The 49,072-nt window shown below is 69.4% G+C and carries 52 protein-coding genes, 1 rRNA gene and 1 riboswitch; of the genes, 32 read left to right on the top strand and 21 right to left on the bottom strand.

Annotated elements, in window-relative coordinates; all coding sequences use genetic code 11:
* The first annotated feature begins 10 nt into the window (after positions 1–10).
* The 11 genes from rrf to G3I56_RS40035 all read left to right on the top strand — a co-directional run bounded on the left by rrf (position 11) and on the right by G3I56_RS40035 (position 10,524).
* Positions 11–127, top strand: a 5S ribosomal RNA gene (rrf, locus tag G3I56_RS40085).
* A 109-nt stretch (positions 128–236) separates the two neighbouring features.
* Positions 237–845 (top strand): CDP-alcohol phosphatidyltransferase family protein, encoded by a 609-nt coding sequence (locus tag G3I56_RS40080; RefSeq protein WP_164418066.1) that lies wholly within the window; start codon positions 237–239, stop codon positions 843–845.
* Between the two features lie 111 nt (positions 846–956).
* Complete coding sequence (locus G3I56_RS40075) at positions 957–3,452, top strand: mannose-1-phosphate guanyltransferase (RefSeq protein WP_164418064.1); 2,496 nt, start codon at positions 957–959, stop codon at positions 3,450–3,452.
* 108 nt (positions 3,453–3,560) lie between these two features.
* Entirely contained in the window at positions 3,561–4,457 is an 897-nt protein-coding gene (locus G3I56_RS40070; RefSeq protein WP_239135391.1) for a DUF881 domain-containing protein, read from the top strand.
* Positions 4,454–4,786, top strand: coding sequence for a small basic family protein (locus G3I56_RS40065; protein WP_006376801.1), 333 nt, complete (start codon positions 4,454–4,456; stop codon positions 4,784–4,786). The genes G3I56_RS40070 and G3I56_RS40065 overlap by 4 nt, the downstream gene beginning before the upstream one ends.
* A gap of 5 nt (positions 4,787–4,791) precedes the next feature.
* Entirely contained in the window at positions 4,792–5,685 is an 894-nt protein-coding gene (locus G3I56_RS40060) for a DUF881 domain-containing protein (RefSeq protein ID WP_164418062.1), read from the top strand.
* A gap of 487 nt (positions 5,686–6,172) precedes the next feature.
* Positions 6,173–6,712 (top strand): FHA domain-containing protein, encoded by a 540-nt coding sequence (locus G3I56_RS44920; RefSeq protein ID WP_275406961.1) that lies wholly within the window; start codon positions 6,173–6,175, stop codon positions 6,710–6,712.
* Positions 6,713–6,754: 42 nt separating this feature from the next.
* Entirely contained in the window at positions 6,755–7,489 is a 735-nt protein-coding gene (locus G3I56_RS40050) for a MerR family transcriptional regulator (RefSeq protein ID WP_164418058.1), read from the top strand.
* Between the two features lie 85 nt (positions 7,490–7,574).
* On the top strand, positions 7,575–8,048 hold the full coding sequence (locus G3I56_RS40045) for a bifunctional nuclease family protein (protein WP_033327106.1): 474 nt from the start codon (positions 7,575–7,577) through the stop codon (positions 8,046–8,048).
* Between the two features lie 283 nt (positions 8,049–8,331).
* Positions 8,332–9,015: a MerR family transcriptional regulator gene (locus G3I56_RS40040; protein ID WP_164418056.1), complete on the top strand. Its 684-nt coding sequence runs from the start codon at positions 8,332–8,334 to the stop codon at positions 9,013–9,015.
* A gap of 54 nt (positions 9,016–9,069) precedes the next feature.
* Positions 9,070–10,524 (top strand): DNA polymerase IV, encoded by a 1,455-nt coding sequence (locus G3I56_RS40035; protein ID WP_164418054.1) that lies wholly within the window; start codon positions 9,070–9,072, stop codon positions 10,522–10,524.
* Here G3I56_RS40035 and G3I56_RS40030 read toward each other — a convergent pair.
* The gene (locus G3I56_RS40030) at positions 10,446–10,817 is read right to left on the bottom strand and encodes a PRC-barrel domain-containing protein (protein WP_164418052.1); all 372 of its coding nucleotides are present in this window, start codon (positions 10,815–10,817) and stop codon (positions 10,446–10,448) included. The genes G3I56_RS40035 and G3I56_RS40030 overlap by 79 nt on opposite strands.
* A gap of 113 nt (positions 10,818–10,930) precedes the next feature.
* A riboswitch (glycine riboswitch) is annotated at positions 10,931–11,025 on the top strand.
* Positions 11,026–11,205: 180 nt separating this feature from the next.
* Between G3I56_RS40030 and gcvP the strand changes: the two genes are divergently transcribed.
* A complete protein-coding gene (gene gcvP, locus G3I56_RS40025; RefSeq protein ID WP_164418050.1) occupies positions 11,206–14,091 on the top strand; it encodes an aminomethyl-transferring glycine dehydrogenase in 2,886 nt (961 codons plus the stop codon).
* A 142-nt stretch (positions 14,092–14,233) separates the two neighbouring features.
* Here the strand turns inward: gcvP and G3I56_RS40020 are convergent, their stop codons facing one another.
* Positions 14,234–14,428, bottom strand: a complete 195-nt coding sequence (locus G3I56_RS40020) for a DUF5999 family protein (RefSeq protein WP_164418048.1) — start codon at positions 14,426–14,428, stop codon at positions 14,234–14,236.
* Positions 14,429–14,804: 376 nt separating this feature from the next.
* Positions 14,805–15,389: a hypothetical protein gene (locus G3I56_RS40015; protein ID WP_164418046.1), complete on the bottom strand. Its 585-nt coding sequence runs from the start codon at positions 15,387–15,389 to the stop codon at positions 14,805–14,807.
* 572 nt (positions 15,390–15,961) lie between these two features.
* Between G3I56_RS40015 and G3I56_RS40010 the strand changes: the two genes are divergently transcribed.
* Together G3I56_RS40010 and G3I56_RS40005 are read left to right on the top strand one after the other, a co-directional pair.
* A complete protein-coding gene (locus tag G3I56_RS40010) occupies positions 15,962–17,479 on the top strand; it encodes a glutamate--cysteine ligase (protein ID WP_164418044.1) in 1,518 nt (505 codons plus the stop codon).
* Positions 17,480–17,728: 249 nt separating this feature from the next.
* A complete protein-coding gene (locus G3I56_RS40005) occupies positions 17,729–18,529 on the top strand; it encodes a type II CAAX endopeptidase family protein (protein WP_164418042.1) in 801 nt (266 codons plus the stop codon).
* Between the two features lie 69 nt (positions 18,530–18,598).
* Here the strand turns inward: G3I56_RS40005 and G3I56_RS40000 are convergent, their stop codons facing one another.
* Positions 18,599–19,408 carry a PhzF family phenazine biosynthesis protein gene (locus tag G3I56_RS40000; protein WP_164418040.1) on the bottom strand — a complete coding sequence of 270 codons (810 nt, stop codon included), beginning with the start codon at positions 19,406–19,408 and terminating at the stop codon, positions 18,599–18,601.
* A 115-nt stretch (positions 19,409–19,523) separates the two neighbouring features.
* On the bottom strand, positions 19,524–20,222 hold the full coding sequence (locus G3I56_RS39995) for a response regulator transcription factor (protein ID WP_164418038.1): 699 nt from the start codon (positions 20,220–20,222) through the stop codon (positions 19,524–19,526).
* 197 nt (positions 20,223–20,419) lie between these two features.
* Here G3I56_RS39995 and G3I56_RS39990 point away from each other — a divergent pair, with 197 nt between their 5' ends.
* Positions 20,420–21,064 carry a PadR family transcriptional regulator gene (locus G3I56_RS39990; RefSeq protein WP_164418036.1) on the top strand — a complete coding sequence of 215 codons (645 nt, stop codon included), beginning with the start codon at positions 20,420–20,422 and terminating at the stop codon, positions 21,062–21,064.
* Positions 21,065–21,181: 117 nt separating this feature from the next.
* Here the strand turns inward: G3I56_RS39990 and G3I56_RS39985 are convergent, their stop codons facing one another.
* Both G3I56_RS39985 and G3I56_RS39980 read right to left on the bottom strand, forming a co-directional pair.
* Entirely contained in the window at positions 21,182–21,610 is a 429-nt protein-coding gene (locus G3I56_RS39985; RefSeq protein ID WP_164418034.1) for an SRPBCC family protein, read from the bottom strand.
* A gap of 103 nt (positions 21,611–21,713) precedes the next feature.
* Positions 21,714–21,902 (bottom strand): hypothetical protein, encoded by a 189-nt coding sequence (locus G3I56_RS39980; RefSeq protein WP_164417973.1) that lies wholly within the window; start codon positions 21,900–21,902, stop codon positions 21,714–21,716.
* A 207-nt stretch (positions 21,903–22,109) separates the two neighbouring features.
* Between G3I56_RS39980 and G3I56_RS39975 the strand changes: the two genes are divergently transcribed.
* From G3I56_RS39975 to G3I56_RS39965, 3 genes are all read left to right on the top strand, one after another.
* Positions 22,110–22,694 (top strand): Clp protease N-terminal domain-containing protein, encoded by a 585-nt coding sequence (locus tag G3I56_RS39975; RefSeq protein WP_164418032.1) that lies wholly within the window; start codon positions 22,110–22,112, stop codon positions 22,692–22,694.
* Between the two features lie 95 nt (positions 22,695–22,789).
* Positions 22,790–23,791, top strand: coding sequence for an EamA family transporter (locus tag G3I56_RS39970; RefSeq protein WP_164418030.1), 1,002 nt, complete (start codon positions 22,790–22,792; stop codon positions 23,789–23,791).
* Between the two features lie 223 nt (positions 23,792–24,014).
* Positions 24,015–24,983 (top strand): DMT family transporter, encoded by a 969-nt coding sequence (locus G3I56_RS39965; RefSeq protein WP_164418028.1) that lies wholly within the window; start codon positions 24,015–24,017, stop codon positions 24,981–24,983.
* Positions 24,984–24,992: 9 nt separating this feature from the next.
* Here G3I56_RS39965 and G3I56_RS39960 read toward each other — a convergent pair whose 3' ends face one another.
* A complete protein-coding gene (locus G3I56_RS39960; protein WP_164418026.1) occupies positions 24,993–25,895 on the bottom strand; it encodes an oxidoreductase in 903 nt (300 codons plus the stop codon).
* Positions 25,896–26,062: 167 nt separating this feature from the next.
* Here G3I56_RS39960 and G3I56_RS39955 point away from each other — a divergent pair, with 167 nt between their 5' ends.
* A complete protein-coding gene (locus G3I56_RS39955; protein ID WP_164418024.1) occupies positions 26,063–27,010 on the top strand; it encodes a helix-turn-helix transcriptional regulator in 948 nt (315 codons plus the stop codon).
* Positions 27,011–27,021: 11 nt separating this feature from the next.
* Here the strand turns inward: G3I56_RS39955 and G3I56_RS39950 are convergent, their stop codons facing one another.
* A complete protein-coding gene (locus tag G3I56_RS39950; RefSeq protein ID WP_164418022.1) occupies positions 27,022–27,654 on the bottom strand; it encodes an FMN-binding negative transcriptional regulator in 633 nt (210 codons plus the stop codon).
* 5 nt (positions 27,655–27,659) lie between these two features.
* The gene (locus G3I56_RS39945) at positions 27,660–28,424 is read right to left on the bottom strand and encodes a pyridoxamine 5'-phosphate oxidase family protein (protein WP_164418019.1); all 765 of its coding nucleotides are present in this window, start codon (positions 28,422–28,424) and stop codon (positions 27,660–27,662) included.
* 46 nt (positions 28,425–28,470) lie between these two features.
* Here G3I56_RS39945 and G3I56_RS39940 point away from each other — a divergent pair, with 46 nt between their 5' ends.
* Positions 28,471–29,802 carry an aminotransferase class I/II-fold pyridoxal phosphate-dependent enzyme gene (locus tag G3I56_RS39940; RefSeq protein WP_164418017.1) on the top strand — a complete coding sequence of 444 codons (1,332 nt, stop codon included), beginning with the start codon at positions 28,471–28,473 and terminating at the stop codon, positions 29,800–29,802.
* A 137-nt stretch (positions 29,803–29,939) separates the two neighbouring features.
* On the opposite strand, the gene G3I56_RS39935 is transcribed toward G3I56_RS39940, so the two are convergent.
* Entirely contained in the window at positions 29,940–30,992 is a 1,053-nt protein-coding gene (locus G3I56_RS39935) for a DMT family transporter (RefSeq protein WP_164418015.1), read from the bottom strand.
* Positions 30,993–31,030: 38 nt separating this feature from the next.
* Between G3I56_RS39935 and G3I56_RS39930 the strand changes: the two genes are divergently transcribed.
* Positions 31,031–31,933: a LysR family transcriptional regulator gene (locus G3I56_RS39930; RefSeq protein WP_164418013.1), complete on the top strand. Its 903-nt coding sequence runs from the start codon at positions 31,031–31,033 to the stop codon at positions 31,931–31,933.
* A 228-nt stretch (positions 31,934–32,161) separates the two neighbouring features.
* On the opposite strand, the gene G3I56_RS39925 is transcribed toward G3I56_RS39930, so the two are convergent.
* On the bottom strand, positions 32,162–32,629 hold the full coding sequence (locus G3I56_RS39925) for a pyridoxamine 5'-phosphate oxidase family protein (RefSeq protein ID WP_164418011.1): 468 nt from the start codon (positions 32,627–32,629) through the stop codon (positions 32,162–32,164).
* A 115-nt stretch (positions 32,630–32,744) separates the two neighbouring features.
* Here G3I56_RS39925 and G3I56_RS39920 point away from each other — a divergent pair, with 115 nt between their 5' ends.
* Positions 32,745–33,401, top strand: a complete 657-nt coding sequence (locus G3I56_RS39920; protein WP_164418009.1) for a cysteine hydrolase — start codon at positions 32,745–32,747, stop codon at positions 33,399–33,401.
* A gap of 3 nt (positions 33,402–33,404) precedes the next feature.
* Here the strand turns inward: G3I56_RS39920 and G3I56_RS39915 are convergent, their stop codons facing one another.
* The gene (locus tag G3I56_RS39915) at positions 33,405–33,842 is read right to left on the bottom strand and encodes a Rieske (2Fe-2S) protein (protein ID WP_164418007.1); all 438 of its coding nucleotides are present in this window, start codon (positions 33,840–33,842) and stop codon (positions 33,405–33,407) included.
* 114 nt (positions 33,843–33,956) lie between these two features.
* On the opposite strand from G3I56_RS39915, the gene G3I56_RS39910 reads away from it, so the two are divergent.
* From G3I56_RS39910 to G3I56_RS39880, 7 genes are all read left to right on the top strand, one after another.
* The gene (locus tag G3I56_RS39910) at positions 33,957–34,739 is read left to right on the top strand and encodes a HipA family kinase (protein ID WP_164418005.1); all 783 of its coding nucleotides are present in this window, start codon (positions 33,957–33,959) and stop codon (positions 34,737–34,739) included.
* Positions 34,736–35,119, top strand: coding sequence for a DUF3037 domain-containing protein (locus G3I56_RS39905; protein WP_164418003.1), 384 nt, complete (start codon positions 34,736–34,738; stop codon positions 35,117–35,119). Before G3I56_RS39910 ends, G3I56_RS39905 begins: the two co-directional genes overlap by 4 nt.
* A 138-nt stretch (positions 35,120–35,257) precedes the next feature.
* Complete coding sequence (gene fabG / locus G3I56_RS39900; RefSeq protein WP_164418000.1) at positions 35,258–36,019, top strand: 3-oxoacyl-ACP reductase FabG; 762 nt, start codon at positions 35,258–35,260, stop codon at positions 36,017–36,019.
* Positions 36,020–36,036: 17 nt separating this feature from the next.
* Entirely contained in the window at positions 36,037–36,795 is a 759-nt protein-coding gene (locus G3I56_RS39895; protein WP_164417998.1) for an SDR family oxidoreductase, read from the top strand.
* 390 nt (positions 36,796–37,185) lie between these two features.
* Positions 37,186–38,766: an ABC transporter substrate-binding protein gene (locus G3I56_RS39890; protein WP_164417996.1), complete on the top strand. Its 1,581-nt coding sequence runs from the start codon at positions 37,186–37,188 to the stop codon at positions 38,764–38,766.
* A gap of 139 nt (positions 38,767–38,905) precedes the next feature.
* Entirely contained in the window at positions 38,906–39,589 is a 684-nt protein-coding gene (ung, locus tag G3I56_RS39885; protein WP_164417994.1) for a uracil-DNA glycosylase, read from the top strand.
* Positions 39,590–39,772: 183 nt separating this feature from the next.
* Positions 39,773–40,327: a tetratricopeptide repeat protein gene (locus tag G3I56_RS39880; RefSeq protein ID WP_164417992.1), complete on the top strand. Its 555-nt coding sequence runs from the start codon at positions 39,773–39,775 to the stop codon at positions 40,325–40,327.
* Positions 40,328–40,441: 114 nt separating this feature from the next.
* Here the strand turns inward: G3I56_RS39880 and G3I56_RS39875 are convergent, their stop codons facing one another.
* Both G3I56_RS39875 and G3I56_RS39870 read right to left on the bottom strand, forming a co-directional pair.
* The gene (locus G3I56_RS39875; RefSeq protein WP_343240201.1) at positions 40,442–40,942 is read right to left on the bottom strand and encodes a hypothetical protein; all 501 of its coding nucleotides are present in this window, start codon (positions 40,940–40,942) and stop codon (positions 40,442–40,444) included.
* A 151-nt stretch (positions 40,943–41,093) separates the two neighbouring features.
* Positions 41,094–41,612, bottom strand: a complete 519-nt coding sequence (locus tag G3I56_RS39870; RefSeq protein ID WP_164417990.1) for a DinB family protein — start codon at positions 41,610–41,612, stop codon at positions 41,094–41,096.
* 128 nt (positions 41,613–41,740) lie between these two features.
* On the opposite strand from G3I56_RS39870, the gene G3I56_RS39865 reads away from it, so the two are divergent.
* Positions 41,741–42,652: a Gfo/Idh/MocA family oxidoreductase gene (locus G3I56_RS39865; RefSeq protein WP_164417988.1), complete on the top strand. Its 912-nt coding sequence runs from the start codon at positions 41,741–41,743 to the stop codon at positions 42,650–42,652.
* Here the strand turns inward: G3I56_RS39865 and lnt are convergent.
* Together lnt and G3I56_RS39855 are read right to left on the bottom strand one after the other, a co-directional pair.
* A complete protein-coding gene (gene lnt, locus G3I56_RS39860; protein ID WP_164417986.1) occupies positions 42,570–44,144 on the bottom strand; it encodes an apolipoprotein N-acyltransferase in 1,575 nt (524 codons plus the stop codon). The two genes, G3I56_RS39865 and lnt, sit on opposite strands and share 83 nt — an antisense overlap.
* Before the next feature lie 184 nt (positions 44,145–44,328).
* A complete protein-coding gene (locus G3I56_RS39855; RefSeq protein ID WP_164417984.1) occupies positions 44,329–44,832 on the bottom strand; it encodes a nuclear transport factor 2 family protein in 504 nt (167 codons plus the stop codon).
* Positions 44,833–44,922: 90 nt separating this feature from the next.
* Here G3I56_RS39855 and G3I56_RS39850 point away from each other — a divergent pair, with 90 nt between their 5' ends.
* Positions 44,923–45,555: a DUF4291 domain-containing protein gene (locus G3I56_RS39850; RefSeq protein ID WP_343240200.1), complete on the top strand. Its 633-nt coding sequence runs from the start codon at positions 44,923–44,925 to the stop codon at positions 45,553–45,555.
* Between the two features lie 56 nt (positions 45,556–45,611).
* Here G3I56_RS39850 and G3I56_RS39845 read toward each other — a convergent pair whose 3' ends face one another.
* The 3 genes from G3I56_RS39845 to G3I56_RS39835 all read right to left on the bottom strand — a co-directional run bounded on the left by G3I56_RS39845 (position 45,612) and on the right by G3I56_RS39835 (position 47,259).
* Positions 45,612–46,400 carry a DUF6585 family protein gene (locus tag G3I56_RS39845; protein WP_343240199.1) on the bottom strand — a complete coding sequence of 263 codons (789 nt, stop codon included), beginning with the start codon at positions 46,398–46,400 and terminating at the stop codon, positions 45,612–45,614.
* 342 nt (positions 46,401–46,742) lie between these two features.
* Positions 46,743–46,943 (bottom strand): hypothetical protein, encoded by a 201-nt coding sequence (locus G3I56_RS44460; protein WP_239135389.1) that lies wholly within the window; start codon positions 46,941–46,943, stop codon positions 46,743–46,745.
* Between the two features lie 25 nt (positions 46,944–46,968).
* On the bottom strand, positions 46,969–47,259 hold the full coding sequence (locus tag G3I56_RS39835) for a DUF1905 domain-containing protein (RefSeq protein WP_164417979.1): 291 nt from the start codon (positions 47,257–47,259) through the stop codon (positions 46,969–46,971).
* A gap of 247 nt (positions 47,260–47,506) precedes the next feature.
* Here G3I56_RS39835 and G3I56_RS39830 point away from each other — a divergent pair, with 247 nt between their 5' ends.
* Positions 47,507–48,250 carry an SDR family oxidoreductase gene (locus tag G3I56_RS39830; protein ID WP_164417977.1) on the top strand — a complete coding sequence of 248 codons (744 nt, stop codon included), beginning with the start codon at positions 47,507–47,509 and terminating at the stop codon, positions 48,248–48,250.
* Positions 48,251–48,346: 96 nt separating this feature from the next.
* Here the strand turns inward: G3I56_RS39830 and G3I56_RS39825 are convergent, their stop codons facing one another.
* Complete coding sequence (locus tag G3I56_RS39825; protein WP_164417975.1) at positions 48,347–48,526, bottom strand: hypothetical protein; 180 nt, start codon at positions 48,524–48,526, stop codon at positions 48,347–48,349.
* Positions 48,527–49,072 lie beyond the last annotated feature (546 nt).

The following is a 49,072-nucleotide window of genomic DNA, read 5'->3' as shown; positions in this document are numbered from 1 at the left end:
TTCACCGTGTTTCGGTGGTCATAGCGTGAGGGAAACGCCCGGTTACATTCCGAACCCGGAAGCTAAGCCTCACAGCGCCGATGGTACTGCAGGGGGGACCCTGTGGGAGAGTAGGACACCGCCGAACTCCTTTTATAGCTCCGGCTCTCGGGCATACCGCCCGAGAGCCGGAGCTTTTTTGCGTTGAGGTAAGGTCAGGGGGCATCGTTGGCTCGTTTTCTACAGGAGGCCCCCGGGTGGAGGTCCAGGAGACCCGCGTCCAGACAGACCGGGTCCTCACCATCCCGAACATCCTCAGCATGGCGCGCCTCGTCGGCGTACCCGTCTTTCTCTGGCTGATCCTTCGGCCCGAGTTCGGCGGTCCGAAGAGCGACGGCTGGGCACTCCTGGTGCTGATGCTGAGCGGGATCAGTGACTATCTGGACGGCAAGCTCGCGAGGCGCTGGAACCAGATCAGCGGTCTTGGCCGGCTCCTTGATCCTGCAGCCGACCGGCTCTACATTCTCTCGACTTTGGTCGGCCTCACCTGGCGCGAGATTCTGCCAATCTGGTTGACCGCTGCACTGCTGGCGCGAGAGCTGGTTCTGCTGGTGATGGTGGGCATCCTCAGACGTCATGGGTATCCGCCGCCGCAGGTGAACTTCCTGGGGAAGGCCGCTACGTTCAACCTGATGTACGCCTTCCCGCTACTTCTACTCAGTGACGGAAGTGGATGGCTCCCGTCACTCGCTGCTATTTTCGGATGGGCGTTCGCCGGATGGGGTACAACCCTGTACTGGTGGGCAGGAGTCCTGTACGTGGTACAAGTTCGCCGGCTGGTCCGTGCGGACCCCATGGCCGATTGAGCTCGCCGATTGGGCGACTGTAGTGGCTCGATGGCCCGCTTCGAAAATGTGCGGGACAATCTGGACGGGTGAAGTCGGCTAGACCGTTTCTTCAAGGAGGACGCTTCCGACATGAAGGCCGTCGTGATGGCCGGAGGCGAAGGCACGCGCCTTCGCCCAATGACCTCAAGCATGCCCAAGCCGCTCCTGCCAGTGGCCAATCGGCCGATCATGGAGCATGTGCTGCGGCTGCTCAAAAGGCATGGGCTCAACGAGACAGTCGTCACTGTTCAGTTCCTGGCCTCGCTCGTCAAGAACTACTTCGGTGACGGTGAAGAGCTCGGGATGGAGCTCACCTATGCCAATGAGGAGAAGCCACTCGGTACCGCCGGAAGCGTCAAGAACGCCGAGGAGGCGTTGAAGGACGACACCTTCCTCGTCATCTCCGGTGATGCGCTGACTGACTTCGACCTCACCGAGCTCATCAATTTCCACAAGGAAAAGGGTGCGCTCGTCACTGTCTGCTTGACGAGGGTGCCCAATCCACTGGAATTCGGGATCACCATCGTCGACGAGGAGGGCAAGGTCGAGCGCTTCCTCGAGAAGCCGACCTGGGGGCAGGTCTTCTCCGACACCGTGAACACTGGCATCTACGTCATGGAGCCCGAAGTCTTCGACTACGTCGAGGCTGATGTCTCCGTCGACTGGTCCGGTGACGTCTTCCCGCAGCTGATGAAGGAAGGACGGCTGGTCTACGGCTACATCGCCGAGGGGTACTGGGAAGACGTCGGTACGCACGAGAGCTATGTGAAGGCGCAGGCCGACGTCCTTGAGGGCAAGGTGGATGTCGAGCTCGACGGCTTCGAGATCTCGCCCGGTGTGTGGGTCGCGGAGGGCGCCGAGGTGCATCCCGATGCAGTGCTCCGCGGTCCCCTCTACATCGGGGACTACGCCAAGGTCGAGGCCGGCGTGGAAATCCGCGAGCACACCGTTGTCGGCTCGAACGTCGTCGTCAAGAGCGGAGCCTTTCTGCACAGGGCCGTGCTGCACGACAACGTGTACATCGGCCAGCACAGCAATCTGCGTGGCTGCGTGGTCGGGAAGAACACCGACATCATGCGCGCGGCGCGGATCGAGGACGGAGCGGTCATCGGCGACGAGTGCCTCGTCGGTGAAGAATCGATCATTCAGGGGAACGTACGCGTTTACCCGTTCAAGACGATCGAGGCCGGCGCTTTCGTCAACACCTCGGTGATCTGGGAATCGAGAGGGCAGGCGCATCTCTTCGGTGCCCGTGGAGTGTCCGGCATCCTGAACGTCGAGATCACGCCCGAGCTGGTGGTGCGGTTGGCCGGCGCATATGCGACGACCTTGAAGAAGGGGTCCACCGTCACGACCGCCCGCGACCACTCCCGCGGTGCTCGCGCGCTGAAACGTGCGGTCATCTCCGCGTTGCAGACCAGCGCCATCGACGTACGGGACCTGGAGAACGTACCGCTGCCGGTGGCTCGGCAGCAGACCGCTCGGGGGAGTGCCGGGGGGATCATGATCCGGACGACGCCCGGTGTGCCTGATTCCGTCGACATCATGTTCTTCGACGGGCAGGGGGCAGATCTTTCGCAGGCAAGTCAGCGGAAGCTGGACCGGGTGTTCGCGCGGCAGGAGTACCGGCGCGCGTTCCCCGGGGAGATCGGGGATCTGCATTTCCCGGCCAGTGTGTTCGACTCGTACACCGGTTCGTTGCTGCGAAACGTCGATACGACCGGGATCGCGGAGTCCGGGCTCAAGGTTGTCGTGGATGCGTCCAACGGCAGCGCGGGACTTGTGCTGCCCAGTCTGCTCGGGAAACTCGGGGTCGATTCGCTGACCATCAATCCCGGTCTCGACGAGTCCAGGCCGACGGAGTCCGCGGATACCCGGCGGTCCGGGATGGTGCGTCTCGGGGAAATCGTGGCGTCGGCAGGTGCCGCCTTCGGTGTGCGTTTCGACCCGGTGGGTGAGCGGCTTTCACTCGTCGACGAGAAGGGGCGGATCATCGAGGATGACCGGGCGCTGCTCGTCATGCTCGATCTGGTGGCCGCGGAACGCCGGAGTGGGCGAGTGGCGCTGCCGGTGACCACCACCCGAATTGCCGAGCAGGTCGCCGCCTATCACGGCACGCAGGTGGAGTGGACCACTACATCGCCCGACGATCTGACCCGGGTCGGGCGCGATGAGTCGACCATCTTCGGCGGGGACGGGCGCGGTGGTTTCATCGTCCCCGAGTTCAGCAGCGTGTTCGACGGTTCGGCGGCCTTCGTACGGCTAATCGGGCTGGTCGCGCGGACGCAGCTCACGCTCAGCCAGATCGATGCCAGGATTCCGCGGGCTCACGTTCTGAAGCGGGATCTGGCGACTCCCTGGGCCGTCAAGGGGCTTGTCATGCGGCGGGTTGTGGAGGAGGCCGGAGACCGGTTCGTCGACACGACTGACGGGGTGCGCGTGGTCGAGACCGACGGGCGTTGGGTGATGGTTCTGCCCGACCCGGCAGAGGCCGTCACGCATCTGTGGGCCGAGGGACCGGACGACGCTTCCGCTCAGGCACTGCTCGACGAGTGGTCCGCCGTCGTGGATGGCGCCGGTCGCTGAATCGACGTCCACGCGCGCGTGCCGGACGGGAGATCCCCAAGGGAGCCTGTCCGGCACGCCGGTGGGGTCGTTCGGAGGCACTGGTCGCGACGTGGGACGATGTGCGGCATGCCGCAGCAGCCCCCCGTTCGGAGCATTTCCACGAGCCGAACCCGCCCGGACGCGTCCATGTCGCTGCTCACCAACGTCATGGACCACAGCCTCGACGAGGGGTATGCCGAGGCTGCCGCGCGTCGGAAGGCCGCGGGCGACGGCGGGCTGCCGAAGCCGCTGAGAGCGAAGCTGGGCCTTGCCGCCGGTCTGGTTCTCGCCGCTCTCGTGGTGACTGTGGGGGCGGCTCAGGCACGGATAGCGGCCCCTGTGATCGCCAAGGAGCGCGAAGAGCTGATCGACCGCATCGACCGGGAGACCGAGTCGGCCGACAAGCTGGAAACGACGGTCGACCAGCTGCGGGACGATGTGAGCGCGCGGCAGCGTGCGGCGCTGAAGTCGGAGGGCGGCGGTGAACAGGCCGACCTGGTGGGCATCCTGTCAGGGGCGACCGAGGTGCACGGGCCGGGTGTCAAACTCGTCGTGGACGACGCGAAAGAAGCCGACAGCGGTGCCGGCGGGGATGCGCGGGAGACCTCCGGGTTCTCCGACACCGGGCGGGTGCGCGACCGGGACATGCAGCGGGTCGTGAACGGGATGTGGCAGTCGGGTGCCGAGGCCATCGCCATCAACGGGCAGCGGCTGACGGCGCTGTCGGCGATCCGGGCCGCGGGAGACGCGATACTGGTCGACAACAAGCCGCTGGTGCCGCCGTACACGGTGCTCGCGGTGGGGGACGGCAAGCGGCTGAGCAGCAGGTTCCAGGACAGCGCCGACGGACTGTATCTGCACGCGCTGCAGGAGAACTTCGACATCCGGACCAGCATCTCCGTGGAGAGCGACCTCCGGCTGCCCGCCGCACCGAGCGTGATCGTACGTACAGCACAGCCGAGAACAGAGAAGGGCACATCGTGATCGCGGTACTGGGCCTCGTCGTGGGCGTCGTGGCGGGACTGTTGGTCCGGCCCGAGGTGCCGGCGGTCGTCGAGCCTTACCTTCCCATCGCTGTCGTCGCGGCCCTGGACGCCGTGTTCGGCGGTCTGCGGGCGATGCTCGACGGGATCTTCGTCGACAAGGTCTTCGTGGTGTCGTTCCTGTCGAACGTCGTCGTGGCCGCGCTGATCGTCTTCCTGGGCGACAAGCTGGGCGTCGGTGCCCAGTTGTCCACAGGTGTCGTGGTGGTCCTCGGTATCCGTATCTTCTCGAATGCCGCGGCGATCCGCCGGCACGTCTTCCGGGCCTGACGCCGATGAGTGACAACGACAAGAACGACGCGAGCGACAAGCACCCCGAGGCGGGCGAGAAGCGATTGCGCGAGGAACTGCCCGAGGAGGTCCCTGCCACGCCCGCGGAGTCCTCGGACGCGCAGGCCCTGGACGTGGGGGCCGCGGTGGACGGCGAGGAGACCGAGGCGTCCCTGACCGGCCGTCAGCGGCTGGGGAAGGGGCTGTGGCCGCCGCGGGTGACCCGGGCCCAACTCATCGTCGCGCTGCTGCTGTTCGGGCTGGGATTCGGGCTGGCGGTGCAGGTCGCGTCCACCAGTGACAACGACGGTGCGCTGCGCGGTGCACGTCAGGAGGATCTCGTACGCATTCTGGATGAACTGGATGACCGTACGCAGCGTCTTGAGGACGAGAAGCGCGGTCTCGAAGATCAGCGGACCGAGTTGGAGAACAGCTCGGACCAGGCTGAGGAGGCCCGGAAGCAGACGGTCGAGAAGGAGCGGCAACTGGGCATCCTGGCGGGCACGGTGGCCGCTCAGGGGCCCGGGATCACGCTGACCATCGAGGACACGAAGGGAAAGGTCGAAGCCGACATGCTGCTCGACGCGATCCAGGAGTTGCGTGCGGCCGGTGCCGAGGCGATCCAGGTCAACGGTGTGCGGGTTGTCGCGGGGACCTTTCTGGCGGACGAGGACGGTGGGGGAGTGAGCGTCGACGGGAACAAGATCGACGCTCCCTATCGTTTCAAGGTCATCGGTAAGCCGCAGGACCTCGAACCGGCGCTCAACATCCCCGGAGGGGTGGTGCAGACTCTGGAGAAGGAGCAGGCCACCGTTACCGTGGAGCGGGCGGACAAGATCGTCGTGGACGCCTTGCGAGCGGCGAAGCAGCCTGACTACGCTCGGTCGTCCTCCCAGTGAACCGGGGGTGCATGGGCGCTGTCCGGGGAGGGCATGAGGTTGCGGGGGGTCGGCGCACCGAATGGGTGGTGCGTGGTGGAAACTGTCAGGTGGCGGCGGACGTTGTGAAGGTGTCCGGGTCTACCGGTAGGTGCAGTCAGGGTTCGTCCTGCCCCACGGGCGGGTCTGTTTCGGTCAAGGGGAATCGCCCGTGAAGTTGTTTGCGAAGTTGTTCGGCAAGAGCGCACGAGAGGGCAACAGCGACAACGCGACCGCCCGTCATCGCGCACAGCCCGACGCGGACGGCCAGCGTCCGCTGTTCCGGGATCAGGTCGGCGGTCCGGGCGGTGACGTTCCGGGAGGTCAGGGCGCGCCGTCTGTTGACCCTGCCCAGTCCGGGCGCATAGGTTTCGGGGAACCGTCAACCTCAAGTTCGGGTGGAGAGTTTCCCTCCGATCCGTATGCGTCCAATGCCCCGGCGGGGCAGCCGCGGCAGGAGGATCCGTCGATGTCGGCCCTGGTGTGTACGAGGTGCGGTAACCGCAACGCGGAGAACAGCCGCTTCTGCTCCAACTGTGGTGCGCCGCTGCGGCCCGGGGTCACCCCCGAGCGTCCGTCGGAGACGACGTCCACGATCTCCATCTCCGGCATTGAGGCGTACGACGCCGAGGTGACCGGTCAGACGCAGATGCCGATGCTCTCGCCCGAGGCGCAGGCCGCGGTGGACGCGCTGCCGCTCGGGTCGGCGCTTCTGGTGGTGCGCCGTGGCCCGAACTCGGGCAGCCGCTTCCTGCTGGACAGTGAGCTGACCACGGCCGGGCGTCACCCGCAGAGCGACATCTTCCTGGACGACGTGACCGTGTCGCGTCGGCACGTTGAGTTCCGCCGTGCCCAGGACGGCATGTTCACGGTCGCCGACGTGGGCAGCCTCAACGGCACGTACGTGAACCGTGAGCGGATCGACCAGGTTGCTCTGTCGAACGGTGACGAGGTGCAGATCGGCAAGTACCGGCTGGTGTTCTACGCGGCGAGCCAGCGGGGCTACTGACCCTTCTCCGGACTGAGTCCGGGGGAACCCCAGGGAAGGTCCATGCTTCAAACACCGAGCGGCGATGCCGGGCACGGCATCGCCGCCGCGGACAGTGGGCTGATGAGCATCGGCACAGTGCTGAACGCGCTGCGCGACGAGTTCCCCGAAGTCACCATCTCCAAGATCCGTTTCCTGGAGTCGGAGGGGCTCATCGAGCCGCAGCGGACCCCGTCGGGGTACCGCAAGTTCAGCCCGGAGGACGTCGAGCGTCTCGGCCATGTCCTGAGGATGCAGCGGGACCACTATCTGCCGCTCAAGGTGATCAGGGAGTACCTGGACGCCATGGAGCGTGGGGAGGCCGTTCCGCTTCCCACCGTCGGCCGACAGCGGGACGGCGAGCCGGTCCTGGAGCCGGAGGGACCCACCGCCGTCCGGATCGGCCGCGCCGAACTGCTCGCCGCCGCCGAGATCGGTGACGAGGAACTCAAGGAGTGGCAGTCGTACGGGCTGGTCGCGCCGCTGCCCGACGGGTCGTACGACGCGGAGACGGTCACCGTCGCCGCGCTCGTCGCCGAGCTGGGGCGGTTCGGGATCGAGCCTCGGCATCTGCGGGTGATGAAGGCCGCCGCCGACCGTGAGGCCGGCCTGGTCGACCAGGTGGTGGCCCCCCTCAAGCGTCACCGCAATCCGCAGACGAGGGCCCTCGCGGAGGCCCGCAGCAAGGAACTGTCGGGGCTCACGGTGAAGCTGCACGCGGCCCTGGTGCGGATCGCGCTGGGAATGCGGCAGCCCTGAGCGCGGAGGGCAGCTGGAGTGCGGATCGGCCACCCGTTCCGTGCCCGACTACCCAAACGTCCCGGGCACGGCCTAGGGTTGCTGTGTGAACGAGCTCGATGTCGTAGGTGTCCGGGTCGAAATGCCCTCCAACCAACCGATCGTGCTCCTGCGTGAAGTGGGAGGCGACCGCTACCTTCCCATCTGGATCGGACCGGGTGAGGCGACGGCGATCGCCTTCGCCCAGCAGGGCATGGCCCCCGCACGACCGCTGACTCACGACCTGTTCAAGGACGTGCTGGAGGCCGTCGGCCAGGAGCTCACCGAGGTGCGCATCACGGATCTGCGCGACGGTGTCTTCTACGCGGAACTGGTGTTCGCCAGCGGAGTCGAGGTGAGCGCCCGTCCGTCCGACGCCATAGCGCTGGCGCTGCGTACCGGTACGCCGATCTACGGCAGTGACGGAGTGCTCGATGACGCCGGGATCGCGATCCCGGACGAGCAGGAGGACGAGGTGGAGAAGTTCCGCGAGTTCCTCGACCAGATCTCCCCCGAGGACTTCGGGACCAACAGCCAGTGAGCCGCGACAGCGACGGCTGACGAGGCTCGGGCCGCCCCACGCACCCATTGGTCGGTGGGGCGCGTCTTTTGGACCGTGACGTCACGGATGATGGCAATTGCCAGCGGCGTGTGAGAGCGTCCTGCGGCCCACACGGAGCACATTCGGCTAGCCTTTCCCCGCGGTGGGGCACGGGAAACCACTCCTAGGGTGATTATCACTCGGCGTGCCGAGTGTGGCGATCGTTGACGCACCCCTGGTGACTGCCTACCGTCGATAAGGCAGTTCAAGGACGGAGGTCGGCGTGAGAAGCAGCGGCGACGGTACGGCTGGGGGTGCCCCCGGACGCGGTCTGGGGGAGAGCGGCCCGTACCCTCCCCCAGACTCTCGGCTCCGCTCGAGCTGGGGGGACCCCCATCACGGCAGCGCGGCCGATCACGTTCCGCGGCGGCCGACGGCTGTAACAGGCAGCGGAGGGACGACTTCCATGGCGTCCGAGGAGATCGGCTACCGCGGTCCCACGGCGTGCGCGGCGGCCGGCATCACATACCGGCAGTTGGACTACTGGGCACGCACCGGCCTGGTCGAGCCGAGTGTGCGGCCCGCGCACGGATCGGGGACGCAGCGGCTCTACAGCTTCCGGGACGTTGTGGTCCTGAAGATCGTCAAGCGCTTTCTCGACACCGGTGTCTCGTTGCAGAACATCCGTACGGCGGTCCAGCATCTCCGGGCGTGCGAGTTCCGAGATCTGGAGCGCATGACGCTGATGAGCGACGGTGCGACCGTCTACGAGTGCACTTCGCCCGATGAGGTGCACGCGCTGCTCCAGGGCGGGCAGGGCATTTTCGGTATCGCCGTCGGCGTGGTGTGGCGGGATGTAGAAAGCGCTCTCTCGCAGTTGCACGGGGAGCGCGTCGACACCGGCGAGACGCTCGTCGGGCACAACCCCACGGACGAACTGGCGCGGCGGCGCAACCGGGCGGTCTGAGCTGCGCTCTGGTGTTCCGGGGCAATGTCAGTGGCGTAGGGCAGCATCGGTGGTGTGAGAAACGTGCCCACGATCCTGCATCTCGACATGGACGCCTTCTTCGCCTCGGCGGAGCAGGCGTCCAAGCCGAGTCTGCGAGGGAAAGCCGTTGTCGTGGGCGGGCTGGGGCCGCGTGGGGTGGTCGCGACGTGTTCGTACGAGGCTCGGGTGTTCGGGGTCCACTCCGCGATGCCGATGGCCCAGGCGCGGCGACTCGCGCCGAACGCCGCGTATCTCGTGCCGAGGTTCGGGTTCTACCGGTCGATCAGTGACCAGGTCATGGCGCTGCTGCGGGCGCTGTCGCCGCTGGTGGAGCCGCTCAGCCTGGACGAGGCGTTCGTCGACCTGGAGGCCGGGCAGGCGGCCTGGGACGAGGCGTCGGCGCGGTTGGCCGGGAGCAGGCTGCGCGCGGACATACGGGCGGTCACGGGGCTCACGGGATCGGTGGGGCTCGCCGCCTCCAAGATGCTCGCGAAGATCGCCTCGGAGCAGGCCAAGCCGGACGGGCTGGTCGCGATCGAACCGGGGACCGAGCGGGCAATGCTCGGGCCCATGTCGGTGCGGACCCTGCCGGGGGTCGGCCCCGCGACCGGGGACCATCTGCGGCGCATCGGGATCAGTACGGTCGACGAACTGGCCGAGGCGGGCGAGGCCGAGCTTGTACGGCTGCTGGGCAAGGCGCATGGGCACGCGCTGTACGCGATGGCGCTGGCGCACGACGAGCGGCCCGTGGTGGCCGCGCGGGAGACCAAGTCCGTGTCGGTCGAGGACACGTACGACGTGGACATCCACGACCGGGTGCGGGTGGGGACGGAGGTGCAGCGGCTGGCGGACCGGTGTGTGCGTCGGCTGCGCGGTGCCGGGCTGTCCGGGCGGACCATCGTCCTCAAGGTGCGCCGGTACGACTTCTCCACGCTTACCCGGTCCGAGACACTCCGGGGGCCCACGGACGACCCCGGGGTGGTGCGTGAGGCGGCGGCCCGGCTCCTGGAGTCGGTGGACACCACTGGGGGCGTCCGGCTGCTCGGGGTCGGGGTGAGCGGTCTGGCCGACTACACGCAGGAGGATCTGTTCGCCCAGGCCGCCGGGGAGCTGGCGGCACTCGAGCCGGTGGAGGAGGCGGAGCGCGATTCCGTCGAGGAGCAGGAGGCGTCCGCCGAGCGGCGCTGGACCTCGGGGCACGACGTGCGGCATGCCGACTTCGGGCACGGGTGGGTGCAGGGGAGTGGGCTGGGCCGGGTGACCGTCCGGTTCGAGACGCCGGAATCGGAGCAGCCGGGTCGGGTGCGTACGTTCCGGACCGACGATCCCGCACTGGAGCGGGCGGACCCGCTGCCGTTGGTGAACCTTGCGCCGCGAAGACCCGACGGTCCGGATGAGGAGCCGGTGGATCAGACGTCCTCCGTGCCCGCCAGCCTGCCGAAGTCGTGGTCCGGGAACGGGGGAGGGGGAGCCACATCGAGCCCGTAGTGGTGGTAGAGCTGCAGCTCCTGCTCCGGGGAGAGGTGGCGGCCCACGCCGAAGTCAGGAGCGTCCTTGATCAGGGCGCGCTCGAAGGGGATGCGCAGCTTGCCGTCGATCAGTTCGCTGGGCTCCAGAGGCACGAAGGCGTCCCTGCTGAAAAGCCCTGTCCTTATGGCCGCCCACTCCGGCACTCCCGTCGCGTCGTCGAGGTAGACCTCGTCGATCGTGCCGATCTTGGTGCCGTTGCGGTCGAAGGCCTTGCGGCCGATCAGGTTGCGCGGATCGATGTCGGTCTGCACGGGCCCTCCCAAAGGTCGCAACTCATCCGTAAGAACCACAAAAGAGCACTTCGGGTAAGGCGGCCACTCGAAGGTGTGTGCGTGGGCCCGCTGATAGGCTGGCCAACGGCTGCTGACCCTGTGCGGGAGAGTCCTCCGGAACCTCGGAGGGCGCCGAAGGAGCAAATCCTCCCCGGAATCTCTCAGGCCCCTGTACCGCACGGACGAGGTCACTCTGGAAAGAAGAGCGGATGCCGACGGCTTCCGCTCTCACCGACGGTGAAAGCCGGGACGTCAGCGCGTTGGCGGCCCGGTGAAGCTCTCAGGTTGAGATGACAGAGGGGGAGGCCGTTCGGGCACCCGTGCCGTGGTGCCCCTCGAAGGTCGCGACGACCAGGAGGCCTCCGTAATGACCGCCCACCGCACTCCGCTCGCCGTACTCGAACAGGGAACGCCCTTCGAACGGCGTCACATCGGGCCCGACCGCGAGGACCGGGCCAAGATGCTCGCGCAGGTCGGATACGGCTCGCTCGACGAGCTGACGGCCGCCGCGGTCCCGGATGTGATCAGGAACGCCGACGCCCTCGATCTGCCGGGCGCCCGCACCGAGGCCGAGGTGCTGGCCGAGCTGCGGTCGCTGGCCGACCGGAACCAGGTGCTGGGGTCCATGATCGGACTCGGGTACTACGGGACCTTCACCCCGCCGGTCATCCTGCGGAACGTGATGGAGAACCCGGCCTGGTACACCGCGTACACGCCGTACCAGCCGGAGATCTCCCAGGGGCGCCTCGAAGCGCTGCTGAACTTCCAGACCATGGTCGCCGACCTCACCGGACTGCCCACCTCCGGTGCCTCGCTGCTCGACGAGGGCACCGCGGCCGCCGAGGCGATGGCGCTGTCGCGGCGCATGGGCAAGAACAAGAAGGGGCTCTTCCTCGTCGACGCGGACGCCCTGCCGCAGACCATCGCCGTGATCGAGACACGGGCCGAGCCCGTCGGTGTCGAGGTCCTCGTCGCCGACCTGAGCGCGGGCATCCCGGACGACATCGCCGGGCGCGAGATCAACGGTGTGCTCCTTCAGTACCCGGGCGCCTCCGGTGCCGTACGGGATCTGAAGCCCGTCGTCGAGCAGGCGCACGGGCTCGGCGCCGTGGTCACCGTCGCCGCCGACCTGCTCGCCCTGACGCTGCTGACCTCGCCCGGTGAGTTCGGCGCGGACATCGCGGTCGGGACGACCCAGCGGTTCGGCGTGCCGATGGGCTTCGGCGGGCCGCACGCCGGATACATGGCCGTGCGCGAGCAGTTCGCGCGCAGCTTGCCCGGGCGGCTCGTGGGTGTCTCCGTGGACGTGGACGGCCACAAGGCGTACCGGCTCGCCCTGCAGACGCGGGAGCAGCACATCCGCCGCGAGAAGGCGACCAGCAACATCTGCACGGCCCAGGTCCTGCTGGCCGTGATGGCCGGCATGTACGCCGTCCACCACGGGCCCAAGGGACTGCGGACCATCGCCAGGCGCACCCACCGGTACGCCACGATCCTCGCCGCCGGGCTGACGGCGGGCGGCGTCGAGGTCGTCCACGGGGCCTACTTCGACACGCTCACCGCGCGGGTGCCCGGGAAGGCCGCCGAGGTCGCCGCCGCCGCGCGGGAGCACGGGGTCAATGTGCACCTCGTCGACGCCGACCGGCTGTCCGTCTCCTGCGACGAGACCACCACGCGGGCCCAGCTGGGCGCCGTATGGACCGCGTTCGGGGTCGACGGTGACATCGAGGCGCTCGACGTGTCCGCCGTGGACACGCTGCCGGAGGCGCTGCTGCGCACCGACGAGATCCTCACGCACCCCGTGTTCCACGAGTACCACTCCGAGACCGCGATGCTGCGTTACCTGCGTCGGCTCGCCGACCGTGACTACGCGCTCGACCGGGGCATGATCCCGTTGGGCTCCTGCACCATGAAGCTCAACGCGACCACGGAGATGGAGCCGGTCACCTGGCCCGAGTTCGGCCAGTTGCACCCCTTCGCGCCCGCCGAGCAGGCGCAGGGCTATCTGACGCTCATCCGTGAGCTGGAGGAGCAGCTCGCCGAGGTCACGGGGTACGACAAGGTCTCGCTCCAGCCGAACGCCGGGTCGCAGGGTGAGCTGGCCGGACTGCTCGCCGTACGCGGGTACCACCGGGCCAACGGCGACGAGCAGCGGACGGTCTGTCTGATTCCGTCGTCCGCGCACGGGACCAACGCGGCCAGCGCCGTCATGGCCGGTATGAAGGTCGTCGTCGTGAAGACCGCCGGGGACGGTGAGATCGACGTCGAGGATCTGCGGGCCAAGATCGAGCAGTACCGGGACGAGCTGTCGGTGCTGATGATCACGTACCCGTCCACGCACGGGGTGTTCGAGGAGCATGTCGCCGACATCTGCGCCCAGGTGCACGAGGCCGGCGGGCAGGTGTACGTCGACGGGGCCAACCTCAACGCGCTGGTGGGACTGGCCAAGCCGGGGCACTTCGGTGGGGACGTCTCGCACCTGAATCTGCACAAGACGTTCTGCATCCCGCACGGGGGCGGTGGGCCCGGCGTGGGCCCGGTGGGGGTGCGGGAGCACCTCGCGCCCTATCTTCCCAACCACCCCCTGCAGCCCGCAGCCGGGCCCGAGACCGGTGTGGGGCCGATCTCGGCGGCGCCCTGGGGTTCCGCGGGCATCCTGCCGATCTCGTGGGCGTACGTCCGGCTGATGGGCGGCGAGGGGCTGAAGCGGGCCACGCAGGTGGCCGTGCTGAGCGCCAACTACATCGCCAAGCGGCTGGAGCCGCACTACCCGGTGCTCTACACCGGGCCCGGCGGGCTGGTCGCGCACGAGTGCATCATCGATCTGCGGCCGATCAGCAAGGCGACGGGCGTGAGCGTCGACGACATCGCGAAGCGGCTGATCGACTACGGCTTCCACGCGCCGACGATGTCGTTCCCGGTTGCCGGGACGCTGATGATCGAGCCGACCGAGTCCGAGGACCTGGGGGAGCTGGACCGCTTCTGCGCGGCGATGATCGCCATTCGTGGCGAGATCGAGAAGGTCGGCGCAGGCGACTGGCCGGCCGACGACAACCCGCTGCGGAACGCGCCGCACACCGCCGCCGTGCTCGGCGGGGAGTGGACGCACGCCTACACGCGCGAGGAGGCGGTCTTCCCGGCCGGGGTCTCGGCGGCCGACAAGTACTGGCCGCCGGTGCGCCGGATCGACCAGGCCTTCGGTGACCGGAACCTGGTCTGCTCCTGCCCGCCGCTGGACGCCTACGAGGAGTAGTCACCCTCGGAGATGCGTCGGGGCCGGTTCGCAGCAGATGTCTGCGGGCCGGCCCCTCTTCGTCTGTTCGGTTGTTCAGGCAGTCGCTTCGGGGAGTCGCTCCTGACGTCTGGAGGCTGCCCTTCGTCCGTGTGTGCGGCCGTCACGCGGCAGTCATCACCGCCGGGCGGTGCGGGGCGATGATCTGGCCGTCGGGCAGGAGCTCACCGGTGTCCTCGAAGAGGAGGACGCCATTGCACAGCAGGCTCCATCCCTGTTCCGGGTGGTGCGCCATGAGGCGGGCGGACTCCCGGTCGGTGGAGTGAGCTGTCGGACACGGCGGCTGGTGCTGGCACATTGATGGGATCTTTCGCTCTGTCGTGGAGTGTGAGATGGCTGTGGTGTCTGTCTTGCGGCTCGAAGCACTGTTCATGGCCGCCCCCCGTTGTGATAAATCGTTTCGAACCCAGTGTTGCCCCACGGGCGTCAATCCGCAGGTATTTAGCCGCACCACTTCTCACAGGTTTAAGACGCATCACCCGGGCGGACGGTTCAGCCCAACTGGGCTGTCCCTTTGGGTGGTTCCTCATGGCCGGATAGGGCTAGTCCGGACGGGCGGCAAACCTTCAATGGCTCGTACGAGCGTAATGACGCCCGAAAGAGCAACGTACCCCGCCGTCGGAAATTCGACGGCGGGGTACGTGAGAATACGGAGAGTGTCGTGTCGTGTGCGGTCAGGAGGGAGAACTCAGCAGTGGAGCCGGAGTCACCCGATGGGTCAGGACGGGGAGCAGTTCCGCGACCCGGTGCGGACGGTGGGCGGCGATACCCGGCGGGGCCGGCGCCAGCGGGACGAGCAGGTCGGTCGCGGCGAGATGTCCCTCGGCTCCGTCGGCGGTGATGTCGCCGTGCAGCCAGAGCGTGAGCATGTACAGCCCGGGGACGGAGAGCAGGCGAGCCTGGTAGGGCTGTTTCATCGTCTCGGCCTGGCGCAGGGCGCGCTCGGTGGAGGCGATGTAGGGGCCTTCGAAGAAGTGCGAGAAGGCCCAGCCGTCGGGGGTCAGCATGGTCTCGGCCGCGGCCACCGCGCGGTCGCCGGCGCGGATCAGGAAGCGCCAGCCGGTCAGCCGGGTGGCGGACGTGCCCTCGGGAGTGATCCGGTCCAGGACGTGCACGGGCAGAGGGAGTTCGGGGGTGAGGAGCCCCTGGGCGTTGCGGAGGGACGGGGTGCGAGCCTCGCGGACGGCGGTGGGGGAACCGAGTGCCGTGAGGACGGTGCGCAGTGCGGGTGCGGGAGCCGGGGGGACATGCAGGGGCATGGTGGAACGCCTCTCATTCGACAGGCACGGTGGCGCGAGGGCGGGGGCGGACGGCGCTGTCAGCTCTCGAAGTCTCGGGGCCGAAGAGGCGAGGACCGGGTGCACTGACGGGGTGCGGCCTGCCGACGTCACCTGGACGGCAGGACCCAGGACCTGGGCGCCGACTCTCTGCCCCTGTTCGCGGAGTTTATACGACACGTGTTCTGGCTATGTTTCGTCTAACTGTTTTCCGCGTGAAGAGCAAGGGCCTGTTCAGTCGGTGTTGAGCGGTGTTTCCACTGATTCCCGGCCGGTCGTACGGCGATGACCTCGGTAGATGTGCCGGAGGCGGACGGCCAATTGTCGTCGGCGTTTTTCACGAGTTCGCAAGTGGGCGAAACTGTCGGGTCGCACCGGCCGGAACCGCCTGCTGCGCCATGCCGGACGAATGTGCCGCGGGTCACGTGGGCCAGCGTAGTGGGTGACGGGAACGCGTGGGACGTTATCGATCGCGTTTGGTGGGCATTATCCCACGTGACCCGGGACATCAGCGGCCGGATCTTCGGCCCGCCCATTCGAGGAGGGACGCTCCGATGGGGGAGAAGGTCGTGGCGGGGCCGTTCGACCTGTCCGATCGCCAGCGCTACCGCACCAAGCTCCGGCAGTGTCTGACGGGGCTGGAGCGGCTGCTGGCCGAGAAGCGGTTCGACCGCCCCAAGAATCTCCTGGGCCTGGAGATCGAGCTGAATCTCGTCGGGCCCGACGGCATGCCGAAAATGATGAATGGGCAAGTACTCGAAAGGATCGCGAGCCGCGATTTCCAAACAGAACTCGCCATGTTCAATCTGGAAGTCAACATTGCTCCCCATCGTCTCACCGGCCGGGTATTCGACCGGCTCGCCGAAGAGCTCCGCACGTCACTGGCATATGCCCACCGGAAAGCGAACGAGGTGGACGCGGGGATCATGATGATCGGCATTCTGCCGACGCTCGAACGCGACGACCTGGTCTCCTCCAACCTTTCCGACGTCGACCGCTACGTCATGCTCAACGATCAGATCGTGGCAGCCCGCGGCGAGGACTTCACACTCGACATCGAGGGCGTGGAGCGCCTCTCGTGCACGTCGAAGTCCATCGTTCCGGAGGCCGCCTGCACCTCTGTGCAACTGCACCTACAGGTCACTCCGGCGCGGTTCGCCGATGTGTGGAACGCGGCGCAGGCGATCGCCGCCGCGCAGGTCGCGATCGGGGCCAACTCGCCGTTCCTGTTCGGCCGCGAGCTGTGGCGAGAGTCGCGGCCCCCGCTGTTCACCCAGTCCACGGACACGCGTCCGCCGGAACTCCAGGCGCAGGGCGTACGGCCGCGCACCTGGTTCGGGGAGCGGTGGATCTCGTCGGCGTACGACCTCTTCGAGGAGAACCTGCGCTACTACCCGGCGCTGCTGCCGATCTGTGACGACGAGGATCCGCTGAGCGTCCTCGACGCCGGAGGCGTGCCGAAGCTCGGCGAGCTCGTGCTGCACAACGGCACGGTGTACCGCTGGAACCGCCCGGTCTACGGCATCGCGGACGGCGTTCCGCATCTGCGCGTCGAGAACCGGGTGCTGCCCGCCGGGCCCACTGTCACGGACGTCATCGCCAACGCGGCCTTCTACTACGGGGTCGTCCGGGCACTCGCCGAGGAGTCCCGGCCCGTGTGGACCCGGCTGCCCTTCGAGGCAGCCGCGGCCAACTTCGACGCCGCCTGCCGGCACGGCATCGACGCGCGGCTCCGCTGGCCCCGGGGTGGCCGGTTCGGTGGCACGGCGGAGGTCGACGCCGTGCAGCTCGTACGGGACGAACTGCTGCCGCTCGCCGCGGCCGGCCTCGACGCGTGGGGGGTCGAACCCGCCGACCGGGACCTGTACCTCGGGGTGATCGACGAACGGTGCCGCCGACGGGCCAACGGAGCGTCCTGGCAGGTGGCCACCTTCCACCGGGCGCTGGAGAAGGGGCTGTCCCGGGAAGCCGCGCTGGCCGCGACCACCCGTCGCTACAGCGAGCTGATGCACCTCGGGGAGCCGGTGCACACCTGGCCCGTGGGGCTGCCGGAGCCGGTGCCCCTGGGTTGATCGCCCCAGGGGCGACGAGTGCCGTCGCGATGACTCCCGTGCGGCGGCCGGCGCGTGCACGGGGGTCACCCGCGCCCTCCTCAGGCGGATCGGGCAAGCTGTGATGTCCCATGACGGTGGTGTCCCTCCCTGGTCAACAGCACACGTGCCGCGAGACAGCCGTATGAGCTGAATCGGCCGCACGGGCCGTATGGCAGGGAAAAGGGGACGCACGCCGACAGCGGCGGGACTACACAACTGGAGGCAGGAGTGCAGGTGGAGGCGGGTGCGGTGGCCGGTTCTGTTCCTGAGGAGCGGCCGTCGCGACGGACTCTCCGGGACGAGACGCTGTTGGTTCTGGGGCTTTCGCTCGGGGCGAGCGGTGTCTCCGCCCTGATCAGCTTTGTCGGTTCGGTCACGAAGCCGGGCGGCCTCAAGGACCAGGCGGCCACCCTCAACGCCTCGGCGGCGCCGGGTCGGCCATGGCTGGATCTCGCCTGGCAGCTCTTCGGCATCACGACGTCGCTGGTACCGGTCGCCCTGGTCGCGCACTTCCTGCTGCGCGAGGGGAAGGGGCTGCGCACACTGGGCTTCGACCGCACCCGGCCCTGGCCCGACCTCGGTCGCGGGGCCGCCGTCGCGGCGGTGATCGGGAGCAGCGGAATCGCCTTCTACCTGGCGGCCCGTGGCCTCGGCTTCAACCTCACGGTGGTGCCGGAGGCGCTGCCCGAGGTGTGGTGGAAGTTCCCGGTGCTGATCCTCTCGGCGGTGCAGAACGCCGTCCTGGAAGAAGTGATCGTCGTCGCGTATCTGCTGCGTCGGCTGAAGCAGCTGGGGTGGAGCCCGGGGACGGCACTGGTGGCCAGTTCCGTCCTGCGCGGGTCGTACCACCTGTACCAGGGCATCGGCGGGTTCATCGGCAACATGGTGATGGGGGTGGTGTTCGTGTACCTCTACCGGCGGTGGGGGCGGGTGGGTCCGCTGGTCGTGGCGCACTCACTGCTCGACATCGGGGCGTTCGTGGGGTACGCGCTGCTGGCGGGGAAGGTGGGGTGGCTGCCTACGGCTTGAGCTACCGGGGCGGCTGGAGTGGACGGGAGAGGGGCGTACGAGGGTTTCGTACGCCCCTTCCCTGTGCCCTCAGACGAGCAGCTCGCCGTCGATGGTGGTGACCGCTCGGCCGGTCAGCAGGGTGCGGTCGCCCCGGAGTTCCGTGCGGACCAGGCCGGTGCGCGCGGAGGCCTGGAGGCCGGTGAGGTCGGGGCGGCCTAGGCGCTCGGACCAGTAGGGGGCGAGGGCCGTGTGGGCGCTGCCGGTGACCGGGTCCTCGTCGATGCCGATCCGGGGGAAGAAGCAGCGCGAGACGAAGTCGTAGCCCTCGGCGGGGTTGTCCGCGCGGGCGGTGGCGATGACGCCGCGTTCCGAGTGTGCGGTGAGGGCCTTGAGGTCGGGGGTGAGACCCAGGACCGTCTTCTCGTCGGCGACCTCGATCAGCAGGTCGTTGATGCTCGGGCCGGTGTCGAAGGCCGCGAGCGGCTCGGCGCCCAGGGCCTCGGCGACCCCGGCGGGCAGCTCGACTCGGGTGAGCGGGGCGGTCGGGAAGTCGAGGGTGATCGAGCCGTCCTCGTGGGGCGTCGCGCCGAGGACACCGCTGAGGGTGGCGAACCGTACGGGGCCCGAGTGGGAGCCGGTGGTGTGCAGGACGTGGGCCGTGGCGAGCGTGGCGTGGCCGCACATCGCTACCTCGGCGGCTGGGGTGAACCAGCGCAGCGCCCAGTCGGCCTCGCCGCCCTCGGGCAGACGGTGGGCGAACGCCGTCTCGGCGTGGTTGACCTCCAGGGCGATCCGCTGGAGCCGGGTGTCGTCCGGGAAGGCGTCGAGGAGCATGACGCCGGCCGGGTTGCCGGTGAAGGGGCGGTCGGCGAAGGCGTCGACGATTCGGATGCGCATGGGGACGACGCTAGACGGGCGGCGGGGTGGGGGACCAAAGCCAATTCCCGGGTGCTGGACCTGCTTCGGCGGCTGACCGGGTGGGTCAGGTGGGGGCGCTGGGGGCCGTGGGGCGTCAGGCCGCCGGGCGTACCAGGCCGGACTCGTATGCGAAGACCACCGCCTGCACGCGCGCGCGTGCGCCGATCTTGGCGAGGATACGGCTGACGTGGGACTTGACCGTGGTCGGTGAGATGGACAGGCGGGTGGCGATCTCGGAGTTGGACCAGCCGGCGGCGACCGCGGTGAGGACGTCGCGTTCGCGCCTGGTGAGCGCGCCGAGCTCGGTTTCCCGTTCCAGCGAGCCGATGGTGCGTTCGTGCCGGACGGTGTCGATGAGCGCGCGGGTGAGGCTGGGGGTGGTGACGGCGTCTCCGGCGGCCACGATACGGACGGCCGCGGTCAGCTCTTCAGGGGTGGCGTCCTGGGGAAGGAACCCGCCGGCTCCGGCGCGCAGGGCCGCGTAGGCGTGCCGCTCGTGGCCGGTGGGGGTCAGGACCAGCACGCGCGGGCGGTGTCCTGCGGCTCTCGCGGGCGCGGAAACCGGCAGCAGGGTGGGGGGCCGGGTGATGCGCCGGATGATGTCGACACCGTCGGTGTCGACCACCAGGTTGTCCATCAGGACGACGTCGGGTCCGAGCGCCGCGCTCATGCGAACGGCCTCGGCGCCGCTCGTCGCCTCGCCGACGACGGTCAGGTCGGGCTGGACCGCCAGAAGCATGCGAAGGCCGAGACGCTGCAGGGACTGGCGGTGTACGACGAGTACGGAGGCCATGGGGGGCACTCTCCTTGTACGAAACTGTTTCGTTCACCTTGGTTCAGCGTCAGCCTAGCTCTCGGCACTATCGAAACGTCGTCGTTTCTGATGTGGCCTGGGTCACTTCTTCACGGGGGTTGTCGACTGAGCCGGTCCGATATATCGTTGACGCATCGCGACAGATCAGCGACAAGTCAACGAATGGAGTGGTTGCGATGCGTTCCCATGGAGAAGAATTCGGTCCGGGCTTCGGTCCCGGACACGCACACGGTCATGGCGGCCCCCGAGCCTTCGGGCGGGGCGGCTTCGAGGGGCGGCGAGCCGCCTTCGGTCCCTTCGGGCCCGGATTCGGCGGTCCTGGTGGTCCCGGTGGCCCGGGCCCCTGGGGTGGGCGCGGAGGCCGGGGCGGACCGCGGGGCAGGGCGCGGCGCGGTGACGTCCGCGCGTCGATCCTGGCCCTGTTGAAGGACCGGCCCATGCACGGCTACGAGATGATCCAGGAGATCGCCGAGCGCAGTGGAGGGGCGTGGAAGCCCAGTCCCGGCTCGGTCTACCCCACCCTTCAGCTGCTGGAGGACGAGGGCCTGATCGTCAACGAGAGTGAGGGCGGCAAGAAGCTGTTCGCGCTCACCGAGCCCGGTCGCACGGCGGCCGACGAGGGTCCCGACGCGCCCTGGGAAGAAGCCGGGCGCAGTGTCGACTGGGAAGCGCTGAACGACATCCGTCAGGCCGGCTTCGGTCTGATGGAGGCCTTCGGCCAGGTCTGGAAGACGGGCAGTAAGGAGCAGCGCGAGAAGGCGCTCACGGTGATCAACGAAGCGCGCAAGAAGCTGTATCTGATCCTCGCTGACGAGGACTGATGGGCCGTCCTAGGAGACATGTCCGCCCCCGGCGGCGCGTCCCCCAGTGCGCACATGCGCCCCGCGGAAGTGTCCGCGGGGCGCCTGTGTGTTGTCGTACGGTGCTCGCGGCCGGGCTCAGGCGACCAGGCCGGCCAGCTTGCGCAGGGACTCGTTCAGGGCGGCTGTCCCCGAGTCCTTCAGCTTGCCGGCCATCAGGGAGACGGCCGCGCCGGTGAACTCCCCGTCGATACGGACGGTCGTGGCGTCGCCGTCGGGCGTGAGGGTGTACCGCGTGGCGACGATCACCGCCATCGGGCCCTTGCCCCGGATGGCCAGCGTGCGAGCGGCCTCCAGCTCCTCGATGGTCCACTCGACCTCGGCCGGGAAGCCCATCAGCTTCATGTTCTCCTCGAAGGTGCCGCCGACCTCCAGCGCGGAGGGGCCGCCCTTCGGGAAGCTCGTGTGGGTCGCGTTCCACGCTCCGTACGCCGACCAGTCCGTCAGCTGCGCCCAGATCTTCTCCGCCGGTGCCTGGATGTGTGCCTCCGCGCTTATTTCGGCCATGCGACCACCTCTGTGTCTCGGGCTGCGGTGTCGCGGAACGTAGCCGCAAGGGCTGGAACATTCAATACTGACGGGTCATCAGATCTGGTGCGGGGGCGCGGCCTCAGCCGACCCGCTGTATCTCCGCCGCGTCGAACAGGTCCCACGCGCGCGGGAAGGGGCCTTCGTCGTGACAGTGCCACGCCTCCCAGAACAGGTCGGCGAGCAGCGCGTCCTCCGGTGCGTACACCCGGTACACGTACTGTCTGCCGTCCGTGCCCGGCAGCGCCACCAGCCAGCACCTGCTCTCCATGTTGGAGTGGGACGTACGAAGGGGTGCCGTGGTTGCGCCCAGGGCGCGCGGAACGAGGGTGCGCGCCCCTTGCGTCGGTTTCCTGCCGGAGCGGCGTGATGTCCTCCGTAAGGAGGAGATTCCGCGCTCCGTGCCCACCCTCCGTGGGACCCGGAAATGGTGCCTCGCGCGGATGACCGGATCAGCTGGGACTGATGGGGTGGAGGTGTGCAATCCCGTATCCCCCGGCAGTCGACCACTGAGCACGGCGCGAACCGTGCGGACAACGATGCCAGACTCACCGCCGAGCTGGCAGCGGTGGTCGCCGGTGCGCGCAGGCGGGCGCTGCGGGACGGGGACCGGCAGATCGACACGGCCCATCTGCTGCACTCGCTCCTGGAGTCGGATCCCGAGGTGCGCGCGGTGTTCGAGGGCGGAGATCCGCAGGTCGCGCGGCTGCTCGGCTATCTCGTGCAGCGCAGCATCGGCTACGGGCTGCGCTGGCAGGGCTCGGTCGAGGACTCGGGGGCTGTGCCGGTGCTGCCGGGGACGGCGCATACGGCGGGCTGGTCGCCGGTCGCCGCGGGCGCGTTGGAGGAGGCGTGCGAGCGGGCCGGGCGCCGCGGTGACGAACGGCCCCGCGGGATCGATCTGCTCGCGGCGATCGTCGTGGATCCGCAGTCCCGGGCAGTCGAGGTGCTGCGACGGGGTGGAGTCGACGCGAGGGAACTGCCGGCGCGACTGCTGCAGGTCGAACTGATGGCGGCGGCGGGGCGTGAGGAGTACGCCGGGGGCGTTGACGGCGTCGGCTGAGGGGGCGGAGCGCGCACGGCGGTCCCCGGTGGGCCCGTCCAGTCGGTGAGACAGGTGTCATCGGGGGTGACGGTCATGTCGTCGCCTGTCATCATGTGCCGGTGCGTACGTCAGGGAGCGGTGAGGTCGGTCGGGGCAGGGGCGTCGGGCTCGGGCTCGCGCTGGTGTCGGCGGTCGCGTTCGGCGGGTCCGGGGTGGTGGCCAAGCCGTTGATCGAGGCAGGCCTCGATCCGCTGCACGTGGTGTGGCTGCGCGTGACGGGTGCCGCCCTCGTGATGCTGCCCCTGGCGGTGCGGCATCGCGCGCTGGTGCGTCGGCGGCCCGCGTTGCTCGCCGGGTTCGGCCTGCTCGCCGTGGCCGGTGTCCAGGCCTCCTACTTCGCCGCGATCTCCCGCATCCCCGTCGGGGTCGCTCTGCTCGTCGAGTACCTCGCGCCCGCCCTGGTGCTCGGCTGGGTGCGGTTCGTGCAGCGGCGGCCCGTGACCCGTGCCGCCGCGCTCGGTGTCGTCCTCGCGGTCGGCGGGCTCGCCTGTGTCGTCGAGGTGTGGTCCGGGCTCGGCTTCGACGCCGTGGGGCTGCTGCTGGCGCTCGCCGCCGCCTGCTGCCAGGTCGGCTACTTCGTCCTGTCCGACCAGGGCAGCGACGCGGGCGACGAGGCGCCGGACCCGCTCGGTGTCATCGCGTACGGCCTGCTGGTCGGTGCGCTTGTGCTGACCGTCGTCGTGCGTCCGTGGCGCATGGACTGGTCCGTGCTCGCGGGCACCGCGCACATGGACGGCACGCCCGTCGCGGCCGGGCTGTTGCTGGGCTGGCTCGTGCTGGTCGCCACGGTCGTCGCCTACGTCACCGGTGTGCTCGCCGTGCGGCGGCTCTCGCCGCAGGTCGCCGGTGTCGTGGCCTGTCTGGAGGCGGTCATCGCGACCGTGCTGGCCTGGGTGCTGCTGGGCGAGCATCTGTCGGCGCCGCAGATCGTCGGGGGCGCGGTGGTGCTCGTGGGCGCGTTCATCGCGCAGTCGTCGGCGCCCGCCAAGGGGTCGGCGGAGCCGGTCGCCCGGGGACCCGAAAAGGATGTGGCGGACCGCCGTACCGCCGCGTAGGGTCGCGATCATGCACGCGCGCGCGCTCGTCCTGCCGCCTCCGGCCGCCTGAGGCGGGCTCTCCGGGGAACATGTCCGACGTATCGCCGTCGGGCTGAACGGTGCTGCCCGCAGACGACGTCCGAGGACCCCGTGGAGCCCTGAGGGCCCGGGTCCTTTCGTCAACTTCCGTGCGGTGGGCGGCCTTTCGCTTTGCTCCCCGCGCGGCTGCGGAGAGACTCCCGTGTCGAATACCGTTTCCGGCCTGCCCATCGGGCGAGGCCTGCTCTTCCTGACCGTCGCCGGTGCCGCCTGGGGTACCGCGGGCGCTGCCGCCTCCCTCGTCTACCGCGTGAGCGACATGGGCCCCGTCGCCCTCTCCTTCTGGCGCTGCGCCGGCGGTTTCGTACTGCTGCTCCTCGCCCGGTCACTGCGTCGCCGTACGGCCGTCAGGCCCGAACCGAGGCGGCGCAAGGCCCTGCGTGCCGGTGTCACCGGCTGCTCGCTCGCCGTGTTCCAGACCGCGTACTTCGCGTCCGTCCAGGCCACCGGCCTCGCGGTCGCCACCGTTGTCACCCTGGGCGCCGGGCCCGTCCTCATCGCGCTGGGCGCCCGGCTGACCATGGGTGAACGGCTGGGGGCGGGCGGGATCGTCGCCGTCGCCGGGGCGCTCACCGGGCTCACCGTGCTGGTGCTCGGCAGCGCCGGCGCACAGGTGCGGCCGTCGGGTGTCGCATGGGCCACGGTGTCCGCGGCCGGGTACGCCGTGATGGCCCTCCTCACCCGCTGGTGGGGGCGGGACGGCACAACGGACGCGTTCGCTACGTCCGTCAGGGCCTTCGGCGTCACGACCCTCTGCCTGCTGCCCTTCGCACTCGCCGAGGGGCTCTTCCCGCACACCGGCGACGGCCTGCGGTTCGCGGGGCTTCTGGTGTACGTCGCCGCCGTGCCGACCGCCCTGGCGTACGGGTTGTACTTCGCCGGGGCGGCCGTCGTCCGCTCGGCGACCGTTTCCGTGGTCATGCTCCTGGAGCCGGTGAGCGCGGCACTCCTCGCCGTCACTCTGCTCGGTGAGCGGCTGACGGCGGCGACCGTCGCGGGCACCCTGCTGATGCTGGGCGCGGCTGCGGGGCTCGCGGTGGCGGAGACGCGCGGTGCCGCTGCGGACGGGGGTGCGGAGCGGCGGGCGGAGCCCGGAGGGGCGGTCGGCTGACTGTGAGACTCAGACGCCCTGCGAGGTCTCCGCCGCGTCGTCGATCGTGTCGCCGATGGTGTCGAGTTCCGCGATGGCGTCCGCCGGCAGTGTCAGGTCGGCGGCGGCGATGTTCTCGCGCAGGTGGGCGCGTGAGGAGGTGCCGGGGATGAGGACGATGCTCGGCGAGCGCTGGAGAAGCCAGGCCAGCGCGACCTGCTGGGGCGAGGCGTCGAGACGGGCGGCGACATCGGTGAGGGTCCGCGACTGGAGCGGGGTGAAGCCGCCGAGCGGGAAGAAGGGGGCGAAGGCGATGTTCTCCGCCGCGCACCGCTCGACCAGCGCGTCGTCCCCGCGGTTGGCCAGGTTGTAGAGGTTCTGCACGGTGACGACCGGGGCGATGGTCTGTGCCTCGGTCAACTGTTCGTCGGTGACCGCACTGAGCCCGAGGTGCCGGATCAGGCCCTCATTCTGGAGCTCCGCCAGGACTCCGAACTCCTCGCCGAGCGGCGCCGATCCGCTGGTCAGGTCCGCGCCGACGCGCAGGTTCACCACGTCGAGCACGTCCACGCCGAGGTTTCGGAGGTTGTCGTGGACGGCAGACCTGAGGCTTTCGGGGTCCAGCGCGGGCAGCCAGCCGGCGTCGCTGCCGCGGCGGGCGCCCACCTTGGTGACGATGCGGAGATCGGCGGGGTAGGGGGACAGGGCTTTCCTGATGAGTTCGTTGACGACCGCGGGCCCGTAGAAGTCGCTGGTGTCGATGTGCGTGATGCCACGGTCGACGGCCTCGCGCAGCACCGCCACGGCCTCTTCGGGGTCCTTGGGCGGCCCGAACACGTGAGGTCCCGCCAGTTGCATGGCGCCGTACCCCATGCGGGTCAGAGTCAGGCCCTCGGCAGGGGTGAGGGTTCCGCCGGAGACGGTGTCGGCCATGGTGATGCCTTTCGTCGCGTACCGCTGTGTTGTTGTTGCTGTTGTCGTCTGTCGTTCGTCGTCCGGGGCGACTCTGCCGTGATCGGTACGCGGGTGGCAGTACCCCGCTGTTCCTGGGAGCGACAGGGACACCCACATCCCGAGCCGCCCGATCTACGGTGGTGGGCATGGACGCCAACAACGTGCTCGGAGAGTTCCTGCGGGCCCGCCGGGAACAGGTCCGGCCCGAGGACGTCGGGCTGAGCGGCGGCGGTCTGCGGCGGGTGCCGGGGCTGCGCCGCGAGGAGGTCGCGACGCTCGCGGGGATCAGCTCCGACTACTACCTGCGGCTCGAGCAGGGACGGGACCGCAACCCGTCTGCCCAGGTACTCGAAGCGCTCGCCCGGGTACTGCGCCTGGACATCGACGCGACCCGCCACCTGCTCGGCCTGACGGCGACCGGTCGGCGGCCCGTGCGGCGCAAGCGGGCGGCGAAACCCACACCGGTGCCGCTGAGCATCCGGCAGCTCATCGACGGCTGGACCACGAACCCCGCCTACGTGCAGAACCGGTACGCCGACGTACTCGCGGTGAACGCGCTGTACAGCGCACTGGCCCCCCACCACGTCCCCGGCGTGAACCTGCTCCGGGCCGTGTTTCTCGACCCCGGCGAGCGTGAACAGCAGCGGGACTGGGAGGACCTGACCGCAGGGGTGGTCGCGGGCCTGCGCGCGAGAGCCGGTGCCGACGTCGACGATCCGCGTCTGGTCGAACTCGTCGGGGAACTGTCCCTGCGCAGTGAACGCTTCCGGTTGCTCTGGGGTCGCCACGACGTCCTCCCCATGCGCTCACGCGTCAGCAGGAGGACCCACCCCCAGGTGGGCGACCTCGACCTGTACTGCGACAAGCTCGACGTCGGTGGCCTGGACGGACTCACCCTCGTCGTCTTCCACGCCGAGCCCGGCAGCCGGAACGCGGAGCTGCTGGGGTTGTTGGGCAGCCTCAACGCCCCGCTGTCCGCAGGGGACTTGAACGCCGAGGAACAGCGTCGGCACATGGATGCGCCGGGCGTCGACGAGAAGAGCGACAAGGAGAGCGGTGAGAAGAGCGGTGAGAAGAGCATGGACGGACAGTGAGTCCGCTGCGGCTACAGCCCCCGCCTGCACCGCTGAACCGCCAGCGCCCCCGCGTCCCGTGGCCCGCCCCGAGCCGCCAGTCCGGCCGCGATACGGTCCTGGACCTCCGTCGGCTTCTTCTCGGCGTACTTGAACTTCGCTCGTACGTCCGTCACTTCGAGCCTGATGCCACGGATACCGGCGAGCATCCGCCCGAACGGCGCCTCGCCCGCCGCCACTCGGGCGGAGCCGCCTGCCGGCTGGAAGTGGCTCAGCTGGCGGTTGAGCAGGGCGGCCTTCTCCGCGGGATCGTCCACGACGTGGGCGGTGCAGAGGAGTTGGACCGCCGCGTAGAAGCTCGTCGGCGTGCCGTGCTCGGACGGGCCGTCCGGTGCGGCCTGCCACGGTCCTGGGATGAACGTGTAGTCGTCGACCACGCTGAGCAGGACGACGGGGTTCCTCTCCAGCGCGGGCCAGAGCGGGTTGGGGCGGGCCAGATGCGTCACCGCCTCGGCGCGCTCGGCGTCGTACGCGAAGTGCAGCGGCTGGACGTACGGCGCCTCGCCCGGCAGGCCGTTGACGGCGAGCTGGCCGAAGTCGTGGGCGGCCAGCCACTGTTGCCATTCCGCTTCGTCGCGGGGTGCGTCCCAGGGGTGGATCAGCATCAGGATCAGCGGGCCCCGAGGTAGTCGGGGAGCTGGGTGCCGGGTGCCAACTCCGCGTCCGCGACCGGGGTTTCGTAGCCCTTGCGCAGCGGGACCACACCGGCCCAGTGGGGGAGCGCGAGGTCCTCGGGCTCGTCGTTCACTCCGCCCGTGCGCATCTTCGCGGAGACCTCGTCGAGGTCGATGCGGATCACGGCGGTGGCGGCCAGTTCCTTGGCGTTGGCGGGCCGTGAGTCGGCCGAGCGGCCTGCCACGACGTTGTCGACCAGGACGTCCAGGGCCAGGCGCTTCTCGTCCGGGTCCGTCACCTGGTGGGCGATGCCGTGCACCACCACCGAGCGGTAGTTGATCGAGTGGTGGAAGGCGGACCGGGCCAGGATCAGCGCGTCCACGTGGGTGACCGTCAGACAGACCGGCAGGCCGGGATCGGGCCGGCCGGTCATCCGCAGCGGACGCGAGCCCGTCGACCCGTGCACGTAGAGGCGCTCGCCGAGGCGTGCGTACAGCGTCGGCAGCACGACCGGCGCGCCGTCACGGACGAACCCGAGGTGGCACACATACCCCTCGTCGAGGATCGCGTGCACCGACTCCTTGTCGTACGAAGCCCGGTCGGCGGAGCGGGTGGGGACCGTGCGGTCGGTCGGGGCGTAGGTGTCGGCGGTGGGCGGCGGGGGTGACTGGTGATCCCCCTGTGGTGCCGCAGCCGTCGCTTCCTGTACGGCCCCCTGGGTGTCCTGTGCGCCCTGTGCGTCCTGCGTGGTCCCCGGCATCGTGGTCTCCTTGCGATTTCTATTGCACTAGTACATAATCTGTGTTGTGCTAGGAGAATATCCGATCAAAGGCCGGGGTGCAGCAGAGATTTCCGCGAGCGTCGAACGCGCGGTGGGCGCCGGGGAGCTGGAACCCGGGCAACTGCTTCCGCCCATGCGGGAGTTGGCGGGGCAGCTCGGGGTCAACGCCAACACCGTCGCCGCCGCCTATCGCACGCTGCGCGAACGCGGGGTCATCGAGACCCATGGGCGGCGCGGTAGCCGGGTGCGCTCCAAGCCGGCCACCACCGGGCGTGAGTACATCCGGGTGGAGGTGCCGCCCGGTGTGCGGGACGTGGCGCGCGGGAACCCCGATCCGGCGTTGCTGCCGTCACTGGCGGCGGCGTTCGCGGCGGCGGGCGAGCAGGGTGACCGTGCTCCGGTGCTCTACGGAGACGCCACCGTGGAACCGGAGTTGGCCCGGATCGCCCGCGCCGACCTCGACACCGACGGTGTGCCGGACGGGCCCCTCGCCGTCACCTCCAGTGCGCTGGACGGCATCGAGCGCGTCCTCGCCGTACACCTCAAGCCTGGTGACACCGTGGCCGTCGAGGACCCCGGGTGGGGTGGGCTGCTGGACCTCGTGCCGGCGCTCGGGCTGCGGATGGTGCCGGTGGGCGTCGACGACGAGGGGCCGCTCGCCGAGGACGTACGGCAGGCGCTGGCGGCCGGGGCACGGGCGCTGGTCGTCACGGACCGGGCGCAGAACCCGACCGGGGCCGTGGTGAGCGCCACGCGCGCGCGTGCCCTGCGTTCCGTGCTCCGGGAGCACCCGGAGACCCTGCTCATCGAGGACGACCACGGCTACCGGATCGTCGACCAGCCCCTCCATTCGCTGGCCGGGGTCACCCGGCACTGGGCGTTCGTCCGCTCGGTCGCCAAGGCGTACGGCCCTGATCTGCGCCTTGCCGTCCTCACCGGGGACGGTGTCACCGTCGACCGGGTCCTGGGGCGGCAGCGACTCGGGCCGGGCTGGGTCAGCCGACTGCTGCAACGGGCCGTCGTGCGGCTGTGGGCCGATGGCGTGCTGGACGCGCGGGCGGTGGCCTCGGCGTACGGGGAACGCCGGGACGCGCTGATCGACGCGCTCGCGCAGCGCGGGGTCGCTGCCCGTGGGCGCAGCGGACTGAACGTATGGATCCCCGTCCCGGACGAGACCGGCGCGGTCGCCCGGCTGCTGCACGCGGGTTGGGCCGTCGCCCCCGGCGCGCGCTTCCGGATGAACGCCCCGCCCGGTATCCGGGTGACCGTCGCGACGCTGACCCCGGAGGAGACGGGCCCCTTGGCGGACGCGATCGCCTCGGCGGTGGGATCGGCGCCGACGCGGACCCACGTCTGAAAAGGTGTCCTGTGAAGGCGCCCCGATGGATGTGATGTGGGGCTGTGCCGGTCCGTGGCGCCGACGTGAGGACGTGACCAGGAGTGACGGATCCGCAGGTGACGCACCTGAGTTCCCTCGGCGCGCTTGGCCCGGACCTATGCCCGAGGCTCGGCCCGACGTCGGCGAGGGCCGGCCTGGGTCAGTGCCGCCCCGGCCAGTACCACCACCGCGCCCACCGGGGTCGACCAGGTCAGGGTCTCGCCGAGCAGGGTGACGCCCGCGACCGTGGCGATGACCGGGATGAAATACGTGACCATCTGGGCGGTCGTCGGGCCCGTCTCCGCGACCAGGCCGTACTGCAGCAGCATCGCGAAGCCCGTGCCCAGTGCGCCGAGCGCGACGATCGCGAGCAGCGGCCCGACGGGGATGCCGTCGGGTATTCCTGTGAACAGCGGTGTGACCAGGGCCAGTTGGAGAGTGGCCAGCAGCAGTTGGGCGCCGCTGAGCGACAGATGGGAGTGGCCGGAGCCCGCCAGCTTGCGGCGGACGTAGATCCAGCCGATGGGGTAGCTGAGCGAGGCCAGTAGCGCCAGCGCCGTACCCGTCGGGTCCAGGCCGCGGAAGCCCTGCCAGGCACCGAGGACGGTCAGCACGCCTATGAAACCCAGGCCGAGACCGGCCACCCGCACCCGCGTCGGACGGTCCTCCGAGAGCGCGACCAGGGACAGGGCCATGCCCCACAGTGGCGAGGTCGCGTTGCAGATGCCGGCGAGCGTGGACGGGATCGTCAGCTCCGCGTACGCGAACAGCGAGAACGGCAGCGCGTTCAGCAGGAACGCGGCCACCGCCAGATGCCCCCACGTGCGCGCGCCGCGCGGCAGCCGCTCCCGCCTCACCACCAGCGCCGCCGCCAGGACCGCAGTGCCGAAGAGCAGTCGGCCGAAGGTGACCTGGAACGGCGCGAACCCCTGCGTACCGACCTTGATCAGCAGGAAGCTGAAGCCCCAGATCAGGGACAGCACGCCGAAACGGATGCGCCAGTCGAGGGCGGGGCGGCGACTGACCTGGGCGGATGCAGATGCAGATGCAGATGCAGGTGTGGATGCGGGCGTGGAGGTGGCGGTGGGCGGGGGCGTCGCTGTCGTGGGCTTCGGGGTGGTGGGGCGGCTCATGGGTGCCACGATCCCCGAGTCGATCTCGTAGCACAAGCGAGCATGTGTTCGTCTTATCTCGTAGGATCGCTTACATGTTGAACCTGGAGCGCCTGCGCACCCTCGACGCCCTCGCCCGGCACGGCTCGGTCAGCGGGGCGGCCGAGGGGCTGCATGTGACGACGTCGGCCGTCTCGCAGCAGATGTCCAAACTCGAGCGGGAGGTGGGGCAGCAGCTCCTCGCCAAGAACGGGCGGGGCGTGCGGCTCACCGATGCCGGACAGCTGCTCGCGGACCACGCCGCGCGCATCCTGTCCCAGGTCGAGCTCGCCCAGTCCGACCTGGAGGCACAGCGCGGGCAGGTGGTGGGCGAACTGCGGCTCTCGGCGTTCCCGACCGCCGCACGCGGACTGTTCCCGGCCGCGCTCGCGGCCCTGCGCGCGGCGCATCCCGGGTTGCGGCTGCGCTCGTGCGAGCTGGAACCGGAGGCGGGGGTCGCCGGGGTGGTGCGCGGGGACCTGGACCTGGCGGTCGTGCTCGACTGGTACAACAAGCCGATGCCACTGCCCGACGGTCTGGTCAAGGCGGCGATCCTCGACGACCCGGCGGACGTGGCGATGCCGGTCGCTCATCCGCTCGCCGGCCGGAGCGAGGTGGACCTCGGGGAGTTCGCCGAGGACGAGTGGATCACGTGGGCCGAGGGCGAGTTCTGCCACGAGTGGCTGATGTTCACGCTGCGGTCCAAGGGCGTCGAGCCGTGCATCGGTCATCGTGCGGCGGAGACACACACGCAGTTGGCGCTGGTGGCGGCGGGGCTCGGTGTGTGCATCGCGCCGCTGCTGGGCCGTGATCCGGTACCTGCCGGCGTCGTCACCGTTCCGCTGCGGCAGCGTGTGCGGCGGCATGTGTACGTGGTCTGGCGGGCGGATGCCGACCGGCGGCCGTCGATCCGGGCGGCTGTGGAGGCGTTGAGGGTGGTGGGGCGGGGGGTGGGGTGAGATGCGCTCCGCGGGTTCGGCGGGTGTGGGGGCGGCGTGTTGTGGAAGGGAGTTCGCCCCCGCCGCCCCTAACCGTCCCATCCCTCCCCCAGAGGGGGGACCCGAACTGGGGGCTGCGCCCCCAGACCCCCCTACGGCCCTGAAGGGGCCTTGTCCTCAAACGCCGGACGGGCTGGATCGTGCCGGACGGGCTGGATCGTGCCCGTCCGGGCTGGATGGTGCTGCCCGCTACTGGGGTGGCAGTTTGCTGAAGTCCCAGGAGACCGTCTTTTCCGGGGTCAGGCGTATCCAGGCGTGTCTGCCGTCGTGCGGCATCTCGTCCAGGTGGAAGTTCTTGCGGGCGAACAGGGTCTCCGGGACGTCCAGTTCGGCGCGGAGTTCCCCGGTGCGCGGTGACTCGCCGACGAAATCGACGGCGCCGGACAGCTCCACGCCGCGCAGTTCGTCGTACTCCTCGCCCGTGTCGACGACGATCGCCACCCGCGGGTCACGGCGCAGGTCGGTCCAGCGCTTGCTGCGGACCACCGAGTACAGCCACATCGAGGTGCCGTCCCAGGCGAACCACAGCGTGCTCACGTGCGGAGCGCCCCCGGCCGACACCGTGGCTACCCGGCAGGTGCGCTGGGTCGCCAGGAACTCGTCCAGCTCCCCCGGCGTCATCATGATCTTCCGGCCTCGGCGCTGAGTGGCGGTCATGCGATCCCCCTTTTTGCTCTCTTACGTCAGAAAAGAATATGGGCTGCCTTCCGCCCGTACGCGACGGACGTTAGTCTCGCCCGCCCACCCGTAAGGTCCGCGACCAGGGAGCGCCATGCCGTCGTACGAACAGCTCAGCGAACTCCTCGACCCCGCGACTACGGTCCTGCTCACCGTCGAGTGCCAGCAGGGCGTCGTCGGACCGGACAGTGCCCTGCCCGAACTCGCCAGGGAGGCGCGGTCGTCGGGGGCGCTCGCCCAGGTCGCCAGGTTGGTCGCCGCCGCCCACGAGACCGGTGTCCAGGTCGTTCACGCCGTCGCCGAACGCCGTCCCGACGGGCGGGGCGCCAACCGCAACGCCCGGCTGTTCCGGGCCGCCGCACGGCTCCCCGTCCAGCAGTTCTCGGGCACCACCGCAGTGCGCGTCGCACCGCCGATCGAGGTCGCCGACGAGGACTTCGTCGTACGGCGGCTGCACGGCCTCTCGCCGATCCAGGGCACCGACGTCGATGCCCTGCTGCGCAACCTGGGCTGCCGGACGCTGGTCGTGACCGGGGTCTCGGCCAACGTCGCGATTCCCAACGCCGTGTTCGACGCCGTGAACCGTGGATACACCGTCGTCGTGCCCGGGGACGCCATCGCGGGAGTGCCCTCCGACTACACCCCCGCGATGATCCGCAACACCCTCGCGCTGGTCGCCACGGTCGCGACCACCGACGAGGTGCTGGCCTGTCTCAAGCGTCCCCGCCGGGCCGGGCGGGAGCGAGCGTGAGGGTCAGGCGAGCGTGATGGAGTCGCCGGACACGGTGATCGACTCGGCGGCCAGCGCCTTGGTCGCCGGGCCCTTCTTCACGCTGCCGTCCGCGACCGAGAACTCGCTGTTGTGGCACGGACAGGTGATGACGCCGTTGGTGATGCCCGTCACCGCACAGCCCGCGTGCGTGCACTTCGCCGAGAACGCCTTGTAGGTGCCCGCCGTCGGCTGCGTGACCACCACACCCTGGTCCTTGAAGATCTTGCCGCCGCCCTCCGGTATGTCGGAGGTCTTCGCGAGGGCGGTGCCGGCGGCGGCGCCCTGTTCGGTGGCGGTGTCCGACGAGTCGTCCCCCGACCCGCACGCGGTCAGCGTGACGGCGAGCCCCGCCGCGCCGGCCGCCGCCATGACCGTACGACGAGCCGGTCCCGATACGGGCTGAAGCGAGGCGCTGCTCATGCTGGCGTTTCCTTCCGCAGGCGTTTCCTGATCCGTACGAAGATACGAACCCTGCGCGCGCGCCGTTCAGGCGGTACGGGCATCCGGCTCCGAACGCCCCAGTAACCTGGGCCGATGCTCAAGGAAGTCATCGCGACCCGCTACATCACGCCCCTGCGTGAGGGCGGTTCGTTGCCGGGGCTCGTCGAGGCCGACGATCTCGCGGCGTACGTCATGAAGTTCACCGGCGCGGGACAGGGCCGCAAGACGCTCGTCGCCGAGGTCGTCTGCGGTGAGCTGGCCCGGCGGCTGGGGCTGCGGGTGCCGGGGCTGGTGACAGTCGCCCTGGACCCGGTGCTGGGCCTCGGCGAGCCCGACGAGGAGGTGCAGGGGCTGCTCAGGTCGAGCGGTGGCACCAACCTCGGCATGGACTTCCTGTCGGGTGCGATCGGCTTCGACCCCCTCGCCTTCGAGGTGAGCGCCGAGGAGGCCGGGCGGGTGGTGTGGTTCGACGCGCTCGTCAACAACGTCGACCGCTCCTGGCGCAACCCCAACATGCTGATGTGGCACGGCGACCTGTGGCTCATCGACCACGGCGCCACGATGATCTGGCACCACCACTGGCCCGGCGCCCGCACCTCCGCCGCCAAGCCGTACGACGTCTCCGAGCACGCGCTCGCGCCGTTCGGCCCGGACGTCGCCTCGGCCGCCGCCGAACTGGCACCGCTGGTCACCGAGGAACTGCTCGCCGAGGTGACCGCCGAGATCCCCGACGCGTGGCTCGCGGACGAACCCGGCTTCGACTCGCCGGACGCCCTCCGGCGGGCCTACGCGGAGCCGCTCCTCGCGCGCGCCGCCGTCATCCATGAGCGCATCAAGGGCGCTGCGGGCATCCAGGGTGTCGAGGGGGAGAAGTGAGCGAGCGGGATGTCTTCGAGTACGCGCTGCTGCGGGTCGTACCGCGGATCGAGCGCGGCGAGTGCTTCAACGCCGGTGTTCTGGTGTACTGCCGCGCCAAGTCCTTCGTCGCAGCGCGTACGTATCTGGACGAGGGCAAGCTGCGTGCGCTGGACCCCGAGGCCGACGTGGCCGGTGTGCGGGCCGCGCTGCGTGCCGTCGAGGGGGTCTGCGCGGGTGGGAAAGCGGCAGGCCAGGCGGCGCTGGACGATGCCGGGCGGCGCTTTCGCTGGCTGATCGCGCCACGCTCGACCGTGGTTCAGCCGGGGCCTGTGCACACGGGCCTCACGGCCGATCCGGGGGCCGAGGCCGAGCGGCTGCTCACGCTGCTGGTCAGGTAATGGCTCACACCGGCACCGCATGCCGTTGACACCGGGTGCCAGGACTTCTAGCGTCACGGGTACTGAAGGTACTAAGCGGTCGCTCACCTGAGGGCGTACCGTGGGCCGCAGGCTTTTCAAGGGCGAGGAGAACCAGCAATGTCCACCACTGAGCAGCGGGTCGCCGTGGTCACCGGCGGTGCGCGCGGCATCGGCGCCGCGACCGCCGTACGACTGGCGGCGGAGGGCCGCGCCGTCGCGGTGATCGACCTCGACGAGGCCGCCTGCAAGGACACCGTCGAGCAGATCACCGCCGCCGGTGGCAAGGCGCTCGCCGTCGGCTGCGACGTCTCCGACGAGGCCCAGGTCGCGGCCGCGGTCACGCGCATCGCCGAGGAACTGGGCGGACCCACGATCCTCGTCAACAACGCCGGCGTCCTGCGCGACAACCTGCTCTTCAAGATGAGTGTCTCCGACTGGGACACGGTCATGAACGTGCACCTGCGCGGCGCCTTCCTGATGTCGCGGGCCTGTCAGAAGTACATGGTGGACGCCAAGTTCGGCCGGATCGTCAACCTGTCCTCGTCCTCCGCCCAGGGCAACCGCGGCCAGGTCAACTACTCCGCCGCCAAGGCCGGTCTCCAGGGCTTCACCAAGACCCTCGCCCTCGAACTCGGCAAGTTCGGCGTCACCGCGAACGCCGTCGCCCCCGGCTTCATCGCCACCGACATGACCGCCGCCACCGCCGAGCGTGTCGGCATGGGCTTCGAGGACTTCAAGGCCGCCGCCGCTACCCAGATCCCCGTGCAGCGCGTGGGCAATCCGGACGACATCTCCAACGCGATCGCCTTCTTCACGGGCGAGGCCGCCGGATTCGTCTCCGGCCAGGTGCTGTACGTCGCCGGCGGACCGCTCGACTAGGGCTGGGGAACAGGAACATGACGACAGTGGAACTCTCGGGCAAGGTCGCCCTCATCACGGGTGCCAGCCGGGGCATCGGCTACGGCATCGCCGAGGCGCTGATCGCGCGCGGTGACCGGGTGTGCATCACCGGACGCAACGAGGACGCGCTCAAGGAGGCCGTCGAGACACTCGGTGGCGACCGGGTCATCGGCGTGGCCGGCAAAGCCCATGACGAGGCCCACCAGGCCGTCGCCGTGGAGCGCACCCTGGAGGCGTTCGGGCGCGTCGACTTCCTGGTCAACAACGCCGGTACGAACCCGGTGTTCGGTCCGATCGCCGACCTCGACCTCAACGTGGCGCGCAAGGTCTTCGAGACCAACGTCGTCTCGGCGCTCGGCTTCGCCCAGAAGACCTGGCACGCCTGGCAGAAGGAGAACGGCGGCGCGATCGTCAACATCACGTCCGTCGCCGGCCTCTCGGCCTCGCCGTTCATCGGCGCGTACGGCGTCAGCAAGGCCGCGCTGGACAACCTGACACTGCAACTGGCGCACGAGTACGCGCCCGGGGTGCGGGTCAACTCGATCGCGCCGGCCGTCGTGAAGACGAAGTTCGCGCAGGCGCTCTACGAGGGCCGGGAAGAGGAGGCCGCTGCCGCCTACCCGCTCGGCCGGCTCGGCGTACCCTCCGACATCGGCGGCGCCGCCGCGTTCCTGACCTCGGCCCAGGCCGACTGGATCACCGGCCAGACGCTCGTGGTCGACGGCGGCATCTTCCTCAAGGCCGGCAACAGCTGACGTAAGGAACCCCGTGTGTACGAGGCGGGGCGGGCGTTACCCGATGGGGGCGCCCGCCCCGCCTCGCGTCTTTCGCGCACTCTGTCCGGATTGTCCGGAGCATTCGGAGTGTCCGCCGGGAGTCGCCGTATGTCGGCGAATTTGATGTCCACTCCGACATCTGCCGGAAGATGAGCGGCCGAAAGTCTCCATGTCGACCGTCGCAAACCTATGCGGCCCCGGCTGACAGAAAATGCTCCCGTGTCGACGTCCGAGGTCACACCGTCCGATGACGGTGCTGTCCGATACGTGCTGATCAACGGGCCTTCCCGGAAGCTGGACCGCCCGGTGGGGCGCTGCGGTATGGTCTGCCGACCGTTGGCTTGGTATAGCAGATCGAGGAGCGTGCACGTGTTCAACCGGAACCGGGGCCTGCGGCAGCTGGCGACAGCCGCGTCCATATCCATGGTCGCCGGATGCGGAGTCTTCTCCTCCGACTCCTCCAACGACGGGAAACCGATCGTGGTGGGGACGACCAGCGAGCCCAGCACACTGGATCCGGCGGCCTCCTGGGACAACTCGTGGGAGCTCTTCCGCAACGTCCACCAGACCCTGCTCAACTTCGAGACAGGCGGGTCCGAGCCCAAGCCCGACGCCGCCAAGACCTGCGAGTTCACCGACAGTTCGAGCACGGTGTACAGCTGCGAGCTGCGCGAGGGCCTGAAGTTCTCGGACGGACACGAACTGGACGCGCAGGCCGTCAAGTACTCCATCGACCGGATCAAGAAGATCAACGTCAACGGTGGCCCCGCCGGTCTGCTGACCAGCCTCGACCGGATCGAGGTGAAGGGCGACCGCGGGATCGTCTTCCACCTGAACCAGGCCGACGCGACCTTCCCCTTCGTGCTCTCCACGCCCGCCATGTCGATCGTGGACCCCGAGGAGTACCCCGCGAAGTCCCTCCGTGAGGACGGCAAGGTCAGCGGCTCCGGTCCGTACACCCTGGAGTCCTACAAGGAGGGCGACAGGGCCGTACTGGTCAAGAACGGCAACTACAAGGGCATCGCGGACCCCAAGAACGACGCCGTCACCATCCGGTACTTCCGGAGTTCGTCCGCGGTGGCCGACGCCCTCCGGGACAAGGCCATCGACGTCGTCTACCGCGGTCTCAGCGCCGCCGACGTCGTCGACATCGAGGACAACGAGAAGGAGGAGGGCCTCCAGCTCATCGAGAACGCCACCACCGAGATCAGCTACCTGGTGTTCAACCCCAGGGACCCGTGGTCCAACAAGCTCTCGGTCCGTAAGGCGATCGCCCAGGTCGTCGACCGTCCGGCGCTCGCCCACAACATCTACAAGGACACCGTCGAGCCGCTGTACTCCATGATCCCCAAGGGACTGGTCGGCCACACCACGGGCTTCTTCGACGACTTCGGGAATCCCAGTTCCTCCAAGGCCCGGCAGATCCTCCTGGAGGACGGCATCACCGAGCGGGTCCCGCTCACCCTCTGGTACACGAGCGACCGCTACGGCTCCCAGACCAAGCCGGCCTTCGAGGAGCTGAAGCGGCAGCTGGAGTCCTCCGGCCTGTTCACCGTGACGCTCAAGAGTCGCCCCTGGAAGACGTACGTGGACGGCTACCAGAAGGGCGAGTACCCGGTGTTCGGGCGCGGCTGGTTCCCCGACTTCCCCGACGCCGACAACTTCATCGCCCCCTTCGTGGGCGAGCAGAACGCGCTCGGTACGCCGTACACGTCGCCCCAGATCACCGGTCAACTGTTGCCGGAGTCCCGCCGGGAGAGCGACCGCGGGGCCGTCGGCGAGCAGTTCGAGGAGGCCCAGCAGATCCTTCTGGACGACGCCCGGTTGCTGCCACTGTGGCAGGGCAAGCAGCATGTGGCGGCGAACGAGGACATCGGCGGCGCCGAGGTGTCCATCGACCCGGCGACCATGATGGTGATGTGGGAGCTGTACTGGAAGACCAGCTGGTAGCAGCGCCCGTGGACGGCGCGCGTGGACGGCGCGCGGCTTGTGTCCGGAGCCTCGGGAGCCGTTGTCGGTGACCCGTTGTCAGTGGGCGCCGGTAGGTTCTTCGGTGAGTGGAACACACCGCACATCGGAGGAAGTTCACGTGACCGACATCGCCATGCTGCCCGAGTCCTGGCGCGGCGTCCTGGGTGACGAACTGCAGCAGCCCTACTTCAAGGAGCTGACCGAGTTCGTCGAGGAGGAGCGGGCGAAGGGTCCTGTCTATCCTCCGCGCGAAGAGGTGTTCGCCGCGCTCGAGGCGACGCCGTACGACCAGGTGAAGGTCCTGATCCTCGGTCAGGACCCCTACCACGGCGAGGGGCAGGGCCACGGCCTGTGCTTCTCGGTTCGCCCCGGGGTGAAGACCCCGCCCTCGCTCCGCAACATCTACAAGGAGATGAAGGAAGAGCTGGGCACGCCCGTCCCCGACAACGGCTATCTGATGCCGTGGGCCCAGCAGGGCGTGCTGCTGCTCAACGCGGTGCTCACGGTCCGCTCCGGCGAAGCCAACTCGCACAAGGGCAAGGGCTGGGAGAGGTTCACGGACGCGGTGATCCGGTCGGTGGCCGACCGTCCCGACCCGGCGGTGTTCGTCCTGTGGGGCAACTACGCGCAGAAGAAGCTCCCGCTGATCGACGAGGAGCGGCACGTGGTGGTGAAGGGGGCGCACCCGTCGCCGCTGTCGGCGAAGAAGTTCTTCGGCTCGCGCCCGTTCACCCAGATCAACGAGGCGGTGGCCGGCCAGGGGCACGCGCCGGTCGACTGGACGATTCCCGACCTCGGCTGAGCCTCGACCCGAGCTGATTCCAACCTGGGCCGACCCGGGAGCGCCGAGCCGCGTCACCGGGCCGGTCCGCGTCCGTCACGGGGCCGGTCCGGTGCCGTACCGGCTCGCCTGAGCGGGATTGTCAGCGCCTGCGGCTAGCGTCTGGAGGGACAGCGGGCACAGCGGACGAGGGCGGAGGGCGCGGTGACGGAGCGGCAGGAACAGGTGGCACCGGATGCCATGATGACCCGGATCGGACAGGCCGTCATGTTGCATCACGGCGGTGACCGCGAGGAGGCCCGGGGGCGCCTTCTGGGGCTGTGGGCGGAGATCGGCGCGACCGGCGACCCGTTGCACCGCTGCACACTGGCGCACTACATGGCCGACACACAGGACGACCCTTCGGACGAACTGGCTTGGGATCTCCGGGCGTTGTCGGCGGCACAGGAGCTGTCGGACGAGCGGGTCGCGGAGGTCGTCCAGCACGAGGGAGCGCTCGCGGTGCGCGCCCTGTATCCGTCGCTGCACCTGAACCTTGCTGCCGACTACGTCAAACTGGACCGCCCCGACGCCGCCCGCACCCACATCCGTCGCGCCCGCGGCGCGGCCGACGCCCTGGGGGACGACAGCTACGGCGACGGAGTCAGGGCGGCCATCGGGCGACTCGAGCTGCGGCTGGGGGAGGGGGACTCCGCCGGGGAACCGGAAGGGGATTCCTGGGGGCCGGATTCCTGGGGGACGCCGAGACAGCGGCCCTAGGAGGTCCAGGTCCCGGAACGCTCCGGAGGGTTCTGGCGAGCTGAAGCTCTGAAAGCGTGCCCGTCAGCCAGTCCGGTCCGACGCAGACCGCGCTCGAGCCCGACCCCTGCGCGCTCAACGCCCGTACGCCTCCTTGCAGATGACCGTCTGGGGGCTGTCCTTGCCCCAGCCGCCGTACTTCTTGCCGAGGGCGCACACGTCCGTGTTCTCGCGTACCGGGCGGGACACCTCGGGGAGCTCGACGCGGGGCTGGGTGTGACGGCGCTCGGGCTTGGGCGGGCGCTTCTTCGGCTTGGTCCGGCGTGGCGGGGGTGCCGGAGCGGCGGCCGGCGGGGCTACGGGCGCCGCGGCGGCCGGGCGGTGCGGCTCGCCCATGCCCTGCGGTGTCCGTGGGGCATGCGCGGGCCTGCGGTCGGGGCCGATGAGCTCCAGTGCCTCCCGGGCAGGCGCCTGCACGATCTGAGGTTCGGCCCGGCCGTCCGGACGGGGCGCCGACGGCTGGGACGGTGCCGGGAGCGGGCCGGGAGCGGTCGGGTGCTGGATCGTGACGCAGCCGGAGAGGGCCGTGACAGCCACAGTGACCAGAAGCGTTGCGGTGGTCGTCGTTCGATGCACCCGCGCAACTCTGCTGGTTCCGCTCCGTTTCGCGGCCGTGGACAAGGGGAGGATGCCCCACACGAGTGATCTCCGGCCCCTTACGGAGGGCCTGGGAGGGCCCCGGCTGACGGTCTCACCGTCCCGGCGCGCGACCCTCCGCCGGCGCGGCTCAGTCGCCGGTCGTTCCGTCGAGCCGTTCGCGGAGCAGGTCGGCGTGGCCGTTGTGGCGGGCGTACTCCTCGATCATGTGGGTGTAGAGCCAGCGCAGGTTGAACGGCTCGTCGCTGTGTTTGCTTCGGCCCTTCGAGAGGTCGTCGAGACCGAAGCCGGCGGAGTTGCGCCGGGCGATCCCGATCTCGGCCTGCCAGGTGCTGTACGCCTCCTCCCAGGTGTCCGCCTCGGTCAGATGGAACTCGCCGTCCCGGTCCTCATCGGTGTAGTAGATCGGCCCCGCGTCTTCGGCCACCAGCACCTTGCGGAACCAGCCCCGCTCCACTTCCGCCATGTGCCGCACCAGGCCCATCAGGGAGAGTTCGGACGGTTCCACCGAGGCGGTCCTGAGCTGGGCGTCGGTCAGGCCCTCGCACTTCCACGCCAGGGTCTGCCGGTGGTAGTCGAGCCAGCCCTCCAGCATGGTTCGCTCGTCGGCGTTCTGGGCGGGTTCACTGCGTGGCGTCGGTGTCGTCATACAGGCATGGTCGCTCACCGCGACCGCCCCCACCATGTGTTTTCCGGAGGCCCGGCCGGCCGGTGAAGCGTCCGGCGGCCCTATGCTTCCGGCATGACCCCGGCAGGCAACCCGTTGAAGGAGACCCCGTGAAGGTCGGCTGCATCGGACTCGGTGACATCGCGCAGAAGGCGTATCTGCCGGTGCTGGGCGCGCGGCCCGGCGTCGAACTGCATCTGCACACTCGGACGCCCGCGACGCTGGCCCGGGTCGCCGACGGACTGCGCCTGCCGGCCGGGCAGCGCCACACCGACCTCGACGATCTGATCGCCGAGGGCCTCGACGCGGCCTTCGTGCACGCGCCCACCGTCGTGCACCCGGAGATCGTCACCAGGTTGCTGGAGGCGGCCGTACCGACGTATGTCGACAAGCCGCTCGCGTACGAACTCGCCGAGTCGGAGCGGCTGGTGAGGCTGGCGGAGGAACGTGGGGTCTCGCTCGCCGTCGGGTTCAACAGGCGCTTCGCGCCCGGGTACACCCAGTGCGCCGACCACCCGCGCGAGCTGATCCTGATGCAGAAGAACCGCATCGGGCTGCCCGAGGAACCCCGTGCGATGATCCTCGACGACTTCATCCATGTCGTGGACACGCTGCGGTTCCTGGTGCCGGGCCCGGTCGACGACGTGACCGTGCGTGCCCGCACGGAGGACGGACTGCTGCACCATGTGGTGCTCCAGCTCGCCGGGGACGGTTTCACCGCGCTCGGGGTGATGAACCGGCTCAGCGGCTCCGCCGAGGAGATCCTCGAAGTGTCCGGGCAGGACACCAAGCGTCAGGTGGTCAACCTCGCCGAGGTGATCGACCACAAGGGGCAGCCGAGCGTACGGCGGCGCGGCGACTGGGTGCCCGTGGCCCGGCAGCGCGGCATCGAACAGGCGGTCCTCACCTTCCTCGACGCCGTGCGCGCGGGCAAGGTGCTCAGCGCCCGGGACGCACTGGCGACGCATGAACTGTGCGAGCGGGTGGTGCGGGCGGTGGAGGAGCGGACCGGCGCCGCCTGAGCAGGCCCATCCCCTCGACGGCACCCAGGACGACCATGACGAGCACGGCCGCGTGCACCAGCCAGTCGCCGAAGCGGACGTACGCCGTGACACCCCTGGCCAGCGGTACGTCGTACACCGCCGAGGTGCTCGCGTCGGTGCCGAGCCAGGAGCCGACGCGCTCGCCGCTCGGGCCGTAGACGGCGGAGACGCCGGTCAGCGTGGCGTGGACCATCGGCCGGCCGGTCTCGGCGGCGCGCAGGGCCGCGATCGAGGCGTGCTGCTCGGGGGCCCAGCTGTGCTGGAAGGACGAGGTCGAGGACTGGGCGATCAGTACCTGGGCGCCGTCCTGGGCGAGATGGCGGCTCATGTCCGGGAACGCGGACTCGAAGCAGACCATGGGCCCGACGCGCAGGCCGTGCCCGACGTTCATCACCACCTGCTCGGTGCCGCGTTTGCGGTCCTCACCCGCCGCCTTGCCGACGGAGGTGGCCCAGCCCAGCAGCGAACGCGCCGGAATGTACTCGCCGAAGGGCACGAGTCGCATCTTGTCGTACCGGTCACCGGTGGGGCCGTCCGGTCCTACGAGCACCGAACTCTTGTAGATGCCGGGCCGGTCCGATCGTCTGGCGTCCACGTTGACGAGGATGTCGGTCCCAGTCGTGCGCGAGAGTGACGCGAGCCTTTTCGCCAGGTCGGGGCGGTCGGCGAGGTCGTAGCCGACGCTGCTCTCGCCCCAGACGACCAGATCCACGTCCTGGCCGGCCAGCCGACGGGTGAGCGACTCCTCCAGCGCGAAGCGTTTCTCGGGGCTGTCCGCCCCGTCGACGATGCCCGGTTGCACGACGGCGATACGGACCCGGCCGTCCGCCTCCGGGCGCGGTGACCACACCCAGGCCGCGGAGGTCACGGCGGCGGTGGCGACGAGCCCGGCCACGGCCGGGACCCGGGACTCGCGCACCGCGACCAGGACGGTGACCGCGACGTTCACGGTCACCACCAGGAAGCTGAGCAGCCACACCCCGCCGACCGAGGCCAGCCGCAGCGCGGGCGCCACCTGCCACTGGCTGGATCCGATCATGCCCCAGGGCCCGCCCAGCCCCTGCCACGAGCGGACCAGCTCGACCATGAGCCACCCCGACGGCAGCACGACGAGCCCGGCGGCGATGCGTCCGACGGATGGTCTGCCGCCCAGGAACCGGTGTACGAGAACGCCCCAGGGTGCCCAGAGCGCGCCCAGCAGTGCCGCGATGACGACCGTGAACACATGCAGGCTCGGCAGCAACCAGTGATGCACGGCCAGCATGAACCCGAGGCCACCGAACCAGCCGTCGTACGCCGCCCTTTTGGCGGTCGGCGCGGACCGGACGAGCAGGATCCAGGGCACGAGCGCGACATACGCGAACCACCACAGGGCCGGCGCCGGGAAGGCGAACATGGGCAGGGCACCGGCCAGCGCGGCGACGACGGAACGGCGCCACGGGGAGGCGAGCCAGTGGCCGGGCAGTTTCATACGGCGCCTCCTACCAGTCGGTTTCCCAGGATCACCGGGTCACTTACCCAGTCGGTCACCCCTTACGTGGGTCACCTGGGTTCAGTGTGCGTGGTGGGGGCGATCCCGGACCAGCAGGACTCCGGCCAGGCCGGACGGATTCCTCGTACGGCGTACGGCGGCTGGTCCGGGTCGGGGGAACCAGTCAGTCGGTGGCCCGTTCGGTGACGGGTTCCGGGCGCGGATTCGGCATGCGCCGCCACTTCTCCTCTACGACCACCTCGCGCAACCGCCAGCCGTCCCCCGTACGGATCAGCCCGAAGGCGTACCGGCCGCCGCACACGAAGTCGGGTGCGGTGGACCCGCCTTGGCCGTCACGGTCCGCGAGGCGCATGGGATTGACGTAGTCCGCCTGGACGCGTGCAGTGTCGCCGGTGTCCTGCTCCAGGAGGCCGAAGCCGACCTGGCGGTTGACGATCAGATGCTGCCGCATCGGAAACAGTTCCATGTTCTGCCGGAGCCACCCGGCGACCTGTCGGGCGTCTCCTTCGATGCCGCCGGCCGAGCGGTAGTCCGCCCGCCCGTCCGGCGCGAACAGTTCCACGTACGCCTCCCAGTCGCCGTCGTCCACCGCCACCGCGTACGCGGTGACGAGTCCGTCGAGGGAGAGCCGGTCCATCACGGTCGCGAGCTCCACACGCTGCGTCATCGGCTCAGTGTTGGGCACGGGACGGGTGCAGCCAAGGGAAGTACGGATATTGGGTGGCCGATGGGCGTGTCCGCCTCCCAAGCTGGTCGAGTGAACGATCAGACAGTCGGTTTTCCCGACGTTTCCCGCGAACAGGAACCCAAGTTCCGCGTACGCGCCCGGCATACGGCGTCCACGGTGACCGTCTATCAGGCCTACGATCCGCGCATCGGCCTCGCGGCGGCACGTGGCGGCCGGTTTCCGGCGGCGTGGAAGCGGGACCGTATGACATGGATCAAGCCCAGCTTTCTCTGGATGATGTACCGCTGCGGATGGGGCGCCAAGGAAGGTCAGGAGACCGTCCTGGCTGTGGAGATCACCCGTGAGGGATTCGAGTGGGCGCTACGGCACGCGTGTCTGTCGCACTACGTGCCGGAACTGCATGCTGACCAGGCCGAGTGGAAGCGGCAGTTGAGGCACGCTCCGGCGCGGGTGCAATGGGATCCGGAGCGGGACCTGCACCTCAACCCCCTGCCCTACCGCTCGCTCCAGCTGGGGCTCGGGGGCGAGGCGGCGGAGCGGTATGCCGACGAGTGGATCGTCGGGATCGAGGACGTGACGCCGCTGGCCAAGCAGGTCCACGCGCATGTGCGCGTAGGCGAACTGACTCGGGCAGCTGCATTGTTGCCGGCGGAGCGGCCGTATCCGGTGGCGGAGAAGACTGTGTCGCGCCTGCGGCGATAGGTTCGAGGGGCAAGCTCAGTTCTGATGGGTAGTGGTCGGGAAGAGCAGCCTCTGGCTCACCTGGTCTGCCGCGCAGCCAGCCGCAAGGCGTCCGACACGGTGAGGAACAGAACGGCGTCCGGCACGGCCGCGACCGGCTCTCGGACCGGCTTGCGCTCACCGGTCACCACCACGCAGACGGTCGATCCCATCAGCTCGACCTCGCTGATCTTCTTCCAGTCCATGACGGTGCCCCCGTGCTCGAGTCCGGCCAGGCTCACCGTGAACGGCCCGAACTCCACTCGCCCACCGGCCTCCAACAACGCGCCCAGTTCGGCCATTCGGACCGTGGCGTCCTCTTCGGCGATCCGGTTCTGGATCGCGACCCAGCTGTTCGCGATCAGGGCGCCGATCTCCTGAGCGTCAGGCGTGTCACCCGACACCATGAAGTTACCGGCGGGCATCTGGACGTACACGGAATGGGTGGTGGACATGGTGACCCCGTTGCGTACGAGGTCCGTTGCCTGACGTCGGCATCCGGTGATCTCGTCCCAGGCCCCGGCGATCGGTGGCTGCGAACCGTACTGGTAAACGACGCCATCTTCGAAAACGGCACACCATGCGACCGGTCTGAACCGTGCGACCAACGGGACAGCAATCGCCCCGAGAAAGGTGCACGCGCCGAGGATGATGAAGAGGATCGCGTTCGTCCACTCACTCTCACCACTGATGACGAAAAACATCATCACGCAGAACGCCGTGACGAGGAGGAGCATGAACGAGCCCCACCAGGACACCGCACTGGTCCGTGTGCGAAAGGCGTATCGACCGGCGCCGAGTTGCCGCGCCACCGCCGCGCCCGGCACGGTCTCCGGGATCTCGTCCCATGGATTTCTGGCCCCCATTGACACTCCCGCCGCACGCTGACGTACCCCAACAGGCCCGCCAACAAGCCGAGTTGACGATCCAGAATGTCGTCGAGATGCTACGGTGTCCGGCTGGAAACCGGTAGACGACCGTCGCTCATCGTGGCGGGCCATGCCCATGGCCGAGTTGTTCCCGTTGTTCCCGTCGTTGCTGTGGGTCGTATCGGTCGGAAGCCGTCCTGGCTGTCGAGATCAGCCGTGAGGGCTTCGAGTGGGCGCTGCGCCTCCAACCCCCGCCGTACCGGCTCTTGCCCGCGCGGGCCAGGCCGATGACGAAACCCGTCACCTCCTCCAACTGGCGGACGCGATCCAGTGCCCCAGGGTCGCCGGGATCCCGCCGACGTCACGGACCAGTCCGCCGACGACATGCAGTGCTGCCGTGTCGTCGCCGCACATCGCGCGATCGAGCACGCCGACGAGCTTCTCGAAGCCAAGGAGGGCAGTGCGCCAAAGGGTCTGTGAGTACGGCTTGACGTGGATCACCGAGCCGCGTTCATGGGCGTGGGGGTTAATGGAGGGAGACGGTCATCTTCACTGTCGCGTCGTCCCCGGCTGCGAGGCCGCTCTGCTTGCGCACAGCGGCCTTGAGAGGCAGCAGATAGCCGTTGTCCCTGGGGAAGAGCGACGTCCGGAAGACGACCTCGCCGATCTGAGCCTCTACGGGGATCACGCCCCAGCCGTAGGTGACCATCGCGGCCAACTCGCGGATGTCGGCGGACTCCTCGTCCGGCACAGGGACGAAGTAGTACGGCGACGGCCCGCGCCATTCGACCACACGGCCGGAAAAGTTCAACTCCATCAGGCCAGTCTCCTGCCCCGTCGGCGGCCACGTCACATGATCGGCGTGACGAAAAATGACCAGGGTGCCTTGAAGCGGCAGTTGAGGCAGCCTTCGGTGCGGGCGTGGTGGGCCCGGAGTGTGATCAGCGGCTCGGTACGCCGACGAGTGGACCGTTGGGATCTAGGATGCGCACCCGCACCCGCACCCGCAGACGTAGAAGGCGTGGGAGACAGGGTGCGGAGCAATGCGATATGGAGGTACGCACATGAGCGGGTCGTCCGTCACCGTGGTCACCGGTGGTAGTCGGGGGATCGGTGCCGCGGTTTGTCTGCGGCTCGCGGCGGACGGTCATGACGTCGCCGTGGGGTATGTGCGGGACGTGGGGGCCGCCGAGTCCGTCGCGGCGGGGGTGCGGGAGGCGGGAGCGCGGTGTGTGACCGTGCGGGTCGACACCTCGGTCGAGGCGGAGGTGGACCGGCTGTTCGACACGGTGGAGGAGCGGCTCGGGCCGGTCACGGGGCTGGTGAACAACGCCGGGGTGACCGGGCCGTTGGGCAGGCTCGCCGACGCGGACCCCGTTGATCTGCGACGCGTGGTGGACGTCAACCTGCTGGGCACGCTGCTGTGTTCGCGTCGGGCCGCGCGCTCCATGACGGCTCGGGGCGCCGGCGTGATCGTGAACGTGTCCTCGGCGGCTGCCACCCTCGGCAGCCCCGGCGACTATGTGCACTACGCGGCGACCAAGGCGGCCGTCGACGCGCTGACCGTGGGTCTGGCGAAGGAACTCGGTCCGGACGGTGTCCGCGTCAACGCGGTGGCGCCGGGCATCATCGACACCGGGATGCACGCGACGATGGGCGATCCGGGCCGGGCCGAGCGCGTGGCCCCGACGATCCCGCTCCGCAGACCGGGGCTGGCGAGCGAAGTCGCTGCCGCCGTCGCCTGGTTGATGTCCGCGGACGCCTCGTACACGACGGGCGCGGTGCTGCGGGTGTCGGGCGGGCGGTGACGCTGTGTGGCGGGGAGGGGGAGCGCAGGAGGGGTGTGGATCAGTGGGGCGGGGGAGTGGGACAGGCGCCCTGCTCTCCTGGCGTCCGCCTCGCGGTCACGCGGCCTCGATGATCTCGCCACGTATCGCCGCGGCCCACCTGACCACCAACAGTTCGTACTCCTCGCGTTCTTGGGCCGAGAGGGATCCGCCCGCGCGGAGCCAGAGCGCACGGATCTGCTCGTTCAACGCAGCGGCAGACCGCACGGAACCAGGGGCCAGGGAATCGGGGGACATGCGCACCAGCGTAGGCGCAAGGACTGACACTGCGCTACCGAGCGGCTACTCGTACGGTATGTGGTTGGTCACGGTCGGATGATCTTCCGCCCGTGTGTGCGGCCCGGGCGTCAGCCCGAGGACTGAAGCTTCCCCTTGATCGTGGACACCTGGAGACTGGGGTCTGAGGTTCCAGAGGAAGCAGTGTCAGGTGGGAAGCAAGTACACGAATCGGTACTCGGACGAGTACAAGCGGGACGCGATCGAGCTCGTGCGGTCGTCGGGCCGAACGGCGACCGAAGTCGCCCGTGCCGCCCAGGAGGCCGAAGCCGGGCCAGGCTGTCGGGGCCGGGCGGCGACATTCGGGACGAGGAGCTGAAGCGGCTGCGGAAGCTGACTGCCGAGCAGGCGAAGACGATCGAGATCTTGAAAAAAGCGACCTTAGATTCAACCGGTCAGAGCAACAGTGCTGGTTGAGGACGGTTTACGTGGCGAGACTGGGTCGGCCGGGGATGTCGGACGAGATGAAGGCCGACTTGTGGCGGCGCTGGAGGGCCGGGGAGTCGA

Source organism: Streptomyces sp. SID12488 (assembly GCF_010548275.1).
Classification (GTDB): domain Bacteria; phylum Actinomycetota; class Actinomycetes; order Streptomycetales; family Streptomycetaceae; genus Streptomyces.
The sequence above is the reverse complement of the archived record's forward strand: the minus strand, read 5'-3'. Positions and strand labels throughout refer to the sequence as shown.

Coding starts and splice junctions, on each gene's coding strand:
- fabG (WP_164418000.1), top strand. CDS start 35,258: ATGTCCACCACTGAGCAGCGGGTCGCCGTGGTCACCGGCGGTGCGCGC.
- G3I56_RS40020 (WP_164418048.1), bottom strand. CDS start 14,428: ATGTGCCAGCACCAGCCGCCGTGTCCGACAGCTCACTCCACCGACCGG.
- gcvP (WP_164418050.1), top strand. CDS start 11,206: ATGACCGCCCACCGCACTCCGCTCGCCGTACTCGAACAGGGAACGCCC.
- G3I56_RS40000 (WP_164418040.1), bottom strand. CDS start 19,408: ATGCGCATCCGAATCGTCGACGCCTTCGCCGACCGCCCCTTCACCGGC.
- G3I56_RS40050 (WP_164418058.1), top strand. CDS start 6,755: ATGCTTCAAACACCGAGCGGCGATGCCGGGCACGGCATCGCCGCCGCG.
- G3I56_RS40070 (WP_239135391.1), top strand. CDS start 3,561: ATGCCGCAGCAGCCCCCCGTTCGGAGCATTTCCACGAGCCGAACCCGC.
- G3I56_RS39870 (WP_164417990.1), bottom strand. CDS start 41,612: ATGACGACACCGACGCCACGCAGTGAACCCGCCCAGAACGCCGACGAG.
- G3I56_RS39835 (WP_164417979.1), bottom strand. CDS start 47,259: ATGGAGTTGAACTTTTCCGGCCGTGTGGTCGAATGGCGCGGGCCGTCG.
- G3I56_RS39980 (WP_164417973.1), bottom strand. CDS start 21,902: ATGGAGAGCAGGTGCTGGCTGGTGGCGCTGCCGGGCACGGACGGCAGA.
- G3I56_RS40075 (WP_164418064.1), top strand. CDS start 957: ATGAAGGCCGTCGTGATGGCCGGAGGCGAAGGCACGCGCCTTCGCCCA.
- G3I56_RS39920 (WP_164418009.1), top strand. CDS start 32,745: ATGCCGTCGTACGAACAGCTCAGCGAACTCCTCGACCCCGCGACTACG.
- G3I56_RS39995 (WP_164418038.1), bottom strand. CDS start 20,222: ATGGCCTCCGTACTCGTCGTACACCGCCAGTCCCTGCAGCGTCTCGGC.
- G3I56_RS39855 (WP_164417984.1), bottom strand. CDS start 44,832: ATGACGCAGCGTGTGGAGCTCGCGACCGTGATGGACCGGCTCTCCCTC.
- G3I56_RS39895 (WP_164417998.1), top strand. CDS start 36,037: ATGACGACAGTGGAACTCTCGGGCAAGGTCGCCCTCATCACGGGTGCC.
- G3I56_RS44920 (WP_275406961.1), top strand. CDS start 6,173: ATGTCGGCCCTGGTGTGTACGAGGTGCGGTAACCGCAACGCGGAGAAC.
- G3I56_RS39930 (WP_164418013.1), top strand. CDS start 31,031: ATGTTGAACCTGGAGCGCCTGCGCACCCTCGACGCCCTCGCCCGGCAC.
- G3I56_RS39825 (WP_164417975.1), bottom strand. CDS start 48,526: ATGTCCCCCGATTCCCTGGCCCCTGGTTCCGTGCGGTCTGCCGCTGCG.
- G3I56_RS39830 (WP_164417977.1), top strand. CDS start 47,507: ATGAGCGGGTCGTCCGTCACCGTGGTCACCGGTGGTAGTCGGGGGATC.
- G3I56_RS39945 (WP_164418019.1), bottom strand. CDS start 28,424: ATGCCGGGGACCACGCAGGACGCACAGGGCGCACAGGACACCCAGGGG.
- G3I56_RS40015 (WP_164418046.1), bottom strand. CDS start 15,389: ATGCCCCTGCATGTCCCCCCGGCTCCCGCACCCGCACTGCGCACCGTC.
- G3I56_RS39915 (WP_164418007.1), bottom strand. CDS start 33,842: ATGAGCAGCGCCTCGCTTCAGCCCGTATCGGGACCGGCTCGTCGTACG.
- G3I56_RS39990 (WP_164418036.1), top strand. CDS start 20,420: ATGCGTTCCCATGGAGAAGAATTCGGTCCGGGCTTCGGTCCCGGACAC.
- G3I56_RS39960 (WP_164418026.1), bottom strand. CDS start 25,895: ATGGCCGACACCGTCTCCGGCGGAACCCTCACCCCTGCCGAGGGCCTG.
- G3I56_RS39925 (WP_164418011.1), bottom strand. CDS start 32,629: ATGACCGCCACTCAGCGCCGAGGCCGGAAGATCATGATGACGCCGGGG.
- G3I56_RS39955 (WP_164418024.1), top strand. CDS start 26,063: ATGGACGCCAACAACGTGCTCGGAGAGTTCCTGCGGGCCCGCCGGGAA.
- G3I56_RS40060 (WP_164418062.1), top strand. CDS start 4,792: ATGAGTGACAACGACAAGAACGACGCGAGCGACAAGCACCCCGAGGCG.
- G3I56_RS39950 (WP_164418022.1), bottom strand. CDS start 27,654: ATGCTGATCCACCCCTGGGACGCACCCCGCGACGAAGCGGAATGGCAA.
- G3I56_RS39985 (WP_164418034.1), bottom strand. CDS start 21,610: ATGGCCGAAATAAGCGCGGAGGCACACATCCAGGCACCGGCGGAGAAG.
- G3I56_RS40010 (WP_164418044.1), top strand. CDS start 15,962: ATGGGGGAGAAGGTCGTGGCGGGGCCGTTCGACCTGTCCGATCGCCAG.
- lnt (WP_164417986.1), bottom strand. CDS start 44,144: ATGAAACTGCCCGGCCACTGGCTCGCCTCCCCGTGGCGCCGTTCCGTC.
- G3I56_RS39910 (WP_164418005.1), top strand. CDS start 33,957: ATGCTCAAGGAAGTCATCGCGACCCGCTACATCACGCCCCTGCGTGAG.